Origin of the sequence: Nostoc sp. JL33, assembly GCF_017114985.1 — a bacterium.
GTDB lineage: Bacteria > Cyanobacteriota > Cyanobacteriia > Cyanobacteriales > Nostocaceae > Nostoc.
Genome location: NZ_JABXKP010000101.1, coordinates 1 through 55,930 on the forward strand (window position 1 = coordinate 1; position 55,930 = coordinate 55,930).

Below are 55,930 nucleotides of genomic sequence, written 5' to 3' on the forward strand. Positions count from 1 at the left end.
GAATACTAGTAAGTCTTCCTAATTTACTAGCTACCCCGACTTATTGAGCCGATACTCAATTAATTTATCCTAAGTTTGGCTAATCCAGATGTTTTTTTCTCGCTCGTGAGAAATCCGGGGGTAGTGTTGTGGAGCATCGCCAAATTTGTGAATGAAGAATAAGTGTTCTCTGTTGAAGACTCTTGGTTAATGTTCGTCTCAATAGTTTTCTTACTTATCAAAGGTGCGGATAGCTTTGGAATAGCGGATCAAAATTAGATGCGATCGCAGCTATTTTTGGTACTTTTAAAAAGTATTTAATTCCATCCAAAAGAACCTGATAATTGAAAGTCGAAATAGCGTAGTATCAGAACAAGCTACGCCCGTTGCGGATAAATTAGCACTACCAAGTACTGCGATCGCAGGTGAAAAGCATTCAAGACTTTCCTCAAAAGCCCAACACCTGCTTTGATTTTTCAAGTACTTCTTTGGGGCGAAATGGTTTGGTTAGATATAAATCTGCACCAACCTCAAGTCCTTTTTGTTTATCAAATTCCTGCCCTTTAGCTGTCAAAATAATAATGTAGATATCAGTCATTTGCAGGTCGTGTTTAACAATGTGACAGACTTGCAGACCATTCATTTTAGGCATCATCACATCGAGAAAAACTAGATTTGGTTTTTCAATTTTAATAGTTTCGAGAGCTTCTTCTCCATTTCTAGCAGTTAGAAGTTCAACACCCTCGTCTTCTAATGCTTCTAGGGCTTGTTCCATCAAAATCAAGATATTCGGTTCATCGTCAACAATCAGAATTTTCTGGGTCATACAATTTTAGATTTTTGATTTTAGATTGAAGAAAAGAAAAGAGCAATCAAGTCACTGGCTCTGTCATTTAATTTTAGATTTTGAACTTCAATTCCATTTTCCAAAATTTAAAATCTAAAATTCGGTAAGCAATCCCCAATTGATGCAATTAGCGATCAGACAGGATGATGAAGAATACATTCTCTAAGTCTTTCTCAAAGCGTAGGGCTTTCACCATGTCGGCTTCTTGAGAGAAAATAGAATCGATGATGATCATGTCAGGTTTGGCTGACCGAGCTTTATGGATGCATTCTTGCGGATCGGAGGCTTCAATCACGCTGTATCCCTGAGTTTGTAGTACATCCGATAAGGTTTTTAAGGTTGAGGCATTTTTATCCACAACCAATACCTTTTTACTGGAAGTACCTTGGGAAAGCAATGAGCCAATTTCCTTGAGGAGTTTCTCTGGGTCAATGGGCTTGGTGAGATAGCGATCAATGCCAATGTGGTAGCCCCGTTCCTTGTTTTCAACAATCGACAGAATAATGATCGGAATGTCTGCGGTCTGGGGATCATTTTTGAGAACGGCTGCCACGTCGAAGCCGTTGATTTGGGGCATCATCACGTCCAAGAGAATCAGGTCGGGACGGGCTATTTTAATTTGATGAATCGCATCTACGCCGTCTTTCGCTTCCCGAACATTGTAGCCTTCGGTTTCCAGTTGTTGACGAAGCAATTCCCGAATGTTGACATCATCATCCACTACCAGAATTGTTTTGCTGTTTTGATTCAGCACAGGGTTTGTGATAATAACGTGTTCTTTGAGTTGTTTGACTAGCGCATCCAGATTCAAATTAGCAGTGGTTTTGCGATCGCTGGCGTAGGTGGGAATGATGAAGGAGAATGTGCTACCCTTACCTGGTTCACTCTCAACCCAGATTCTACCGCCGTGATGATCGACGATTTGTTTACAGATGGGTAGCCCTAACCCTGTGCCTTTGGGTTTGTCGGTGAGGGTGTCGCCAACTTGGCGGAATTTCTCAAACACTTTTGGCTGGTCTTCAGGTGTAATGCCAACGCCTGTGTCAATGACGCTGATGCAAACACCGTCGTTTCCTTGTTTGACGCGGCAGACGACAGAACCGGATTCGGTAAACTTAACGGCATTGGAAATCAGGTTGATTAAAACTTGCAGCAGACGATTGCGATCGCCTACTATCTGAGGCAGTCCAGGTTCAATCTCGCTAACCAATTGCAAGCCATTGTTTTCAAACAACCCGGCGGTAGAATTGGTTGCCCAATCGAGTAATTCGCTCGGATCAATCGGCTGCATCTGCCATTCCACCTTACCTGCTTCCATCTTGGCGATATCTAAGACATCGTTAATCAAAGATGTCAGCCGTTCTGCTTCCGACACAATAATGTTGAGATTGTCAGCCACCCGCTTGATTGTTTTCTGAAGTTTACGGTCTTCGCTAGGAAGCATTGGGAACACATCCGTTTGCAGCTTTTCTTGAATGATCGAGGCAAAACCGAGGACAGAAGTTAGTGGTGTCCGCAGTTCATGGGAAACCGTAGAGATGAAATCGGTTTTCATCTGATCGATTTCCTTTTCCGCCGTCACATCTCGAATCAGCAGCGCCGAACCGAAGCAGGCATCGAATTCCTGATCTGCCGTCTTTTTGAAAATGGCGGTCGCCACTGCCTGACCAATGCGTTCCTTCGTCAGTGCAACTTCGGCAGAGAACACTTCTTTGGGATGGGACTGAGTTCGTGCAACCAGGTCTGCTAAACCAGATATCGGCAGTTCTCGGTAGTGACTGTTGAGGGCAATGCCTGTCAATCCATACATGGATAAAAAGGCAGGATTGAAGTGGGTAATTTGTCCGGTGGTATCTGTGACTAACAAACCATCCGCTAAGTTATCTAAAATGGCATTTAACCCCTGCGCTTCTGCTAGGGTATTTTGCAGGGCAGATGTCCGCTCGACAATTCTGGCTTCCAGTTCTTGATTGAGTTGCCGCAGAGCGATTTCTGCTTGTTTGCGGGCAGTGATATCGGTATTGATTTCCAGCATGGCGCAGGGTTGACCGGATAAATTTCGTTGCAAAGTCCAACGGCTTTGAACTGTGATCGATCTGCCCTCGTGCGTGATGTGTTTCAGTTCTCCTTCCCAAGTGCCCTGCCGTAAAAACTCTGGTAGAAGTTCTTCTAAAGGTTTTGGAAAGGTTGATTTCAGAAATGTGTGAATGTATTGGTCTTTCACGAACTCACGCGTCCAACCGTAAAGCCTTTCGGCACCCTGATTCCAGTAAGAGATTTTGTCGCTCATGTCGCGGACAATGATCGCATCGCTGGAATGATTTAACATATCCAATAAATGTTGATTTTCAGCTTCTGCCAGCTTGCGATCGTGAATATCAGTACAGGTGCCAATCCACTCGCGAATACTGTCGTCTTCTTCCAGGACGGGGGCACCACAGACAGAGAAGTACCGGTATGTGCCATCCTTGCCACGCAGCCGATATTCAGTTTGGTAGATACCTCGGTTCGCCACAGCAGCATTCCAAACTTCTGCGGAGCTGGCACGGTCATCGGGGTGAATCGAATCAATCCAGCCCCAACCCTCAATTTCAGCTTCGCTCTGCCCCGTATAGGCTATCCAGGTGAGCATTTCACTGCTTATTCCCAGTCCTTCCGGGGTTGCTCCCCAGACAATCTGTGAAGTAGCAGTTACTAACGAGCCATATCGTTCTTTAAGTCCCTGATTTTTGGCTTCTGCCAGCTTGCGATCGTGAATATCGGTGCAGGTGCCAATCCATTCTCGAACGCTACCGTCTGCTTCAAGTATGGGGGTGCCACAGACAGAAAAGTGGCGGTAGCTGCCATCCTTGCCACGCAGCCGATATTCGGTTTGAAACAGACTCTGATTCGCCACAGCATTACTCCAGGCTTGGGCTGTGTGGGTACGGTCATCGGGGTAAATGGAATCGAGCCAGCCCCAACCCGCGATTTCATCTGCACTCTGACCTGTGTACGCTAACCAGGTAGACATTTCACTGCTCACCGCCAGTCCTCCAGGCGTAGTCACCCAGACAATTTGTGAGCTGGCAGTTACCAGAGAGCGAAACCGTTCTTCGCTTCGTTGCAGAATTTGTTCTCCTAGCTTGCGATCGTGAATGTCGGTGCAGATGCCAATCCACTCGCGAATGCTACCATCTACTTCCAGAATGGGGGCACCACAGACAGAAAAGTGGCGGTAGCTGCCGTCTTTGCCACAAATTCGGTATTCGGTTTGATAGAGGCTGCGGTTGGCCACGGCTGCACCCCACGCAAGGGCTATGCGATCGCGATCGTCGGCATGAACGGCATCAATCCAGCCGCCGTTCTCAGCTTCAGCTAGACTTTGACCTGTATAAGCTATCCAGCTTGCCAGTTCAAAATATATTCCTTGTGGTGTGGATACCCAGACAATTTGTGTGGTAGCTGTCACCAGCGAGCGATACCTTTCTTCGCTATGTTTTAAGATTTTTTTGTATTCATCAAGTTGGCTAGACATAGTTGAAGTTTCTTTAGTGGTCGGTGTGGTTAGGGTTAGGACAACTGAACCAGGACAACAAAGTGGCGTAAAGTTTTAACGAAATTGGGTTACGTTGAAACATCTGATAAATTTGCTCTGGTGATGCAGCGCCCAGGTTTGGACTCTGCTCTGAAAGTCGCTGAATCAGTTGATTATGGCGGATTAGCAAATCCGTCGGTTTAAGCATTGGAGTTGTTGATGAAATGAAGCCGTCGGCATCGGCAGGGGAAGTTGGCAAGGCAGAGGTGCTATTTTGTTCTTGAGCAGCGTCCACCAATACACAATTTACCGGGATCTGAATCCAGAATTCTGTCCCTTCACCCAGGCCAGAGCGACACTTAAGAAATCCCTGGTGTCTGCTGACAATAATTTGGTAACTAATTGCCATACCTAATCCGGTTCCCTTGCCAATCTCTTTTGTGGTGAAGAAGGGATCGTAAATGCGGCGGATGACATCCTCCTTCATGCCTGGCCCGTTATCGGCAATGCGAATCACCACAAACTGGTTGTCAAGGATTTCAGTACGAATGCTGATTTGGGGAGTAGGAGGGGATATTTCTTTATGGTTACTGAGCGTAGCCGTTGGCGCAGCCTCTCGTAGAGAAGTATTCCCCATTCCCTCTTCCAGTGCATCAATGGCATTTGCCAGGACGTTCATAAATACTTGATTCAACTGTCCTGGGTAGCATTCAATCAGTGGAAGTTTGCCATAGTCTTTGACAATTTCAATTTTCGGTCGGCGAACATCTACTTTCAGGCGATGATGAAGAATCATCAGCGTCCCATCGATGCCATCGTGGATGTTGACGGCTTTCATTTCTGCTTCGTCATGGCGGGAGAAGTTTTTCAGAGATTGGACAATTTCCACAATCCGACTTGTGCCCAGTTTCATCGAATCTAGCAGTTTGGGAAGATCCTGCATGATAAATTCCAGGTCTATATTTTCTAACTCTGATTCCAGTTCTGGAGGAGCAACAGGTAGGAATTTCTGATACTTTTCCAACAGGTGCAACAAGTCTTGGGCGTATTCGACAACATATCTTAAATTGCCGTAAATAAAGTTAACCGGGTTGTTGATTTCGTGGGCAACTCCGGCAATGAGTTGCCCTAGACTAGACATTTTTTCGCTTTGGATTAACTGAGTTTGCGCCAATTGCAATTCATTGAGAGCTTGCTGAAGCCTCTGTGTCTGGGCTTTTGCCTGGACGGCTGCTTGAGTGCTTTGCTCGTAAAGCATAGCTTTGTCAATAGCGATCGCTGTTTGAGAGGCAAAAATACTCACAAGCTTCAGGTGTTCAGCCTTGTATGAGTCAGTTTTGGTTCCAATAGCGATCGCTCCCAGCACCCGCTCCTTGGCTCGCAACGGTACACAAATCAGGGCGCTAACGTTTTCTTGCCCCTCTAATCGAGGATCGGCTTGCACATCATTGATGAGTTCTGCCCGGTTGAATTGGACAATGTTGCCAATAATTCCCTTACCTGGTTCCGGCTGAGTGTGGTTAAAAAATACTCCAAATTCGGCAATGATTTCAAATGCAGTTGCATCTGGACTCAGAAGCAAAATCATCCCCGCAGACGATTCAATTAATTGACTCAATTCCTGAAGTACAAGTTGGGCAATCTGTCGCCTATCCAAACTTGTTGTCAGTTTAGTCGAGATATCCTCAAACAAATCAATTTCCTGATATCGCTCTAGCAATTCTATAGCGAGTTCTTTCTTCTCAGTTTCCTGTTTTGCCAGAAACGAGAGCAAAGTCGCAAGTAAAGTTACCTGTTCTCCCCCAACAACCCAACCAATGATTTCTCCTGATACCTCGATTGGATATCGGGTTTTTGCAGTTTGCTCCCCAATGCTAATTAGTTTCGTGCCGTCTAGCAGTTCAACATCAATCGCCATGTTGAGCTGATAGACTAAGTTATCAACCAGAGATGGCAACTCTTTTTTGTTAAAAATCTTTCTGAGGCTAACTGCGGCCATAGAATACCTCATAAGCAGCAAGTTGCAAATTGACCGCATTCAAGCCAACTCGGTTATTACAGCTATTTTCAAGTAAGTAAACTCGCGGGGTAGGGTACAGCAATGCTATGCCCCTACAACATATGTGGTTCAAATAAATGAAAACTGCTGTAATTTTATCTGCCACCTCTACCGCTAAGTCTCCCAAAACAGACATTTTCTCACTTTGTACCAGTTGCGATCGCGCCTGTTGATAAAGCCCGTTCGCGTAGCGTCTCCTTGGCGTAGCCTCTCGTAGAGAAGAGTTGCCTACACTGTATTGCAACCCTCTGCCTCCTGTCTCCTGCCTCCTGCCTTCTTCACCGTAGCTATCTGTACCCCTTCGGATCAGCAAGCTATGCCCAGCATCTTTGGAAAAGAGAGAAATTGTCATAAAAATCTAGTAATATAATAATTTACTAATTAAGACTAGTTTTCCCAAAAAGATTGGCGATATAACAGCGAAGTTGAGCAGTAGCAAATACCTTTAAACTCTCTACCAGAGGCGTGCTTCCGTCTCGTGTAACTCGCTTACTTTTGGATTAGTTCTAGAAACACTATAAAGAAAAGTTTCATAATTCGATAAAGGCATAGATTTAAATCTATGGTCAATTCATGTCTGGAAATTGGCAATCAGCTTTTTTGAGTATATAGGTCAGCGCATTTCTGAGACTGGAATAATCCCCTTTCTGGCAAAACATAAAATAAAGTAAGAAAATCAGCTGCGATACCTTCGGTAAGCTTCGCTAACGCAGCTGATTTTCTTACTTTTAAAAAGTATTTAGTTAAGCGGTAGCTTCAGTTAGATCCGAGAGTAGCGAAAACGAAGTCTGATTAGCCGTAGCCAGCGTAACCAAAATTGTGCAGGTTGTTCAAAGAAAGTGAAAATATCACCGAAACCCAAATTAGTTTTGTGATGATGTAACCAGTGTCTTTCAGGAGTAGTAATAAATAGAATTTGACATAAAATATTTACAGGCTTTGAAGTTTGCCAACCCAATACACTTATGTGTCTCCACCATACATGAAACTGACCCAGCAGTAATCCAGAGATCACGCCAATCGGAGAGAAAGACCACAAGACTACTGCTATGAGTACATAAGGCAAAGCTCCCAAGATACCATCTAAAAGAACCTGGGGATTAAAAGTCAAAATAGCGTAGTGACGGAAATCCTTCTTCCAGGAGTGGTGTGTTTTTAAATGAAGGCTACCAAAAACGTGCTCGGGTACGTGGTAAAAAAATGTAGAGAGAAAATCGCCAAAAAACAGTAATAACCAAGCAACAGCAATAGCCTCAAGCATTTGTATTCCTCAAGTAAGTTAAGAAAACTCCACAGAAAATATCCAAATGTCATGCTTGCGCTTAGACACCTGGTTTTCCGGTATCTAAGCAGCACCTGTGCGTCTCATCGGTCTACGCTCCAGTTAATTTGGCTCAGAGTATATGTAATTGGGTCAGTTGCAGTTTCATGAATCTCCGCTCCTTAATGCAGTCAACAGCAACTCGTAATAACCTCCAATTTGACTTCTAGCTCTGGGTTAATGGTAGGAATACATCTAAAACCCGATGGGAATACAGTATTTTACCATACTTACTACATAATCTTCTTACTAAGGCATACAGAGTAAGCAAAGGTTGAGTTAAAGTTAGTACAAATTTAGGTTAAGGCTTTCTTCAACATTGTGAATTCTAAATTGATTGCAATAAGGTATCTTGACACATGCCAAATTTAGGTTACTTTCCAGTTGGGAAGGAAGGTAAAATCAGAATTTGAAACTATAATTAGACGATTTATCTGTTTGGGCATGAACAAAAAGTAGGCGGTCAAGCGAATCACGATAAACCTGGCATCAAATGAAGCCAAGAACCTGGAAAAGTATTGTAAACAGACAGGCAGTCCAGCAACGGATGTGATTCGAGAACTCATTCGAGCCTTGCCATTAACAAAATAAAAGTAGATTTGCGAACTATTTCACCTTGGTTTATTCTCAAGATATAAGCATGAAAATTTAGTTGAATTGGAGGTATTATTTTTACTACTACCTCTGCAACCGAAAAAGTTACGGATGGCTCTCGCGGTTCACCTTACCAATCTTTTAGCAGCCGAGAAGTTCCGCGTTACCCTGATAGAGAAGAAATGTTCAGAGACTTCATTCAACAACAGTGGATGTGGCGATGCCTGCGGCGGGCTGCGCCAACGCAGATGGGTTCAGCCATATTTTAGTTTATGAAAACTGAACACTATTAATCAAGCTCTGGAGTAGAAAAAGGTGATTGACTTCAATCAGTACAAGGCTTTAACTTTCGATTGTTACGGAACGCTGATTGATTGGGAGAACGGCATCTTAGGGGTGCTAAAGCCACTTCTGCTGGCACATAATACTAATTTGGATGACAATCAAATTCTGGAACTGTTTGCTGAATTTGAAGCAGAACTGGAAAAAGGAGAATATATCAAATATCGGGAAGTTTTGAAGAGAGTAGTCCAGAAATTTGGTGAACGATTTGGCTTTGAGCCAACTGCTGACGAACTAAATTCACTTGCTGATTCGATTCAGGATTGGCTGCCTTTTCCCGATACAATTGAGGCACTTAAAACCCTCACTTCAAAGTTTAAGCTGGTAATTATCTCAAATGTAGATGACGATCTCTTTGCTTTCTCGGCAAAGCACTTGCAGGTGGAATTTGACCAGATAATCACAGCAGAACAGACAAAAAGCTACAAACCCTCTTTAAACAACTTCAGAGTGGCTATTGAGAGAATTGATTTGCCGCTAGAGCAGATATTACACGTTGCTGCTAGTGTATATCACGATATCGTTACAGCCAAATCTCTGGGACTATCAGCAGTCTGGGTAAACCGTCGCCGAGATCAAAAAGGACTTTATACCACAGGTTCAGCAGTAAGTCAACCTGATTTAGAAGTGCCGGATTTAAAGACTCTCGCTGTTTTGAGTTCAAAGTAGTTTGCTGATCTTAATTTAATCACGGGAGGAACAAAAAGTATTCATAACCTCGTGAGAGCGTTGCTTTCCCGCCCTGCAATAAATTGCGGGCTAATAGCTAAAGTGCGTTGAAACGCACTGAAATTAAAGAAATTAAGGATGCCAAAGTGAAAATCTGTTGTTAAAAAACGAAACAGGGATTGCAACATAGATTGATTCTGCTTTACTCTGGAAAAACTACTACGCCAGTTTGAGTTCCTAAAATTTGGGAACCACAACACATAACTGGCTCTTCAGGATCAGCGCTCTGCCGATAAAATTGTTCAATAAAACTACTTTGATAGCCTAAAACGATGAAAGCATCTGCTAATTTCGACTTTGAAGACGAGAAATTTAATGCACCGCCTTCTCAAGTCATCCCCTGGTGTCAGATGATTAATCCTCGGTATGGCACAGATGGCATACAATCTCACGGTTTGGCGATTAAGCTGGATCAAGCCCATGCTGTCGGCTTTGTGCCAGATGAGAATTGGCAGCAAGTGGAGCATGAATTTAGCTCTGGAGTCGAAACGGTCTTTATTACTACTACTCCCAGCTTGGTTATAGTGCGTCGGGGGCCATTGTCTGTCAAAGACCGGGAAAGTGGTTTAAAACTGGGTACGCTCAAAGAAAATTATGATGCTTTTTTAGCAGACAAACTTAAATTTAAAACCTTTACTCGCCATCTCATTTTTCTGGTGGGTGAAAATAAAAAGTTTTTACATGAATCCCCACTACAACTAACTCTTAATGGTGCCGCCGGAGCGAGTTTCAGCAAAACTTATTGCGAATATCAACAAGGCAAAGTAGTAAGTGGATTTGTCGCTGAACTAGAAAAAGCTTATGCTATTTACCGCAAGCAACCTTTGACACCAAAAGGGCCTTTGTTCCACGCTCACGGGATTTTCTGCCCGATAATTGAGTCTGAAGAAAGAGGTATTGAACCAAATACAGTTCTGGTAGCTTCAACTGTAGACTACAAACATCCGACGGTAGGCACTTTAACAGAATATTTAATTGCTTCCGATTCTCTTGAGTCTGCAATGATTTGCAAGACTTTTGAAGAATACAAAGATTTTGGCAAGGAACCGGTAAAAGCAGAAACGCCTAAATTGGCAATGGCAGGAGTTTCCAACTCTTACGTTTATGCTGATGAAGATGATTTTGCTTATCCGCCGTACTAAAGAGAGTTAGGAGTTTGGAGTGATGAGTTTTGAATTAATAACTCCAAACTCCTGTAGAGACGCGATTAATCGCGTCTCTACTCCAACCTCCTGTACAGACGCGATTAATCGCGTCTCTCCAAACTCCTAGCTTTATTCCTTGAGCACCAAATAATAGAGTGAACCATTCCCGCCTGTGATGCCAGCGCGATCGCCTGCTAGTTTACCAGACCCCATGAAATAATCCACCCGGCCTGGGCCTTTGATGGCGCTTCCTGTATCCTGATCAAGCACAAAGCGGCTGACGGTACGCCTTTCTAGTTTGCCATTACTGGCAGGATAGGGAAATGAATTGTAAATCAGCGCTAGCGCTCCGGGAGGCATGAGAGACTTATCTGTAGCAATGGAACGTTCTGCTGTCACTGGCACATGAATACTGCCTGTAGCTGCGGTACCACCAGTTTCTTGGAAGAAAATAAATCGTTCCCAGCGTGGCAGATAATTGTTCAACTCGCGCGGCTGTCGCCGGAAGTAAGCAATCATCCGTGGTAGCGTCAATCCATTCAGTGGAAGTTTGCCATCTTTGGCTAGTTCTTTGCCGATACTAGTCCAGGGGTAATCAGTTCCACCGGCATAGCCAACTGAGGTTGTTTTGCCATTAGTTAATTTAATTTGGGCAGAACCTTGGATATGTACCATGTATGCCTCAAGGCGATCGCGGAACCAAAGCAGTTCTAAACCGCGCAACTTGCTTTTATTTCCTTGTAAACCATCCTTACCTTCCAAATCAATTCGTTTTGGGTGGGGTTTAGGCCATTGGCTAAAATCAGGTGGTAGCCGATAAAGGGGATACTTATATATTGAAGTCCTGACACGGCTAGCAGTATAAACAGGTTCGTAGTAAGCAGTGAACTTAACAGTACCTTTGCCATCGTTGCCCACAGATTGGTAAAAGACAAACTCACGGCGGACATCGGCTTGTAGTTGCGCTGCTGACTTAGAATTGACAACAAGTTGGCGGAAACGTACCAAACTTCGGCGGACGCGATCAAGGGTAATTTCCTTAACTGGATAATTTTGATATGCTGCGATCGCCTCACTCTTTGTTAGGTAAAGCAGACTGTTGTCAATGGAAGCCAACAACGCATTGCGATCACCTCCGGTGGGCGAAGCGCCAACACCTCTTTTACCTATTTGACCCCAAATTTGGTCATCCCAACCCAAGCAACTCGCCCGGAGCGTACAATCGGTTCCGATAGTGATTGGTTTTAGCGGTGGCGTTAACTCAGGAGTGCTTGGTACTGGCAGAGGTGGGAAATTAGGAGTTATGGGTACTGGCAACGGCAGAAAGTTAGGAACCTGAGCAACAGCCGACCAGAGAGGGTTTATAAGCGCAATTCCCAAACTCAAGGAAAGCAAAGCAAGGGTTTTTCTCATCATTTAGTTGAATCTTTCAACACTGGAACTAAAAATTGGTTCTACCCGGATTGCCACGATCCGAGAGGGTCTTATTACCATATACTCCCCTTGAATATTTTTGATCGGGACGCTAATAAAGTCATTAGAAGCAGACTTTGGCACAAGTTCGCCGCTATACCACTTCTGAAACTCTTGAATAGTAGGAAAACGTACTTCTTCCCGGTGGCCGCTTTCCAGTAGGAGGAATACGGCATATTCATTTGCAGTTCTAGTCATCAGGTTGAACCATTAAAAAAACATTCAACCCATTGTTAACCACGTAACCCCGGAATGAAAAGGGTAAGCATACGGGAGGTGGGGAGCAAAGGGGCAAGAGGGAATAAATGACAATGACTAATACCCAATGCCCAATGACTCTAGACGGCTAATTTTTTACCCAGTTCCTTAAAAAGTGTAAGTTTATATTAGCTCTTGCATAACTCTCCAATTAAGCTCTGATAAATCATTGGCATTGTTGAACAACAGTTATTCAGGAGGCGAAAATTATGAAACTTTTCTATCGTGGTCTCAACTACGAATACGACCGAAGCAAGCTTGCCAGCAAAAAAACAGAACAGCCGTTTGAGCCAGTTCCTCAACTTGGGCTAGCTTATAATCTGATATCCCGTGCCGTTAACTATCCTGTTGAACCGAATTCCAAATCGCCGGAAGTTCCTCTACCACCAGTAGCCTATAAATTGAGCTTTAGGGGAATCACCTATTTTCTAAATAAAACTGCACAAGGAGAGTTACCGTAGTCTCTCAACCAGCAAGTACTTCAAAAATTGGGGCACTGCCGATTTCTGAGGAATTATTAAAGCTTTAACAAACAATAATATGGCAGCAAGCCGATCTGGAGTCTAGGGAGTCACAAACTTGTAGTACAATCCTCAAAAAACCTTGAAATTTCAGCACTACCTATCTACTTTCTTTCTCAACAAACCTTGCCAAAGCTGGTAGTTGTGCCAAGATTAATTTGAGGACTTAAGGCTTGTGACATAATGTTAGGACAGTTATTAGACGGACGTTACCAAGTCCTCCAGGTCTTAGGTAAAGGTGGATTCGGTCAAACCTACATAGCCCAAGATACCCATCGCCCAGGTTTCCCGAAATGCGTTGTCAAACACCTTAAGCCCGTCACTCGTAGCCCTGAATTTCTCGAAATTGCTAGACGACTATTTAACAGTGAAGCAGAAACACTAGAACAACTGGGCAACCATGACCAGATTCCTCGGCTTTTAGCCTATTTTGAAAGCAACCAAGAGTTCTTCTTGGTGCAAGAATTCATTGAAGGGCATACTCTGAAAGCGGAACTGTTCCCCAATCAACCTTGGACAGAAGAGAAAGTAATTCAACTGCTCCAACAGGTGTTGGGTATTCTACAATTTATTCACAGCCACAATGTTATCCATCGAGATATCAAGCCGGACAATATAATCAGGCGACAACAAGACGGCAAGTTAGTGCTGATTGACTTTGGCGCAGTTAAACAAGTCCAAACGCAACTGCTTACAGTTGCAGGGCACACGGGGGCTACTATTATCATTGGCACCCCAGGATATATGTCTACAGAACAGGGGCAAGGTAAGCCCCGCCCCAACAGCGATATTTATTCCTTGGGGATTATTGGTATTCAATCGCTGACAGGGTTACATCCTATAAACTTTCAGGAAGACCCAGATACAGGAGAAATTTCTTGGCAGCACCAAGCTAACGTCAGTTCTGGGTTGGCATCTGTGCTATCTAAGATGGTGCTACATCACTTCAAACAGCGCTATCAGTCTGCGACTGAAGTTCTACAGGCGCTTAAGCATCTGGATACTAAACTAGAAGCACAATTAACTCAACCACCATCTTTTATACAACCGCCTCAAGCTTCACTTTCTCAACAAAACTCAATTGGATATCCCTCTGCTTGTATCCTGTCTCCAGAAAATTACAGTCGGCTGGAAACAATTCTCTTAGAATTTGTCGGCCCCGTTGCCTCAAGATTACTACGACAAGTTGCAGCATTAGCGCCCAACCGCGAAGAATTAATTAGCCAACTGGCCGTTCATCTTCGAGGAAATCAACAAATTGATTTTAAGAAGAAAACAATGTTTTTACTAGAGAAATCTACTCTATTCCAGGAAGTTACTGTTAAATCTGAAATTAAGTCAAATAATTTATCAAGCCCAGAACTTCAAGTAATCAACGATAGCTTTGTGCATCACTGCGAGCGGGAATTGGCTGATTTAATTGGGCCAATAGCTAAGTTCTTAGTCCAAAAAGCTGTGAGGTCTTCTGGACAAATTTCTCGTGCAGAATTTGTGAAAGTTTTAGCATCACAAATTCCCGATCTTCAAAAAGCTTTGCAATTTCAGCAGCGCCTACTCTCTTAATTTTTTCACTTATACAAATTTGGCAAAAAATACAACACATGCGTAGGTTGTGTTTAGCTTGACTCTTTCATAATCCAAAATCTAAAATCTAAAATGGTGTTAGTCCTGGCTATTCAGCATCTCCAAAGCTATTTTTAAGCTAGATTTCATCCGATTAAATGCTTCTGCTAACCCGCCAATTTCATCATTAGAGCTTTCTTCAAAATCTGCGCTCATATCACCAACGCTAACTTTTTGGGCGATTTTTTCTATTTTTCTGATGCGCTGAATCACATATTTTTTGATTAAGAAGTTAATTAAGAATACTATGCTCGCAAAGATAGTAACTAAAACTCCCATTATCAATGTCCAAGTCCGTTTGGCATTGGCAAAAATCTCTTGAGAAGGAACAGAGATTATTTGGGCAGAAACAATCTGATTGAGCTGCCAGCCAAAACCATTTTCCGATCCATAAGTTACCAACTGGCTCTTAGGAGCCTGATCTGGTGTAGAATGACATCGCAAGCATTCCGGTTGTGTAATCTTTAGTGGTTGTGCAATATAAAATACTTCGCCTTGTGACAAGTTACGAAACCCTGTAATTTCTAGAGTCTTGGAGTCGTTGCGAAAACGCTCTACAAGTTGAGTTTCAAAATTATCAGCTTTATCAGCTAAATTAGTTGGATTAAGTGTTGCATCCTTATGAAAAAAGTTTTTATATTCAGGCTTTTTCCGAAAATTCTCAAAAACCTCTTTAGAGGAAAAATTTGGTACTACTTCGGGTATGAACGTTGGGTTAGTATCTACTCTAGATTCTAATAGGGGATTTATATGATCTTGTGTATAATCTCTAACTGCGTTCACCATTTGGATAAGAATCTGCGCTTGAGAAGCTACTTCATTTTGCGCTCTCCCCTGAAGTACACTAGATAAGGCAACGCCACTCCCCACAATACTGACGATGAAAACTAATATTAAAAGGAAGTTAAATTTAGCACCTATTTTTAAGTTTTTTAACGTAATGTTGCTTAACATAACCTAACCAACCAAGGTGGTATCTGAGTTTGTCTAATATTTATTTATACCTGTTAGAAAGCATCTCAACAATATTTAAATAAATATTAATGTTTTGCTGCAACATAACCTATTTAGGCAGCAGTCAAACTTATCTAAATTAGCCCTGAAAGCCAAGTTATTTTCTTAACCATAATTAGTAATGTTTTTGCGATTTCCCCGTCGTTTCTTTCTGTTTAATCTGCTAGGTTTGACATTTGCTGCCTGTCAATCACCAAAGGAGTTTGAGGGCACGTTAACTGTTGGCGTTATCAACTATGGTGGAGGCGAAAAGATAATTAACCAATATGCTAAATTTAATAGTTACTTGGGTGAAAGAACAAAGTCATATATTCAGCTAGACCCTGCTTTTAATGAAAATAGAGCGGTTGAGCGCCTTGAGGCTCGTGCTTGGTCATTGGTATTTGCTCCACCGGGTTTAGCAGCGATCGCGATCGCACGCTACCAATATGTTCCTCTGTTTCCTTTAATAGGTATTAGTAATTTGCGTTCAATCTTCGTTGTTCGCAAAGACAATCCGATAACCGACTTGAAACAGCTACAAGGTCAAACAGTGGCTTTAGGCCAGTTAGGTTCAGCAACAGGATATTATTTTCCTCTTTACAATCTTTATGGTACAACACTGGCAAAGATCCTGTTTGCACCCACACCCAAAGCCGCGCTGGAATTGGTCGCACAAGGAAAAGCGATCGCCTGTGCTGTCTCGGAGGCTGAATTGAATCTCTACGGTTCACAGTTTAGCCCAACCGAATTCCGCATACTATTTAAAGACCCTCACTATGTACCATTAGGTGTGGTCTTGATTGGGCCTGATGTAGAACGTAACCGTCAAGAGTTTATCCGTAAAGTGATGGGTGATTCGCCTTCAGGTTTAGCTGAAGAAGTGGGATATATACCCAACGGACAAGTACCAGATTACAAATACATGATTTCTATGGTTGAGCGGGTAAGCTCGATTAGTTCCAAGCTGCAAAATAAACCTGTCCGTTTATTTTGATTAAAGCAATAACAATACTTTCAGCCTTTGTTCTCTCTAAAATGCTCAAATACCCTACTTTCAGCATTTAAGCATAATTAATATGTATTAAATTATACTTACTAATGCGTTCGCAAAAAAAGACCCTTTAAAGGGTCTTGCGGTACTGCTTAAAGAATTAACTTATTTACTCAATAATCCAAGTGCTAACTCTAGATACATTTTTGCTTTATGCAAAGCTAGCAGTTTTTCTTGAGTGTACCTATCTGGGTAATTCATGATTCTCCCTTCCATCGTGATTTTGATGAGTGCAGCTTGCTCATCTGTAGGAGCATTCATCTCATCTATAGCGTTACTCAGTGCTTGCATAAAAGCAAAAGTAGGAGGTTTTAACCCTTTACCTGCCTCAAACTGGGATAACGCCATTTGAGGGAATACCATCAAGGATGTAATCCATGAGGTCTTGTACCCTTTATTCCCAGTTGGTTTGATGCCGTAGCGTAAGCATAGCTCACTGAGTTCTTTGATGGTTTTGATTTCTAACTCGGAACGCGTAAACATAAAATAGAGTTACCTCTTGTAAAAGTGGTATCGGTGAGCTACAAGTTTTCCAGACAATATGCTCACCGATTTAAAACTCTAATCGATTGCTAGCAATCGATTCAATCTATATTTACATCTCTCAACAATGCCTAACCCTAGAGGAACTCCTGAAAATTTAGAACCGGGAAAAAGAAAAGGTGATGAACCATTGACCGAGCAAGTTAATTTGCGTGTCACCAAAACAATGAAAGAAGAATTGTCAACTAAGGATGATCCACCAGAATTTTGTCGCCAAGCTATCCAAGAAAAACTAGATAAGGATAAAAAGAAATAATTTCAAAAAACTCTAAATATAAAAAGCTTCCTACTTATCAGGGAGCTTTTATTTTAAGAAAAATTTGAGCTTCAATTGTTGAAATCTAGTTCAATCATTTATTCGATCCTTTGTCAATTTTTAGTAGAAGTGTACTATAGTGATATTGATTTGTTAATATAATACCATGCCCTCTAAATATATTTACTTAAATACTTATACTTAAAAGTAAAATTTACGTAAAAAAGCTGAGGATTTACTTAGAATAAGTATGCAACAGTAATATTATTCTTTCAACGTCAAAGATAAAAGGAAAGCATGGAGATAACATCAATCATTACTGAAATTTTAAGTGGTGCAGATAAAGCGGCGATAACAATTTTAGTTAAAGCCCTCTTTGAAAAAGAAATAATAACGATAGGCAATTTTACAAAAAAGAAAGGTAATAACTTGATTGATGTAGTAAAAAGGCTTATAAAAAAACCAAATTTAAAAGATATAAAACCTGAAGAATTGATAGAGAAAATAGAAGATATTGAACCGCAAACATTACAACCTATATTAGAAGGTGTACTTGTAGGAGATAAAAATGAAGTAATTAGACAGAAATGGATTAATTTATTGGAATCCGCAATATTGGGACATCAAATTCATCCTAGATACATAGAGGCATTAAGACTTTTAGATGGTAGAGACGCCAATGTTTTGGAATTTATGTATGATTATCGTAAAAGAGGAAATCGATTAACTAACTCTGAAATTATAATAGGCTTACAACAAAGACAAATAGAAAATCCTACAGAAGAAATGGTAAAAGATAGTTTATATAATTTAGTAGAAAGAGGATTGTGTGATGTAAATACCTTACAGGGAAAACCAAGGTATTCAGACATGAATAGCGAAAACATATATATTAGCCATTTCGGGAATAAATTTTTAGATATGGTTAGACAAAAAAGCTCTGAATAGCAAGTATAAAAATAGAGTTTGCAGTTCAGAGCGTCAATGAGCCGACTCTCACGAATGATTTAGGAGTGCTATAGTTCGATATTTGGTAAGTAATATTATCTTGCTCAAAAAAACAATTTGAATCGTGCTAGCTGGTTTTCAATGGTTCCTGTGAGGATTTTATTCAGTTCTGTGGTGTCTTGGAATTGCAAAATTTGCTGTGTCGGTAAGTCGAAGGGAAATTGCCCTTCAAAGTCTGGGCGTTGCATTTGCGCTAATAGAATCTGTTCAGACCGTTTACTTTGGATGGCATAGCCAATCTCAATACAGACATTCGGACTCGGAATTAGTTGAGGGGTTTCTTTATCATCAATAGTAGCAATGGGCGTGGTGTCAGCGATAAATAACAAACTCTTACGGATTTTTCGCATGATCGTGCGGTTAATTCGGACAGCAGCACCACTGGGACGAGAGGATTCTACTAATGTTAGGGGAAGGCGCGATCGCAAGTTTAAACTGTCCAAACTTTTTCGCAGTTCTTCTCTGAGAATATTTGTCGCTGCGGCATACTCAGTTTGATAGGATAAAAAAATCGTTGGTTCTAACTGAGCCAACACCGCCTGCTTGGTGAAATAAATTTCATGACTAATTAAGTCAATATTCGCTACGCAATAGCCACCACTACCTTCAATATAAAATTCAATATTTTCTCCTTCCAGATAGCGCCCAAACCAAGTTGATTTGTTAACTTCGTCACTTTCTTCTAAAAAGTCTGCTCGCAATGCTGATTTCAGCAGGCTTTTTTTGCTTAAGCGAATGTCTGGCGGACGTTTTTCCAGTTCTGGAATCGGCTCGTAATCCTGTAGATACCACGCTCTGAGCGCAATAATTGACATAAGGCGCTATTTAAACTATTTCTCGCTATTCAACTTCGTATAATCTTACACCCAGAGGAGTCCCTATTTCAGCCTTCTCTTTAAACACAACAACACCCATTTTAAAATCATCAAAGCCGGAAACGACCTATTTTGTTAAAAGCATACCATGATTAATTTGTACATTAGCGGGTGAGCCATAATCAACGAAGCCGAAACCCGCGCCGAACTAATCAACCTCGCACTCAAAGCCGCAGGATAGAGCATCAACTAGTTAACTATTTTGGCTGGAGGTTTGGTGGGAATCTCAATCCAAAACTCTGTACCTTTGCCAGGTTCGGAAATGCACTCCATTTTTCCACCATGTTTTTCGACAATAATCTGATAGCTAATTGATAGTCCCAGTCCTGTACCCTTGCCCACAGGTTTAGTAGTGTAAAACGGGTCAAAAATTCGTTTTTTCACCTCTTGAGTCATTCCAGATCCATTGTCACTAATACGAATGAGTAGACGAGAGTTGTCTACTGAGATTCTAGTAGAAATGTGGATAGTGGGCATTAGGCATGGGTTATTCTCATTATCCCCCTTATCCTCCGCCCCCATTCGCAGGGCATCTATGGCATTGCTGAGAATATTCATGAATACCTGATTCATTTGGCCAGCATAGCATTGCACCCCTGGTATGTTGCCATATTCTTTGATTACCTTAATGCCGGGAAATTCAGCATTTGCTTTCAGGTGATGTTGCAAAATTAATAAGGTGCTGTCAATGCCTTCATGTATGTCAACGCGCTTGTTTTCAGCCTCATCTAAGCGAGAAAAATTGCGTAATGACAGCACTATTGAGCGGATGCGATCGGTTCCTACTTGCATTGAGGTGATCATTTTCGGGAGGTCTTCTACCAAAAATTCCAAGTCCATTACTTTGATGGCGGTGCTAATTTCACTATGGGGATGGGGATAGTGTAGCTGGTAGAGACTTAAAATTTCTAGCAGTTGTTCGATGTAGTCACTGGTGTGGCACAGGTTCCCGTAGATAAAGTTAACGGGGTTGTTGATTTCGTGGGCGACACCCGCTACCAACTGTCCTAAGCTGGACATTTTTTCGGTCTGAATCAATTTTGACTGTGTTTCTTGGAGTTCATGTAGGGTATACTCTAACTGGGCAGCTTGATTTCTGGCTTCAGTTTCGGCATTAGAGGTTTGTTCGTAGAGTTGTGCTTGTTGAAGGGCGATCGCTGCCTGATCTGCTAACTGTTCCAATAAATCAATTTCTGCATCCTGCCAATTTCTGGGAGCATCACACTGATGGGCAATTATTAAGCCCCATAGTTCCAGACCGATATTAATCGGAACTATTAAGTTTGCTTGCACTTGTAGACTCTGCAAAAACTCTCGATGACAATCACTTAAAGAAGCGGTTGAAACGTTGTTATTTGCCCGTATCTTGCCCTGAAAGGATAGACGCGTATACTCATCAGGAAAGCATTCTGCTGGTGCATTCAATCCCAAAACGGACTGCCAATTGCCATTAATCTCTTCCACAATCACTGATTTACTCTTCAGTTCAAAAATCAGCACTCGGTCTGAATTTAGCAGAGGACGGACTTCCCGAACGATGGATTGCAGGGTTGTCTGCAAGTCTAATGTGCGGCGAATCTGCTCTGTAACTTGCTTGAGTACTTTGGTAGTCAGTAATGATTTTTCGAGTTCAGCAGTTTGCTCTTGCACCCGCAATTCTAAGTTGGCATTCTGGGATTCTACCAGTTTATACATTTTGTGCTGCTGAATTGCCATTGAGAAATGCTCGGATAAAGCTTGCGCCAATAAGATTTCTTCCGGTTTCCACTCAGCTGATTGCCCCTTTTTTTGCTCTCGCCAAAGCTCAAAGGAAAGTTGGGGTAACAGTTGTCGCTGATTTTCTTCACATCGTCCCGCCCACAAGATTTCTGTTTCAAATTCCGGGCGAAAAATGCTTAATACACCAATAAACTTTTCGCGGTAATGTAGAGGAATCACCATGAGTCCGCGAATTTGAGTAGAACGGAACCCTAAAGCCAAAACTCGCAAACGTGGTTCTTTGTAGAGGTCATCGGTTGCCCAAATATTACCTTGTTTACACTCAGCCATCCAGTTTTGCCATACCAGATGTTGTTCGAGAATACTGTTATCTACCTCATAGGGGAGTTTCGGCTGGTCGCCCCAGGTGTATAGTTCCCGAATTTGTTCAATGTAAAGCCTGCCACCTACTCCACCCAAGGCAGTAATCATTTCTTCTAACGCTTTCTGCAATTGGATTGTCGGTAGTTTATGCAATAGTGTGGTAACTCGGTTAATAGTAGCTTCTCGCTCTTGCTTGGCGATCGCTTGGCTGAGTAGATTACTTTGAGCGATCGCTATTCCTACTTGGTCAGTAACTTCCTGCAATACTTTTAGTTCCCCCTTCAAAATCTCTCGCGGTTGACTGTAGTGAACTACTAACAATCCCCACAATTTAGGCTTTGCCGATTGTTCTTGGAGGTCGGAATGTAAAATTGGCATTACCAACGAAGACTGCACGCCCATTCCCTTTAGATATTGAATATGGCACGGATCTACCTGGCGATAGTGGATATTAGTTTCTAGACGTTTGCCAGTTTCTTCTGAGTGTAGAGGTGATAGCCCGATCTTCTCGTTTGCCACATCCACAATCGAACGTTGCCCCACTAACAAAAACATTTCTTTGGCGGCTTCTGGAATATCATCAACTGGGAAGCGCAGCCCCAATAAGGATGGCAGACGTTGCTCATGAATAGATTCAGCAATGACTTCACCACTATTATCAGCACCAAAGCGATACATTTTCACTCGATCTGCACCCAAAAATAAACGCACTTGGCTAACGGTAGTCGTTAATATTTCTTGGAGGTCGAGTGATCGCCTGATCTGTGTTGTCATCGTGTGCAGTAAACTTTCTTGGTCTAAGCTTTGCTGCAACTCGTTTGGTTTATCAGTAATTGTCATTGTTTATATACAGTATGACTGAAGTATAATTTTATTTGTAATTGTCAATGCCTTGGTTTTCATCCCATTTCCCAAAATTCCTCCTACAAATGCGTTGCTAGGGGGGTACATCTGTTGCAAATATTTTTGGAAATGGATCAGAGGATATTTGATAATTATCAGAGATTTTGCTTGAGCGCCGTAGCTTCAGAAAGTTGATTTAGCAGAATCTAAAACCCTTTGGTAAGTAGATCACCAAATACTTTCCGAAGATCCTCTCAAGTCTAAAATTAATAAAATCTTAATCAGAGACACCCATTCATTTTATATTCTCAATCATCAAACTATTTCAGTGATATCACTCAATTGATGACTTCATGAGTACTTTAAAATAAAAATATGTTTTTATCATTTTTGCCGATTCATTCAATTAATTATAGCCTTTCCTAATAAGAATGAGGTAGAGCCTAACCTCACCCCGATAAAGCTGTGCTTTATCTCCCCTCTCCTTGGTAAAGAGAGGGGTTGGAGTAAGGTTTTGATATGTACTTCATGCACCTGAAAACCGCCATAAGATGGTTTCAAAAAAATAACTAAATTATTGGCAACTTTTTCAAATATTTTTGGCTAAAAAATTTTCCCGCTCTCTGTCTAATTACTGATTTTATGTTGAATGTAACTATTTTGATTAAACTATTCGTAAATTACCGTTAAAGATAGTAAATTACGGATTTCTTCACGTACACTCATGAGAGTTTTACCGAGATGATTTTGACCGGTTTTATTAGCACCACAGCCCCAAAAGCAATCGGTTGGGGAGTTTTCAACCAAAATCTCATTGCCTGTCTTCAAGAGAACTTCTCTAATATCAGCATGAGTGAGAAACTTTTTGAGTACAGCTTCTCGCATAATTTGAGTTTTGACCAAATCCCAGTCTCGACGTAGTTGACGAGTGCCGCATCTTCCCAAAGCGGCAGCTTCTTCTGGGGTGGCGGCGGCATGGATGAGGGGTATAATTGCCGCATCTGTGCTGCCTACAAACTTTTGCGCTTGATAATAATGTTCAACCGTTGGCCAGTAAGTATCCTGGATGTGGATACCGTGGGGAGAAAAGTTAGAAAAACAGCCATAAGGCTGCCAAACCTTATAAAAGTAAATGGTCATTTGAAAATTGCTCTTTTATATATCAACTTCAGGGTACCTGAAAGTTTTAGATTTCAAAATCCTTCATTTGTATGAAGGGTTTATAATATCAGGCAAGGCGAACGACTTATAAAGATTCTTAATAAGAATCAGGTACAACTTAACCTCACCCCGATAAAGCTGTGCTTTATCTCCCCTCTGCGTGAGTTCAAAGAGGGTTGAGAGTGAGGTTTTGATATATGCTTCATGCACCTGGGAACCCCTATAAAGATTCTTAAACTGCTACCGAGCGATCGCTCAATTTTGTAACTTCATCGGTAAGCTGAGGGTGAACCCTGTTGACCAAAAGATGTTGAGTCAAGCGTGAGGTCGCGGTTTCATTGCACCCAATCAGGCAAATGCCGCTAATCCATCTCATCGGAACGCATAGATTTCACAACAGCCCAACAGACCGCAAATATCTGCATCCTTGCATTTCGCCTCGCCCTCAGCCATGATATTCCCAGAGGATTCCTGACTGAAATTACAAAACTGTAATTCAGAAACAAGGCGGGCTGTGATTTTGAGAAGACTTAATTAGAAATATAAACTTTTGGAGATTTAATGATGAATATTCGTCGATTACTAGTCGTGACAGGGATTCCTGTTTTGGTTGGCACATTTGGTTTTATTTCACTCAATCAAGCAAATGCCCCTAATCAATTCCATCAAATTGCACAGGCGCAACTACCACCCAACCAACCACCGGACGGACAGATGCAGATGCGATTTGCAGCAGCTGCGGCGAAGTTAGGAGTTACAGAAGCACAGTTAAAGGCGGCGTTGGGAGTCCCTGCCAATTTTCCAAATCCAGGCGATCGCAATCAGCGCCCACCCCGACCTGATTTTAAAGCAGCAGCGATAAAGTTAGGAGTTACAGAAGCACAGTTAAAGGCGGCGTTGGGAGTCCCTGCCAATTTTCCAAATCCAGGCGATCGCAATCAGCGCCCACCCCGACCTGATTTTAAAGCTGCGGCGACAAAGTTAGGTGTAACAGAAGCACAGTTAAAGAATGCGTTGGGAGTTCCTGCCAATCCTCCCAATCCAGGCGATCGCAATCAGCGCCCACCTCGACCTGATTTTAAAGCTGCGGCGGCAAAGTTAGGAGTTACAGAACAACAGTTAAAAGATGCACTAGGTGTTCCGCCTCATCCTCCTGGCGTTGATCGCCCTAATCCAGCCAAATAGCTGAACATTATCTAGATTAAGGAAAAAATTAAATTATCCATTAATCGTAGTAGTGGTCTGTCAAGTTTAAGTTTTGCGATCGCAGCAGTGACAGCTAGGATGTGTGCTATTACTTAAAATTTTCTCAAGCGGAAATATAGCGATCGCTCTGGATGATCGCTTTTATGCGTAGGTTAGGGTTTTTCATCGTTATTCCATCGGTATTTTTCAATCCACCTGAGGATATCTGAACGATCATATACAGCAATCTCATCTGGCTTCAGATCAGCGAACTTCTTAGAAGCATGGCTATATTTTGAACTCGTGATAGCAATCCCACCTGTTATGTTATGTGCCTTGGCAACCCCATAAATTTCTCTTACAGTCGCTACAGAAAGTGTACGCGGCTGTTTTTGACTGCAATGCTCAGAGTCAGGATGCTTGCACTGAACTGCAAATATTAGTGGATCTATATCATCTGTTCTCAAGGCAAGGAAATCAATACCGTCGTCTTTAGTAGATCGATAAAGATCGACCTCGAAACCACGAGATACAAAAAGTTCAGCGCATAATGCCTCAAAATCCTTTTTTGAAAGATTCGATATTGCTTCAGGATTGCTTCGTATGCCGTCAATCAGACTAGCTGAACAAAATTTTGAGACTGAAATGCGCGAACCATTAACTTCTTGATGTCTTTTAAGATACCTTGCACCAAGACCAACACCAGCTTCAGTTAATTTTTCGAGAGAGTAATCATCTGGAATTCTAGTATTGAAACCAAAATGGAAATGCAAGTCATATAAGACGTTTATCTTTAATCGTGCCCAGCAAAAACGTTTTGAGTATGCATAGTCCTCCTCAGAAAATCCCTTAGGCAAATATAAAATATTTTCCTGAAGGCAATAGCGTAACGGCGATGTCTGAAATTTACGCGTTCCCTCAAGACTAAGTGGATATTGTCCACCTAACTCTAGGAAGCGATGCTCGGATTCACTAAATATGCAGCGGACTGCTCCCATAACTACTTTGTAACTTTAACTAGAAATAATGGTGTCTTGCGCTTTGCAACAACGCACCCTATAGCTCGATGCAATCGTGCTTGTTATGCTGGAGTACAACTATGTAAAAGTTTTATAACTTTTGCGTATTACTTCTTTTGGAAGTCAGGCTCAAATAATCCAGCTTTGATTCTGTTTCGTCCTTCTTCAAATGCAGCATTATCAGTTGTTTCTAATGTTTGAATTAACGAGTTGTATTTATCATGAATGCGCCTAACCTCAGCAACGAACTGCTCATGAGGCAATTCACGCCAATACGCTTCGTGTAATGCACGAGCCTCATGTCGCAATGCTGTTAAAACATTGCCAGCCTGTTTATGTGCCCCTGCTTTTCTATCTACGCCAAAGACAGATGCTAAACCTGTAATTAGTCCAGACACCGCAGCAAACGCACCAATCCAAGATGGGAAACCGATAGCAGTTAGGACACCGCTAACTGCCGCAATACAAGATGGTACAATTAGGAATAAGCGTGCTTGAAATTCCGCTTTGTTTGCCATTTGAAAATGTGCTTGTGATGTATAAAGAGAGTTTTCTTCAATAATCTTGCACTCATTAAGCAAGTGTTGAATCTGGGCTGGTGATGTATTCATTTTCATAAAAAATAAAGTAATTGGAGCGTAAGCGTAATTGACCCTAGAAAATTTGAATCTGAGACGACTGAAATCATTAGCGTAAAACTCCTATTAAGCTTGGAAAACTACTTCCGTATATTTCTATCCATTTTTGGTTTGCTGACCACTCGTAACTTTTAACTTCATTTTGTATAGCTTCTAAGGCAATATTGTAACAACGCAAAGCTTTATATTCAAATATTCCTGTTCTCATAACAAGTTTATTACTCCCTGGAGCATACCAATAACTTCGATTTTCACTTTGATCTTTGAGGTACTTCAAGAAATCTCTGGTCATCCAATCATAGTAAATAAAAGATTTATCTCTATGTTCCCAATCTTTTAAAAAGTTATGCGCCAATGTATCAATCAAAAGCCCTCCCATTGGTACATCCCAGGTATCTTTCCAAGCTCTAGCCATACGACACAAGCGTTTTAAATTATAATGAAATTGTTGATTAGCATTCCTAATTGCTTCAATTTCAGGTTTAGGATTAGTTATTCTCCACTTCCCTCCATCATTTGTATCTGGATATGTAAAGCTCCCATCTTTATTTATAAAACAAGGTACTAATTCAAAACATATCCCATCTGAGAAATTTATTTTTACAACTTGCCCATCACCTTTCATATAAGATGGATAGGTTTCCCCAATAGAGTTTTTTACTATCTGAAGAAGAGATGATTGTCCATTGCCTTTATAATTATCAAATTGTTTATAAACTGTATAAGGAAGTATAAATAGCATATCAATATCGCTTGTATGAATATCTGTATCTCTGCCATAAGAACCTACATACAAACTGTTCTGTGTCTCAGATTCACTATTCCAAAAATCCTTATTTAATTGCTTAGTAATTCTTTTATACCGATATGAGATTTTTGCAACAGAATGTGAGTCAATGAGAATATTAGAGCAAAACCTATTAAATTTATCGAAGGTACTCATTTTTTGTACTGGAGTTTAATCAGAAGACTAAAGGAGCAGATTCAGATATGGCGTAATAGTCTTGTATTATAACGCTACATCTAACATTTGCTGTGATTGTAGCTTTAGTATTAGTAGATATGTACTATCCGCAATGTAGGGATAACCGAACACACTAGAGTTGTCAGGAACGAACGCACTGCCACAGAAGTATTCAAGGCTACATTATAATTCAATTGTGTCTATCTGCTCAAACTCTGCCGTGCAGACATAAAGTGGCTTGTCGTGAGAGATCGCCTGCTGCAATTCTCTAGTTTTATATCACTACATTTATAGATAGCCTGCGTTTGGCCTTAGCATTCCAAAAAAGTAGACAAGCTTTGATAAATTAAGTCGATTTTAATAAGCAAACCCCACTTTGCTTTCTCATTTTGCCTAAATGCTTTCTCATTTCAGTGGATTCAGCAAGCAAACCCCAGTTTACTTACTCATTTCAGTAGATTCAGCAAGCAAACTCCAGTTTGTTTACTCATTTTGTCTAAATGCTTTCTCATTTCAGTAGATTCAGCAAGCAAACCCCAGTTTGCTTTCTCATTTTGTTTAAATGCTTTCTCATTTCAGTAAATCAAGCACTTATGACAACGATCGCTATGTAGCAAAAACCATTGCAAATTTGCCGGAATTCTCTCAGGCTGTTTGATACTGAAGTTATTTAACGTAAAGAATATTAACCGTATTATATTACAAGGTGTAATATTATGGCTCGTAGAAAAAGAAGCTCTCCGGTGTTACAAAAAGCAGTGCTTCGTGCAGCTGGCATCAACTCAATTGCTTCAAATTTAGATGTGGGCAATGGACTTACCCTACCTGCCTTCTCAACTCTCATAGAGACGATGCGAACTAAAGAAAATGCATACAATAGTGCCCTTTCCAACCTGGATAAGTTGTACTGTGAAATGCTCCAAACAGAGAGCGAGTTGGGAGATATGACAGAGCATATGCTGATGGGAGTTGGTACTCGATATGGCAAAAGCAGTGTAGAGTATGGCATGGCGGGAGGAGTTCCTAAGACTCAGCGCCGTAAGGGACTGCGAGGCGATTCGCCAATTCCCAGTTCACAGCAAGCGTCATTCGCTGCTAGTGTGAATGGCAACGGAAATGGAAAGAAATCAGTAGCAACAAGTTAAGGTGTGCGCGATTACTCAACGAAAATCGGCGGGAATCCCATCCCTTTAAAAAGTAGGAGGAATAAGCCACCCGCCGATTTAGTCATTAGTCATTTGTCCTTAGTCATTGGTACTAATGACTAGCACTCTATTGGCCAAGCAAACCATTCACATTCAGTTAAAAATCGAAGGTTGTGCGAATCACACCCACATACTGCGTATCATTTCTGCTGTCGTTTTCCGGGTTGAGAATCACCCAAAAACCAGGAGTCACTGAGATGTTATCATTTAGTCGGTAGCGATAGAATGCTTCGATATGATAAGCGTTGTCTCGGTCTTGACGGACATCACTGTTAGAGACACGCGGGGGTATACCAAAGAGAATTCCCGGCAAGTTACCCCTACCGCCGACATCAGGAAACGACATACCAATCGCCCCAAACCAGACATTGGCATTGTCACCACTGTTCACGAATAGAGAATCTGTTCCACCCCTACCATTGGAAATATTACTCACACCAGAGTTCTTGGCATTTGCCCAAATATATCCACCCCAAGCGTGGATTTGGAAATTCGGGGAGAAGCGATAGAATCCCTGTGCGCCTACAATATCGTTGGAAGTAGCAATGTTGTTGCCAAAGGGAGCGTTTGACAGGGTGCTACCCGTCCCAGCTGCGAGTTCGACTACTCCAGCAGGGCTATAGCCATGAGAGTAGGCAACACCAATAGCTCCTTGCTTACCGTAATAGGCTAAGTGCGCCAGGGCATTGTAGCCGCCATCAAACAAGGCGTTGCTCGCGGATGGCAGATTGGGAGTGTTTGCTAAATAGCCCAAGGTAAGAATCAAGTCTTTAGTAATGTTCCAGTTAGCGGCTGCACCGCCGCCACCTCGGCGGAATAAGGGACTGTATGACCCAAATAGTGAGGGAACCCCATTGCCGTCGTCAGCGATTGTGGGGGGAGTTACGGTGGTTGAAATGTCGGTGTAACCAATGCCTGTGGGCCCAACAACGAAGTTAAGAGAATCACTGACTGGGAAGTAGTAACGGATGTGGGGAACGAAAAGTGTATCATTGGTGTCATAATCGAAATTCAGGCGTGTCATCCCTGTGCCTGTGGCTGCGGCAATTTGGCTTGTACCATTGGAATTCGCAAAGTTGCCAAATTCTAGCCGGACTCGCAACAAATCTTTGCCTGTGAAACTGCTCTCAAAGTTGAGACGACCGCGATTTGCAAAGTAGAGACGGGATTCATCGCGATCGCCACCTACCCGATTACCAAAGCTATCACTAATAGCGGTAATAATTTGAGCATTCAGCCTGGTAGTAGTAGAAAATTGCTGTTCTTCCAGGGTTGCTGTCCGTGCTTCCAGCGTATTCACCCGCCCACGCAGAGTTGTTAATTCTGCCGCAAACTCTGTCTGCAAATTTTGCAGCACTGCCAAATCTTCTTTCTTGACTAAATCGCTAGTACCCGCAGCAATTAATTCATTCACCCGGTCTAAGCAGGCATTTAAACCAGCTGCAAACTCGTAACGACTTAAAGCACGGTTGCCGCGATAGGTTACGTCAGGATAACCTGCAATACAGCCATAGCGTTCGACTAGTGATTGCAGTGCCTGGAATGCCCAATCGCTCGGTTTAATATCAGAAAACTGGGAAACAGAATTGACTTGTCCCTGCAAATTCCTATCTCCATCTGCTGGATTAGAATCATCTTCTGGAGGTGCTGCCCAAACTGCTGGAATTGTCAAAAATAGGAGAAAAAAACTATGAAAAAGAATTTTGAACATTGACTTATTACTCGAAAATCGTTTGATTCTGACTATGTAACTAAAGAGCTTACACTCGAACCAAAGCTTCCAGGTTATGAGTTAATCAGCATTCAAGTTACATATTTTGAGTTGAGGTTTTAGGTCACTTAAATAGGACTTACGCACACTCTACGAATTCTCTCTCGCCGCTCTTCTCTAGCAGACGCTACGCGTTGGCCCAAGCCCAAGGTAGAGAAGGCGGTACGATAATTTAGGACTTACGCATTGACAAGAAATACCAAATATGAATTAAGGTTAAAAACCATATCTTTCGTAAGGGCACAGAAAAAGCTCATTGGTGTCAACTTAAGCCAAAATCCTTTTCAAACCTCGTTTCCAGCCAGAGGCTGGAAATGCTGCTCATTGCAGCTCTGCCGCAAGTCTTGAGGCGGAGCCTCTCGGAATGCATTCCCAGTCTCCGACTGGGAACGAGACAATCAGCATTCAAGTTACATATTTTGAGTTGAGGTTTTAGGTCACTTATATAGGACTTACGCACACTCTATGAATTCTCTCTCAGCGCTCTTCTCTACCAGACACTACGCGTTAGCTCAAGCTCAAGCTAGAGAAGGCGGGTCGATAAATTAAGCTTTTTAGCAATTTTTGTGTAAGTCCTGTTAAAGCGACGCTATGACTTTTGGCTCAAACTGTATTGGGTTATCAGAATTACAAATTACGCCTAGCGGTACTAGTACAGCACGGCGTAAATAAACCACCCATTCCAAATCAATGAAATGCTGACGCTGTATTCATTTTTAATTTTTAATTCCGCCTTGCGGTACTAGATGGATGCCAATTACATATCTTCTAACTCAATTCCTTTGGTTTCTTTAACAAAAAAGAGAATGAAAAATAACGAGGTAGCTGCCGCAATTGTATAAAGTCCATAGGCAGAACCTAGACCAAAATATTGCAGTATGGGAGGAAATGTTGTGGAAATGACGAAATTCGCAACCCATTGCATCGCAGCAGCAACTGAAAGTGCAGCAGTTCTAATTTTGTTATTAAACATTTCTCCCAACAGCACCCAAACCACTGGCCCCCAGGAGAAACCGAAGCAAAACACATAGAGGTTGGCTGCGATGAGAGCCACAGTACCTGCGCTTCCGGTGAGATTGGGATTCCCAGCAGCATCTAGGGGAGCAGTACCAAAAATAGAAGCCATCGTTCCTAAAGTCAAGGTCATGCCAATCGACCCTAGTATGAGCAAGGGCTTACGACCAAATTTATCTACGAAGGCGATCGCAATCAGTGTTGTAATAATATTTACGGCTCCTGTAATCACCGTGATTGTTAGGGAATCTTTTTCGGAAAACCCGACGGCACGCCACAAAACGCTGCTGTAGTAAAAGATTACATTAATACCAACAAATTGCTGTAATACAGATAAGCCTATTCCGATCCAAACAATAGGCAGGAGTCCGCCACTTCTACCCAACAGGTCAGAAAATCTAGGCTGGCGTTCTCGAAGCACTGTCTGCCGAATTTCTTCAATTTTTGGCAGCACGTCACCCCCCAAAATCTTGGTCAGAACGTTAGCAGCTTCTGGCTCTCGTCCTTTGGCAACTAAGTAACGGGGAGATTCAGGAATTGTTAAAGCCATCATCCCGTAGAATACTGCTGGCGGGACTGCTGTCCAAAACATCCAGCGCCAAGCTGCAACTCCAAACAAAAACGGCGAGTCTGCTGAACCTGCTGACACAGCGATAAAGTAGTCGCTCAATAAGGCGATGAAAATTCCCACTACGATCGCTAATTGTTGCAGAGATCCTAATCTTCCCCGCAAATGGGCGGGAGAACATTCCGCAATGTAAGCTGGGGCGATGACGCTAGCAACGCCGATTCCAATCCCACCCAATACTCGCCAAAAGATAAAATCCCAGATAGTGAAGGCCATCCCAGAGCCAATGGCACTGATAGTAAACAACGCCGAAGCGACCACCATTGCGTTGATTCGACCATAACGGTCGGCAATCTGTCCAGCAAAGAAGGCTCCTACCGCAGACCCCAGCAACGCTAGGGAAACTGCCAGCCCTGTTACCCAACTACTGGTGTTAAAAGCTTTTGCTAGAGATAAAACCGCGCCGTTGATTACAGCAGTATCAAAACCGAACAGAAAGCCGCCGAGGGCAGCAGCACCAGCAATCAAAATGACATAAAAGGTGTTGGATTTACGACGAATAGTAGTGGAAGACATAGTTTATATATTGGGGATTGGGGAGTGGGGAGTGGGGAGTGGGGAGTGGGGGGCAGGAGAGTAGAAACCAAAGGTTCATTAATGGAGTTCAAAGGTTCATTAATGGAGTTCAAAGGTTCATTAATGGAGTTCAAAGGCTCATTAATGGAGTTCAAAGACTCATTAATGGAGTTAAAAGACTCATTAATTGAGTTCCAAGACTCATTAACGGAGTTCAAAGGCTCATCCTCTATTCTCAATGCCCAATGCCCAATGCCCAATTCCCAAAGAAATTAATTCTTTACCGTCTGGAACGTCTGCGTAACCGATCAATCGTTACTGCCAAAATAATTACTAGTCCTTTGACGACTAGTTGCCAGAAGTAAGATAGGTTCAACAAGGTTAAACCGTTGTTGAGAATAGCAATAATCAATGCACCTAGAAGGGTGCCGCCAATGGTACCAATACCGCCTGTAAAGCTGGTTCCACCAAGAATAACAGATGCGATCGCATCTAATTCGTAACCTTGACCTAAGATGCCACTAGCACTATAAAGACGGCTGGAACTCATGATTCCTGCTAAACCTGCCAGTAATCCACTAATCCCATAGACGAATAGCAAGACACGGTTAACTTTAATCCCTGTTAATCTGGCTGCCCGCTCGTTACCACCGACAGCATATATCTGCACTCCTAAGACAGTTTGCCGCAACACAAACCAACTAGCGATTATAGCCAGTAGCGCAATTATCACTAGCCACGGCAGGGGGCCTAGATAATTATTACCCACCCAAGCAAAATTGATGTCCGGGTTAATCAGGGTTGTACCCTTGGCAACCAAGAAGGCCACACCCCGCAAGGCAGTCAGTGAACCCAAGGTGACAATAAAAGGTGGCACATCCAAAAAGGTGATCAGAGCGCCGTTGACTAAGCCTAAAAGCAATCCTGCTAGCAATGCAGCAGGCACAGCTGCCCAACTTAAAGCCGGCAGTAGTGATACCAGTAAGGCAACTACGGCAGAAACACCCAATATTGACCCAACTGAAAGGTCAATACCTCCGGTGAGAATCACAAAGGTCATTCCTGTCGCCAGCACAATATTGATTGATGACTGACGCAAGATATTAACGATGTTACCGACTGTGAGGAAGTTGGGAGAAAGGAATGTAAATAAGATGCAAATAATTACTAGTATTGGCAGAATACCCGCAACTTCCAATAGAGTGCTAATTGATTTGCGGTTGCCGGATGCGGGATTGTTGGCTAATTTATTCGCAGGCGGTCTGACTGTTTGACTCATGATTCTAATACCTCCGATGCTCCAGTTGCATAATGCATAATCTTTTCTTGGGTGATTTCTTTACCAACACTGCCATCCAGTTCGCCTACCAACTGGCCTTCTCGCATCACTAAGACGCGATCGCTCATGCCGACAATCTCCGCTAGTTCGCTGGAAACCATTAAAATAGCTACACCTTGCGCTGCCAATTCGCTCATAATTCGGTAAATTTCGCTTTTGGCACCGATATCTACGCCGCGTGTTGGCTCATCTAACATCAGTACTCTCGGTTTAATCGCTAACCAACGCGCTAGCAGTAGCTTCTGCTGATTACCACCAGAAAGATCCACCGCTCTAATTTCCAAATTGGCCAGGCGGATATTAAAGTTTTCCACCGCGTCTGTTGACAGCCGATTAACTGAACCCCAGTTAACAATTCCAACTTTTGCATCCTGCTTGAGTGTGTTGATAGCAATATTCTTGCGGGCGCTCATCTCCAGAAATAAACCTTGATCTTTGCGGTCTTCTGGGACGTAGCCAATTCCCGCCGCGATCGCATCACTGGGTGTATTAATTTCCAGTTTTTTACCATTCAAAAATACTTCACCACTGGCTTTGCGGTCTGCACCAAAAATCAGCCGGGATAGTTCTGTGCGTCCGGCACCAACCAGCCCCGCTAAACCAACAATTTCTCCAGCATGAACTTCAAAACTAGCCGGCTCAATCTTCTTACGCGCATCGCTCATATTTCTGACTTGCAGCACCACTGGGCCCGGATTCGTTTGCCGTTGATGTTCGTAAAAGTCTTGCATGGAGCGACCGACCATCATCTGCACCAATCGCTGTGGAGAAATTTCACTGCGTGTGAGACTGCCAATATATTGACCATCGCGCAACACACTAATCCGGTCAGCTAGGGCATAGATTTCTTCCATCCGATGGCTGATGTAAATAATCGCAATGCCGTCACGCCGCAGTTTGCGAATTACCTCAAACAAATGCTCACTTTCGCGGTCAGATAGTGCTGCTGTTGGCTCATCCATCACCAAAACGCGGCTTTTATCCTTCAACGCCCTGGCAATTTCCACTTGCTGCTGTTCTGCGATCGCTAAAGTACCAACTACAGTCTGCGCTGTAAAATTGGCTCCAAGGCTTTCCAGCACTTCCTCTGCTTCAAGTTGCATACCTTTGCGGTCTAAAAACTGACCTCGCCGCAACTCGCTACCCATAAACATATTTTCGGCAACGGTTAAATTAGGTGCAACATTCAGTTCTTGATAAATGAGATTAATACCCGATTTGCGTGCTGTGGCCGGATCAGTAATTTTCAGGGGTTGACCATTGATCAGAATTTCTCCTTCATCGGCAATGTAAGCCCCTGCCAGGATTTTCATCAATGTGCTTTTACCTGCTCCGTTTTCACCCATGAGGGCGTGAACTTCTCCCGGATAAATCGTCAGATTAACATTTTGGAGCGCAGATACACCATGAAATCGTTTTGTAATCCCTCGCATTTCTAACACCGGAGTGCTGGTTGGTGCATCAGGAAATGAATTTTCAATAGTTGTTGTCATCAGCAGAACCTATAAAAACAATTTAAAAATTGCCAGTGCTAAGTAAGTGGATCAAATTAAATATCAAACCTCACCCTGCCTCCGGCTTCCCTCTCCTTAATAAGGAGAGGGATTGAGGGTGAGGTTTGATCTTATATTTAATTACGCCTACCTACTTAGTTAGAAATTAGTCAACTTAATATCTGATGTGAAATTCAAGTTATCACAAAATCATGTTTTAGAAATTGACCATTATCTTGGGTACTTTTGAACGTCGCCTTTCGAGATTTAGAACTTTCCCAAGATACACATATATACATCATGGGGATCAGCAAAAACTCTGTCAATGCACCAAAAGACTCAACTCAGATTAGACATAATTTTTAATTCCAAATTCACAAATTTTATTATCTACCAGCCTTTTTCTGTGCTGACATTATCTTTTGTGATCAACTTAACTGGAATCAAAATGGTAGGTGACTTAGGTTTTTTCCCATTTAAGATGTCGTTACCAACCTGAACTGCTTTTTGGGCCATCCCTCGCGGATTTTGAGTAGCAGTCGCCGCATATAAACCATCTTTAGCTGCGATCGCAGTGATTGCTTCTGGCGCACCATCAACCCCTATAATAAAGAAATCTTTACGTTGTGCTTGCTTTGCTGCTAGCTCTGCACCAAGTCCACTCGGATCGTTAATCGCAAAAACAGCATCAATCTTCGGAAAGGTTGTGAGCAAATCGCTCATAACTCTGAGTCCTCCATCCCGACTACCATCTGCATTCTGGTTTTTAGAGAGGATTTTGATATTGGGATATTTGGATAATACATTTTCGCAGCCACTAACTCGCTGAATTACTGAGTCCACTGGCGGCCCGTTAACTATTACTACATTGCCTTTACCTTGGAGGCGATCGGCAATATATTTGCAACTAACTTCTCCAGCTTGGACATTATTAGTAGTAATGGTGGCATCTACACCTCCTTCAGCACCTGTATCTACGGCAATGATAATTCTACCTGCTCGTTTCGCGTTTTCAACTATTGGTCTAATTCCCCTTTTATCAGCAGCATTCAAAACAATGATGTCAGCATTTGCACCAGTAAAATTTTCAATTTGATTGGCTTGTTGGTTGAGATCATAGGCACTGGAAGCTACAATAACGGTGACATCTTTTCCGCCAATTCTCTTCGCTTCTGCCTCAACTGCTTGTCCCATAACGACGAAGAAAGGGTTACTTAGATCGCCAACGGTGAAGCCAACCGCTCGTAATTTTTTATTCCCAGTGGCAATTTTAGTTTCTGCACTAGTATTGGTAGCGGTGTTAGTAGTATTAGTAGCAGTGTTGTCATTTTGAGCGCCATTTCTACAACCAAAAACCGCGAAACCTAATATGCCAACTATGAGTGCAATTCTCTTCATATTCATCTATTTCTAACAACTGATTTAAATTTTAAAAAGTAAGTAGAATATAAAATTGCCAAGTTATCACAATATGAGCTAAGTCGGAAAACTTCAGATATCACCTAGCAGTACTGCTGATTTTGGCAATTCCAACTCTTCTCAAAGCTCTTATAATTTGACGTGATTTGAGTTAGCGCTATTAATTGTCCTAAATTAGATGTTTTGTTTTCTCAAGCAATAGTAGGAACACTACACTACGTCAAAAATTCACATTTTTTGGTGATAATACATTTGAAAGTGCGTGGATTAAAACAGCTTTTAACTAAAATTAGTAAAACCTGATATTATCAATGTGAATTTGTATTCTGTTTTACATTAATTTTAGTTTAACCTGCATTATTCCAAATATGATCCCCGTTTATCGAACTTTACAAAGTCAAGCAAACTATCACATCTCAATGTAGTTTAAACTTTTCCTCCTGGAGTCTTTGGTAAAGTTAAGTAGTTTTCAGCTTAGGTAAAGTTTAAAAAACTTAACATATTTCACTCAAGTTTAATTTAGAAAAGTTAATACCGTAGCAGGGAAATGTTTACTTTTATATCATCTTTTAGGGGTAGAAACTTATAGCCCATTACCATATATTAAAATCCTGTTGGCTTATTTTCAGAGTTGACTATAATATGCTTGTCAACTGCGCTTATTTGTGATCATCAGTAAGGCTTTAATTTTTGCGAATCTGGAGGATTAGGGTTCTTTGAATACAAATCGTAGGGATTAAATAACTTCACCGATTTAAACTTGTGGTTGTAACCAATAAGCTAAATTCCCAAAGCCGTTCTAATGTTTTGGACAATTACCTGGGGTGGCTGTGCAACATCCATAGATATGGTATTTAATGGTTCTTCAAGAGTATCAAACTGGCTGTTGAGGAGTTTTTCGCTCATATAATGATTCTGACGCTCTTGCAGCCGCATTTGAATCAACTCATAAGACCCTTTGAGGTAAACTAGCTTGATGCGAACGCTATCCAATACCAGAAATTGCCGATAGCTATCTTTGAGGGCTGAACACGCCAGCACCACATTTTTATTTTCTTGCAGCCAGTGTTTTATGGCTGTTTGCAAATCTTGTAACCAAGGCATCCTGTCAGCTTCACTTAGAGGGATACCGCGCCGCATTTTCTCAACATTTTCTGGCGAGTGGAAAGCATCAGCGTCGCTAAACTCCCAGTCTAACGAGTCTGCTAGCAGTTTTCCGATGGTACTTTTGCCAGAACCCGATACACCCATTACCAGAATAATCATCGACTGCTTAATCATATTTTTCTATTTCACTCAGTAGCGATAGACGATCGCTTAGGTGCTAGATTAACCGTAGAGCATCTAATAAGGCTGGGACAGATCAGTATTGGTTATCTGGGTGTAGGCGATTATCGTTCGAGTGACAACTAATTTTTAAACTAATGTAGAAGAACAATAAAGTTCTACAATACCTATAGCTGATAAGAAGCAGTCAATGCTACCGCCAAAGCATCCGCAGCATCATCCGGCTTGGGAATTTCATCTAAATCCAACTCCCGCGCCACCGCCTCTTGCACTTCTGACTTATCAGCATTGCCATAGCCTGTTAAAGCTTGCTTAATTTGAGCAGGAGTAAACTCTACGTAGGGAAGACGACGCTGGCCCAACACCAAAATGAGTACACCCCGCGCCTGTGCAACCACGATTGTATTTGCCATCCGATAGAAGAATAATTTTTCGATCGCCACCAAATCCGGTTGCAACTCCTCCATCAGGGTGTGTAAATCATCAAACAAGGTACATAGGCGCTGCCCCATTTCTACACCTGCTGATGTTCTGATTACCCCAAAATCCAGCATATTTACTGTCGTCTCTTGTACCTTGTTGGAAATTTGTGTGCAGTTAATTGCCCCAAATCCTAAAATTGCCAGTCCTGGATCTAATCCTAAAATTCGTTTTTCCATTAAATTTACTTTTACCAAGCCAGGGTATTGTTTAACTAGGAATACTGGCAATCTTCACGACTTGCTCTTAGTTGACAAATATAATAGTTCCACGCCTGGTGTTTTAAACCAAGTGGTGTACATTTTCTGTTAATTATTATTTGTAGCACTGCTCCAAATCAGGTATGTCAATTGCTTTTCTCAAACAAGCCCTCAACGCCCTGCAAAAGCAGTCGCGCTCTCGTACTTCCTATCGGGTTAACCAGTGGTTCAAATGGTTATCCCCTGGACTATCGGTAAAACGTTGGTTGTTGATCAGTGTTGGAGGTGTACTGCTGGCGAGTTTGGGATTAGCTATCTGGATTAAGCTGACCCCAATTTTTTGGATGATCGAGTTGGTTAGGGGTTTCTTGGGAGTAATCAGCAACCTGTTACCCAACTATATCAGTGGGCCTTTGGTGCTGCTTGGCGGCTTACTGTTAGTGCTTTGGGGGCAAACTCGCACTGTAGGCTCAATTACTAAGGTACTAAGAGCAGAAGGCGGAGAGGAACTCATTGATGTCTTGCTGGCCCATCGTCGATTGTACCGAGGCCCGAAAATAGTAGTAATTGGTGGTGGTACGGGACTTTCTACGTTGTTGAGGGGACTGAAAACCTACAGCGCTAATATTACTGCGATCGTCACTGTCGCCGATGATGGTGGATCTTCTGGGCGGTTGCGTGAAGAATTTGGAGTGCTACCACCAGGGGATATTCGCAATTGTTTGGCTGCACTAGCTGATGAAGAAAAGCTATTAACAGAATTGTTTCAATACCGTTTTCGGGCTGGAGATGGGTTAACGGGTCACAGTTTTGGCAATTTGTTTTTAACGGCAATGAGTGATATTACTGGAGATTTAGAACAAGCAGTTGCAGCCAGTTCCAAAGTGCTAGCGGTACGCGGACAAGTACTACCAGCAACTCTCAGTGATGTTCGCCTCTGGGCAGAATTAGCTGATGGCCGCCGCATTAATGGGGAGTCTAGCATTCCCAAAGCTGGCGGTAAAATTGTCAAAATTGGCTGTATTCCAGCTAATCCTCCGGCGGTGCCAGCAGCTATTAAGGCACTTAAAGAAGCTGATTACATCATTATTGGCCCAGGTAGCCTTTATACTAGCCTGATTCCTAACTTATTAGTACCAGAAATTGCCGATGCGATCGCTCAAACAGATGCTCCTCGTATTTATATCTGCAATATCATGACTCAACCAGGAGAAACTGAAGACTATACTGTTGCCGACCACATCAGAGCAATTGATGCTGCTTGTGGGGAAAGACGGCTATTTGATGCTGTGCTAATACACAACAAATCCCCCTCGGAGCAATCACTCACGCGCTACGCCCAACAAAACTCCCATCCCGTTTTCCTGGATAGAGAAGCCGTAACTCAGTTAGGGCGAAGGATTGTTCCAGCTAATGTTTTGTATGAAGATGAAACGGGTTTTGTACGTCACAATCCGCAGAAACTAGCACGAGTTTTGTTACGGTGGTACAGTAGAGTTCATCATGGAAAATGAAAATTAGTTATTAGTCCTTTGTTTAGACTAATAACTAATGACTAATGACTAATTATGAAAATTTTTCTTGCAGATACAGAGGCGACGCTACGCTTAGGTATTACTCTTGGTGAATCCCTGACTCCTGGCAGTGTAATTTTACTAGAAGGTGATTTAGGTGCTGGTAAAACTACCTTAGTTCAAGGTATTGGCAAGGGTTTGGGAATCGCTGAATCCATTGTTAGTCCGACTTTCACGCTGATTAATGAGTACACGGAAGCACGCCTCCCCCTTTACCATCTAGATTTATATCGCTTAGAACCACAAGAAGTTGCAGCCCTAAATTTAGAAAGTTACTGGGAAGGTGTTGAAGTAATACCAGGAATTGTGGCAGTTGAATGGGCAGAACGATTGCCCTACAAACCAGATAGTTATCTGAGTGTGAGTTTGACTTATGGGCATGGGGGCACTCGTCAAGTCGAACTCATACCATTCAATTGTGCCATTAGCGAAGTCATTACCGCGATTTAATTTCTTGAACACTATACGAGAAAATTTGTGCAAATAGTCGAGGGAGAACTCCACACTCGTTCTATCTGCCACTACCACGCTCACCACTGTAAATTACTAACATTGTTATATCAACCTAAAATAAACGGAAAAATTTTGTAACAGCAGCTTTGTTGCTGCAATAATCAGTTAAAAAACTGATTTAGATGGTGTATGAATTAAGAAAATCTAAACTGTTGTTGAGTTAAATGAGAATTTTCACAAAACTTAGTCAGCTTGGTTTAACCCGATTGCTTCTCTACTGTCATTAAGAGAACTAATCTGGATTATTTAGCAGCCAAAGCTAGTAGAGGAAACTTAAACAACATCAAGTTCTGTAGAAGCTGTCTAACTTTTCCTTATACTCAATATACTCAAGCTAACGTCATAATGTATACACAGAAAATACTGAATTATCAAATATTTAAAAATTATTAATTTAAGTAATTTTAAATAGCAATAAATTATTTTATTCACATCTGTAATTAACACTGATATTAATAAAGCTTTAAATAAAACATTTCGTATTTCTAGGATAACTATGTAGAAATACGAGATGTTTTATCCTATAGGAATTGGATTTGATTACTGGATTTACTTACGTAGGTAGGGAACTCTTAACCCAATATGGTTCACTTAAGAAAACTGTAGGTTGGGTAGAACGAAGTGAAACCCAACAAAGTCACGGGAGTGTTGGGTTTCGTTCCTCAACCCAACCTACGTAGAAGTTGAGTTTTAGGCTTAACTGAACTGTATTGACTCTTAACCGGGAAGAAGGGAATAGATGTGTACTGAGTTTTTCAACAATCAAATATGAGTCCTATATATTAGTTGACATAAATATGCCTACGTGGATGCACTAGTTATCTCTAACGAAAGAGGCGATCGCCTCTTTGATCGGAGAACCGTAGTCGTCTCTGGTATAGTACGTAAGACCTTTATCAATGAACGCAGAGGTAGTATCTATTAACTGCTGAAGAACCTCCGAACTAGTGTTATCTATTTCTTCACTGACCTTTTCCCCTGTAAATCGGTTTTTTCGATCTTCTGGAGGTAATACAATGCGAGAATCTTTATAAGTCTCTTTTGGCTTGGGTTTAAATGTCTCATTTAAGTCAAACTGAAGACGTAAATAACGTTTAGAATCGTATCCACCCATAATTTGTCGGCAAATTGTACTACCAATCTCAGATGTAGGTTCCATAAAGATATTAGTCAAATTTTTTGCCCAGTCGAAGCCTCTCCATTTGCTTATTTGCTCATATTGATATGGTTCACCAGTTTGACCTGTGCCAATAGAAAGAATAGAAATATCTTCCGATCGCAGATTCTCCACTTTATATTTTTGCTTGATTGTTGGAGAAACTGAAGACTGACTGATCCTCATAACTAGACTCAAAGCTGCGAGAGAGGGGTTATTAGCAGAAACTCCTCCATCAATGTGTGGGAATTCCCAATTACCAAATTTTTCTTTATCTACAGGTTCTAATTTATATGGTGGAAAAAAAGTGGGAGCAGAGGCAGAAGCCGTACATATCTCCCATAAATAACAGTCATCGTACCATCTGTCTCCTAGATCAGGATGACAATTTGTAAAAAAGGTTGTATTCCGATATAGGGTATCGTAAGCAAGAATCAAAATAATCGGTTTTTCAATATCCTTTATTCTTGTAGATTTATACGCATCTTTGAGGACGCTAATAATTCCATCATGAGAATATTTAGGTGGTGAAAGTACATTCAAAATGGATTTTATGATCGGCGGGAAGTTTTTGTAGCGGTCTTTTCTATCCGACGGGAATATATCTTTTCCCCGATCTCTATACAGTTTAATTAGTTCATCACTATCCTTTCCAACAGCAATCCCTCCTGTTAATATTGAACCAGTAGAAGTACCAGCAACCACGTCAAAGTATTCGTGTAAAAAGTTTCCTTTACCCTGATTTCTAATTTCTTGTTCTACTTGTTGAAGTATTCGGGCTGCAATGACTCCACGAATACCGCCACCGTCTAAAGCCAAAATTTTGAAGGACATAGCAATTCTCCTTGATTATTTCTTTTGATGTATAACTATTTGTTTATTACGTAAGGGACTGACAACAAATAAATTACTACTACTTGTGGGGTATTTTTTTATTTGTCAGTCCCTAAGCCTAAATAAATATTTGCTACAAGAAAGTTAAAGCTTGACCCCGCACTTGCGTATTTACCTGGCCTTTGTCATAAACTATCTCACCGCCGACAATGGTGGTTGTAGCCCAGCCGGTGAGGTTCCAGCCTTCAAAGGGACTCCAACGGCATTTGGTTAAAAGTTCCTCGCGCCGGACTGGACGGTATGTGTTTAAATCTACAAGCACTAAATCGGCATCATAACCAGGTGCGATCGCTCCTTTATTGGGAATACCATAAGCTACAGCTACAGCTTTAGACATCCAGTTAACAACTTGAGCAACAGTACACTTTCCCTGCATCGCCGCAGTTAACATCAAAGCTAGGGAAGTTTCCACTCCAGGCATTCCCGAAGGACTATTGGGGTATTCTTGAGCTTTTTCTTCTAAGGTGTGTGGCGCGTGATCTGTCGCGATGAAATCAATCACGCCATCGCGCAAAGCTTGCCAGAGAACTTCGTTATCGTGGGGCGATCGCAAAGGTGGATTCATCTGTGCTAAAGTACCAATCTGCTGATAAGCGCTAGTATTCAACAACAAATGCTGTGGCGTTACCTCTGCTGTCACCCAACTAGGTTTCTCCTGACGCAGCAAATCTGCTTCTTCGGCAGTTGACATGTGCAGAATATGCAGACGACGTTGATATTTTCGAGAAAGTTTTAATGCCAGTTGAGTTGCTGTCAATGCCGCTTGATTATCTTGAATTTGCGAGTGAACGGCTGGATCGTGAATATTGGCAAATTCTTGGCGGCGTTGGTTAATTCTAGCTTGGTCTTCGGCATGAACGGCAATCAAGCGAGCCTGCTTCGCAGGAGCTTCGCTAACGCCTTTGGCAAATATCGCAGAGAGTGCTGTTTCCCCATCAACCAGCAATTGACCATGCATCAACCCCATAAAAATTTTAATTCCCGGTGTTGGCTTTGCCAGAAGCAAATCTGGTAGATTCTCTGCTGTTGCCCCAATAAAAAAGCCATAATTAACCAAGCACTTCTGGGAGGCACGGTCTAACTTGTCGTCTAAAGCCTGCTGTGTCGTTGTTAGGGGGCGCGTATTGGGCATTTCTAAAAAGGAAGTGACTCCGCCTTTAGCACAGGCACAACTGGCGGTGAATAAATCTTCCTTGTGTTCTAGTCCAGGTTCCCGGAAATGCACCTGCGGATCAATAACTCCTGGCAACAAAGTTAACCCTTCTGCGTCAACTTCAGTGGCTAGTGCCGTTTGGGAGATTTCTGGCGCAACTTCGACGATTTGGCGATCGCGCGTCAACACATCCCCAATGATCAGTTCACCATTGGGTAAGATTATCTGAGCGCGGCGAATCAGTAAAATTTTTGGAGATGACATAGCGGTAAAAAATTTAAAATTCAAAATGGGGAAACGCAATCTTGGCAAGCATCCTGGCTATCGGCTCAATCTAAATTCAAACAAGGGGAGCTTATGTGTTACAGAGAACTATGCTTTTAGGTTAAACTGAGTCGCGATCGGAGTAACCAATTTTTGCCGCGACTAAAAAAAAGTTTATTTTTAATTTATGTTGGGGATTTGAGATTGGTTTCGCCCACCAGAGGTGAGCCATGACCCAGAAGAAACACCCCCAATCCAAAATCTTAAATCCACAATCTCAAATTGGTATTCAAGATGCGAACATGACTAGGAAATTAAAGTTTTCCCGTTAAGATTAACAGATAAAGTCTCACTAGGCGAGTTAATTACCTACATCTTTCCTTCAGTTAAGTAATTTCATGCATAATCAAGTGTCTGATAACAATTCTAGTCAACAACCTGATAATTCCTGGATCGCAGAGCTAGGTAGAACGATTGTATTGAGCATTGTTCTAGCTCTGGGAATTCGTACCTTTGTTGCTGAAGCACGCTGGATTCCTTCTGGATCGATGGAACCGACTCTGCATGGTACGCCAAACCAGTGGGAGGCAGACAAAATCATTGTCGATAAATTGAAGTATAAATTTGCTAACCCACAACGGGGAGATATTGTAGTATTTTCACCAACGAAAGAACTACAAAAAGAACAATACCAAGATGCTTTTATCAAACGTGTAATTGGCTTACCTGGTGAAAAAGTACAACTTAAGGATGGCAAAGTCTATATCAACAACAAATCCCTTCCAGAATCTAATTACCTAAGTTCTGGGCAGAGCACAGTCATTGATGTTTGCCAATCAGGGCCACAGCCACCTTTTTTGGCAAAACCCCAGACTATACCAGCCGATTCATATTTAGTACTAGGTGACAATCGTAACAACAGTTATGATGGCCGCTGCTGGGGTCTTGTCCCCCGCCAGAATATTATTGGACGTGCTATAGTTCGCTTCTGGCCTCTAAATCATATTGGCACAATAGATAAATCGCCACTATATCCATAATTAACAATATTGCTCAAATGGATAAGTGACAAAAGAATTTGAGATTTTAGATGGGGACTGCTAAATCACCAATCTTTAATCCAAAATCCCTTCGGGTTCAGCAGTCGCTCATGAGGGAAACCCCCAAGACCGCGCTGCTTCACCGAAATCTAAAATCCAAAATTGCTATGATGCCTTACCTAGCAAAGATTTTACTCTATCCAGTTAAGTCACTCGATGGTGTTGAAGTTGAGAACGCTACAGTTCTTGCCAGTGGCGCACTACAGCATGACCGCGAGTTTGCCATTTTTGACAAACTGAATAAATTTGTCAATGGCAAGCGTCATGCTAAAATCCATTTACTAAGGGCGCAATTTGCACTCTTAAATAGAACTATCTCGTTGCAAATCCCAGGCAGCGACTTACAACAAATTTTTCATCTGGATGAGCAACGGCAAGCATTAGAAGCAGCTTTGAGTAATTTTTTTGAGTTTGCTGTCACATTGGGACAAAACTCTGTGATCGGTTTTCCTGACGATACACACTCACTTGGCCCAACGGTAATTAGTACGGCAACCTTGGCAGAAGTAGCTTCTTGGTTTCCCGGTTTAAGTGTAGATGAAATGCGCCGTCGGATGCGTGCCAACATTGAGATTGATGGTGTACCAGCATTTTGGGAAGATCAGCTATTTAGTGAACAAGGTGATTTTGTTTCCTTTCGAGTCGGAGATGTGGATTTTTTTGGAGTTAATCCATGTCAGCGTTGTATAGTCCCAACACGCGATTCTTACTTAGGGAAAGCTTACCCAAACTTTCAAAAAATCTTTGCAACCCAGCGACAAGCAACTCTGCCAAATTGGGTTGCTTCATCGCCTTTTAATCACTTTTACAGATTGAGTGTCAATACCCAATTACCCCCATCGTCAGCCGGAAAAATTTTACAACTTGGCGATGAGGTTGACATGCTTCCCCAATAAAATTAACATTTCTTTAAAATAAAAAATACTAAGTAAACTTTTTGGAATTTTTTTTATTATTACAGGTTTATGAACGGATTCTGCAACAGCTATCACTTGCTTTTAAACTGTCAAGATATAGCTATGAAATAGTAGTTGGGAAAAATTTAATTGTTGACGCTCGGCTAGATAATCTGCGCGTGCTATCTACTATACTCCGATGAAAAAGAGGAGGAAGGGGGAAAGGGGAAATGCATTTTAATCAAACTAACCATCATAAAAGAAATATTTTGGTGGTTGATGATACCCCAGATAATTTACGGCTTTTATCGGCGATGTTGACTGCACAAGGTTTTGAAGTTCGCAAAGCCTTAAACGGTAAAATGGCACTGACTGCGTGTCAAATGGTTTTGCCAGATGTGATTTTGCTAGATATCAATATGCCAGATATGGATGGCTATCAAGTTTGTCAACAACTGAAAGCTGATGAGAAAACTTCTGAAGTCCCAGTAATTTTTATTAGCGCCCTGGATGATGTTGTAGATAAGGTAAAAGCCTTTGACGTTGGTGGTGTAGATTATATTGCAAAACCTTTTCATGGGGCAGAGGTTGTGTTGCGAATTGAAAATCAGATTAATTTACGTTTGCTCCAAGTTAAACTGCAAGAAAAAAACTTTTTACTCCAACAGGCTCTTGATAATTTGAAAGCCGCCCAAGTTCAACAAATTCAAAACGAAAAGATGGTGGCGCTGGGGCAGTTAGTGGCTGGGCTGGCTCATGAGATTAATAACCCTATCAGTTTTATTTATGGGAATCTCCAATATGCTGGTCAATATGTGCAAGACCTAGTGAATATGATTGAGGTCTATCAGCAGGAATATCCCAAACCCACACCAAAAATTCAGCAAATAGCCAATAATATAGACCTGAATTTTATAGTTAAGGATCTGCAAAACCTGATAGGTGCAATGTATAGAGGTTCTGATCGCATTCGGGAAATTGTACTGGCGCTACAACACTTTTCTCGCCATGATGAAGCAGAAATGAAGTCGGTAAATATCCATGAAGACATCGAAAATACTTTGGTGATGTTACAACATCGACTCAGGGAAGTAGCCGATCGTCCCGCAATTGTTGTAGTGAAAGATTATGGTAACTTGCCCCTAGTAACTTGTTATCCAAGTGAACTAAACCAAGTATTTATGCATCTGTTGAATAATGCTATTGATGCAATAGAAGAGCGAGTGGAGAATCAATCTTCTGCTCCCGACTCCCAACTTCCGACTCCCCAAATTCGGATTCATACAGAGGTGACATTGAATATGGTCAAAATTGCGATCGCTGATAATGGTCTTGGTATAGAAGAGTCGTTGCGATCGCGTTTATTTGACCCATTTTTTACGACAAAACCTGTGGGTAAAGGTAGTGGGCTTGGATTATCCATCAGCCATCAGATTATTGTCCAAAAACACCGAGGAAATATTACCTGTACCTCATCTGTTGGGCAAGGAGCAGAATTTGCGATCGAAATTCCCATAGAGCAACCTGAGCCTTGTGTTAATTATTCTTGAGTTTGAGGTGAAATCTTTTACCAGTATGCTTACCAAAATTGGATATTTTTTTTACTTGGAAGTCCGTTAATCAGGATATCCGGATTTTTTCTTGATTACAGACTACTATTTTTAGTCGCATAAACGCATAATAGAAGAGTGACTGATTTGTTCGCCCCTTTACAATCTCTCAAACAAGGTGACTGGTTCAAGCTGATCTGCGGAGCCAGCTTCCAGCATTTGCCGGCAGTCAGAAGTTTAACGTTAGCCTATACTTTGGCGGGCGCTGACTGCATAGATGTCGCAGCTGATCCAGCAGTGATCGCAGCAGCGCAAGCAGCGCTACTTGTAGCCAGAACTCTTGCTAGGGAAGCCCAAAAACGAGGCTTTGACTACAAAGGCAACTCACCCTTTTTGATGGTCAGCCTGAACGATGGAGAAGACCCCCATTTTCGGAAAGCAGAATTTAATCCTACTGAGTGTCCTACAGAGTGCCCTAGACCCTGTGAACGGATTTGTCCGGCACAAGCAATCGTGTTTAACAGTATAAAAGAAGACTTTTCGGGAGTATTATCACAAAAGTGCTATGGCTGCGGTCGTTGTATACCAGTTTGCCCATATGATATAATTTATACAAGTTCACATATGTCAACGCCGTCAGCGATCGCGCCATTGGTAATGTCAACGGGAGTAGATGCCGTAGAAATCCATACAAAAGTTGGGCGGTTGGCAGAATTTCAGCAATTATGGCAAGCAATTTCACCGTGGGCGGATCAACTAAAGTTACTAGCCATCAGTTGTCCCGATGGCGAGGGGATGATTGACTACCTAAGAGCAGTATATGAACTGATTGCCCCACTCAACAGTGCTTTAATTTGGCAAACCGACGGTCGTCCGATGAGTGGTGATATTGGCGATGGCACCACAATAGCCGCGGTGAAATTAGGGCAAAAAGTTTTGGCAGCTAAGTTACCAGGATATGTGCAGTTAGCAGGCGGCACAAATAGCTATACCGTTGCTAAGTTAAAGGCAATGGGGCTACTCAACGATTTTAGATTGCCGATTTTAGATTTTAGATTAGAATCCGCCAATCCACAATCTAAAATCCGTCTTGAAAAGTTTGTTACGGAGGGAAACCCTGCTGACAACTTTTCGCAAAATTCAAAATCCAAAATTGCTGGGGTCGCCTACGGTAGCTACGCTCGTGTACTGCTGTCACCAATTCTCGAACAGTTAGAGAATAAGGAGGTAAATAACACCAATGTGCAAACGAATCTTCGCCTCGAAGAAAATGACGTATTACTTTGGCAAGCTGTAGAACTTGCCCATTCTCTCGTTTCCCAGATCAAGTCACAGCAGGAGCGTTAATTGCTCGTTTCGGGAAATTACCCAGAGCAGTTTCTCCTGCACGCAAATGTCCTCGCTATCTCTAAAAACGTCACCATAGAAAGCATGACGATTACAGACGATCTCCAAAAATTATTAGACATTTTGCCCCAAGACCTGCAACAAGTACTAGAGAGTCATCCCAAACGAGATAGTTTAGTAGAAGTGGTCTTGGATTTGGGCCGTCGCCCAGAGGCTCGGTTTCCTAATCAAGCTGAGTATCTGAGCGAAGTACCCGTTACTCAAGAACAGATAGATGATTGTATTCAACGAGTTGGAATCTTTGGCGGAGATAATCGAGCAGGAATTGAGCAAACTTTGCATCGGATCAGCGCCATCCGCAACCGCACGGGTAAGATTATTGGCTTGACCTGTCGCGTTGGTCGAGCGGTATTCGGAACCATTGGCATGATCCGCGATTTGGTAGAAACTGGTAAATCGATTCTCATGCTGGGGCGTCCAGGCGTGGGCAAAACTACTGCCTTACGGGAAATTGCCCGTGTTTTAGCGGATGATCTGCATAAGCGAGTAGTAATTATTGACACCTCCAACGAAATCGCTGGGGATGGTGATGTTGCCCACCCCGCCATTGGTCGCGCTCGGCGGATGCAAGTGGCTCATCCAGATCAACAGCATCAGGTGATGATTGAGGCAGTGGAAAACCACATGCCAGAAGTTATTGTCATTGATGAAATTGGCACAGAACTGGAAGCTTTAGCGGCTCGTACCATTGCGGAACGGGGCGTACAGTTGGTAGGTACTGCCCACGGCAATCAGATCGAAAATCTGATTAAAAACCCCACCCTGGCTGATTTAGTTGGGGGTATCCAAGCTGTGACGCTGGGAGACGATGAAGCCAGACGGCGAGGTTCTCAAAAGACTGTTTTGGAGCGTAAAGCCCCTCCTACCTTTGAAATTGCTGTGGAAATGTTGGAACGCCAACGCTGGACAGTACACGAAAGTGTTGCTGACACAGTAGATAATCTGCTGCGCGGGCGTCAGCCTACCCCACAAACGAGAACCGTTGATGACCACGGCAAAGTCGCGGTTACAAGGCAGTTAGCTGTTGTCAACGGTCGCGGTGGACAGCTAGCGACAGTGGAGGAATCTTTCCCACCCCCGCGACAGTCTAATGGCTCTAATGGGTGGCGTTCATCTGGACAAATGGTAGCACTGCCGCAATTGCCTGTAGAGCGGGTGACTGGACGGACTGAGTTTGACCGTTTGCTGGATGAATCCTTCAATTATTCTGAAAGCATTGATTTGGATGCTGCTACAAGAGTGCCAGGGCCGAATGGTGAAGATTTGCCACTGCACGTTTACCCCTATGGCGTTAGTCGCCATCAACTAGAACAGGTAATTAGCGTGCTAACTTTGCCCGTGGTATTGACAAAAGATATAGATAGTGCTGATGCAATTTTAGCACTGCGATCGCACGTCAAAAACCACGCCAAATTACGCCAAATGGCCAAAGCCCGTCATGTACCCATCCACGTAATTAAGTCCAGCACCATTCCCCAAATTACCCGTGGCTTGCGACGCTTACTGAACATTGATGACCCAGAGATGGCCGATGACCTAGAATTGCAACTGTTTTTGCACAATGGTAGCGATGATGAAATGGATGCTCTTGAAGAAGCCAGACTTGCTGTTGAGCAAATTGTGATTCCTAAAGGACAGCCAGTCGAATTATTGCCGCGTTCTTCCCAAGTTCGCAAAATGCAACATGAGTTGGTAGAACATTATCGCCTCAAGTCGCATAGTTTTGGCGAAGAACCAAATCGCCGCTTACGGATTTATCCGGCGTAACCTCACCTTAGCCCCTCTTCGCATTGCGGAGAGGGGATGTCACTAGGAGACACTTGATATCCTATAGAGAGTTTTCTTTAAGAAAAGTAAAGCAAGACTTTAATCTCACCTTAGTAGAAGGTGGGCGATTTTTACCTCCTATAGAACCAATCTCACCTAGTCCTCTGCTGGCTGAATTTTTAGCACAAAGTATCCAGTTAGCAATTGCAATGGGTTCTGAGAAAGCTAGATCAGAATTGATTATCAGCCCAATATTATTTGAAGTCCGAAAAATTCTTAACAGACAAATCAGTTTCTTTTCTGGAGAAGAATTTAATGTTGAGCCAGAAGTGGGACTGGCGGGATTTTGCGACTTTCTGATTAGCATTTCGCCAGAACAGTTATTTATTGAAGCCCCAGCAGTGGTGATTGTGGAAGCCAAAAAGGAAAATCTTAAAGGTGGTTTGGGGCAGTGTATCGCAGAAATGATCGCCGCCCAAAGGTTTAATGCCAAATACGAAAAACCTATTGCTACTATCTACGGTTGTGTTACTAGTGGCAACCTGTGGACGTTCCTAAAATTAGAGGATAGCACTGTTACTATTGATTTAACTGAGAACTTAATTCCTCCCGTAGAACAAATTTTAGGTATTTTGGTGTGGATGATTCAGTCACAATTAACTTAAGTTTAGGTTTCGCTGAGAGCGGCTGTCACAGCTATCCATACCAGACTTGTCCTAACCAGGATGTCCTCTGCTGTAACTACAAATTATCTCATCGGCAATCTACGGGTACGTACAGTAGCATCTTCTATAGTTACAGCACCACCTTCCCTAAGTATTTGTTCTACTTGAGGAATTGTGTTCATGAGCCTTTTAATAATGATGTCTGGGTCAGTTAATGATAATCTCAAGGTGACTAAGCTTGGTTGATTGTAGCCTCCCAAGGCTAGCAGCATAGAAAAGTCTAAATCTTGAGTTACAACAACTCTATTTTCCTGGCGGGCAAATTCTAAGATTTCCAAATCGGATGTAGTTGCAGGCAAAACATCAGAGACTCGAATAATATCCCATCCTTCCCCTTGCAACGCAGCTACAGTCTGAGGTGAAATGTTCATGTCTGCTAGTAGCCTGATATCAGTCACAGGTGTTCCTCAAGCAGTTGGGACTATCTGAATTTGATCGGAAACAACCCAAGCGGCGTATTTGAGTGCCTGTTGAATATCTTCAGCTTCCAGTTCTGGATAGGCTTGTAATACCTCTGCCACAGACTTACTATTCGCTAGCATCTTGAGGATGACACTAACAGTGATTCGCATACCCCGAATTGTTGGTTGCCCCAAGCAAATATTAGGATTTAGGGTGATGCGATCAAGTTTTTCCATGTTTCTCTGCGTGCAGATGCCTTACAGTTCAATTATAGTGCGTACACGCGCTAATTTATCTAGTTTAACCGTTGTAGTCAGCCATCGCCTCGCTTTGACAAAACTAGCAGACCGAGTAGTAGTACTAGAACACGGTCAAATTATCGAGGTAGGCACTCATGACGAACTTATAGCATTAGGCGGACAGTATCATTTAATGTTTACTCGTCAAGGTAGTAGTTACAACTGAGTCGAGAATGGGGAGCGAGCAGAAAATTACAAACAAGCTTTTACTATCTAATATAAAAGTTTGCCCATATCTAAGCAAAGCCTGCTTGCAAAAGCAGGCTTTGCTTAGATATATTTTACACAAACGGTAAACATTATTCTGGTAATTTATATTGCTCAACAATCCGCTTGGCAAACTCTGGAACATGCGCTTCTAACTTCTCTGGATGATTTCGCTTTACATACAAATAATTCCGAGTAAAGTGAGAATCAATGGAAAACCGCGCATATTCTAAACCCTTGGGGCCGATTTTTTCGATCACCACACCCATGAGTTTTGCTGCCCACATCGGGAGGGTAACGCCTTTATCGTAAGCGGGAATACTTTGCTGTACAGCTTCCTTCCGGTTGCCTTTAGACATTACTGGTTGGGTGTCTAACTGGTCTTTCACCAAATCCAGCATTTCCTTGCCTGTGTCATTTCTAACTACAATCCATTGCCAGCCGAAGGGTGCGCCCATGTAGCCAACGACTAAATCGGCTAGGGAGTTGACGTAATCAAAGCAACTCATACAGGATGGGGCAAAGACATCTTTAAGTTGGTTGGTCTTCAAGCCAAAGAAAGGTACTGTTTCAGATGAGCCATCCTCATGTTTGAAGTGAACCCGGAAGTCTTGCATGAATTCGTAATGCACAACTGTATCAGGCGATCGGCTGGTGGTTTCTAAGAATTTTTGCAGTCCGGCGCGGTTAACATTATCTACGCAGGGCGTACCCAAAACATACAGCTTTTCTAAGCCAAGTTGTTTTTCTACGGCTCGTAATGCCTGGATTTGGCAACCAACACCAATTACCAACAGCCGTTTCATCCCCGATTTTTCTATCTGTTCCAACACGGAAAGGTTCGGGGAAAGAGTTGGTTTATTTACCCGCGCTGCTAGTATTTCTTCTGGGGTACGGGCGATGATAGGCATGGGTTGAAAGCGGTCTTCTTTGGTATTTTGCACACAGACGACACCTTCAACTATGCCGCAATTGAGCATTTCAATAGCAATGCTGCTAACAATACCCGTCCATTGTGCGCCTTCGATTGGCTGCTGTTTCCGCGCCGCTATCATGTCTTGGTGAACACCAAAGTAGAGTTCATCGGGGTTGTCAAGATGGCGCGATCGCGCGTGTGTTTCTTCTTCAAGTTCGCCTATCTGCTGATTAATAAAAGCGCAGGCTTCCTTGACATAGTGAATATAGTATGTATCGCATAGTCCGCACTCACTACAGAGTTCTTTCGCAGGGCGGCGGCTGGTAGGTTTGATAGCTCTGGCTTTTTTGTGCTTGCTAGAATCAACTGAGGTCATATAAATTTTTTGTTTTATTTCAGGAATCGCTTTTATTACAATACCTTCACTGGCTATGAACTTCACGATAGAAATTGAACAAGAAGAGGATGGACGCTTTTTAGCTGAAGTGATTGGTTTTTCTGGTGTACTGGCTTATGGACAGACACGAGAAGAAGCAGTTGCTAGAGTTCAAGCATTAGCTCTGCGTGTATTAGCAGATAAGCTCGAACATGGGGAAGTAATGCACACCAGCACCTAGCGCCAGTGCAGCCCAAAAATTTGATTGATGTTTTTAAGCAAATCACCATCTTTTATTTCGAGCAACCTTCATTTGTTCAAGTAGTGTTGATGTACTTAGATATATTTCTGGAAATCGGTCATATTCTCTGAGCCAAGCACTAACTTTTGGATTAATCCAATTGAGAAAACAATAAATATCACTATGTATGTTGTCAAGTTGCAGGTAATTCCAAATTGGTTCATGGTGAAAATTGCGGTTACGTAACAAATGTATATTTTTGATTTTTGGTCGTATTTGTTTAATATTAAGATCAGAGGGATTAGCATATTTAAATAATTGTTTACAAAAAGGACGCCATATCGTAATTTCATAACATTTTTTATCTATTAAGCTTTTCCAAAATCCAAAACTCAGTTCTGGAATTAAGCGATTTAAGTTATGCTTGCATTTTTTAAGAGCAGCGTTAACATTCTCATATTCGTAACTGTCTAATTCAATTTTTCCGTTACATAACCAATCATTACCATGCTCAACTAATAATACATTGTCGATTGTATTGCGTAGAGCAATCTCTAAAGTATGTAAACTTGGATACAGTGCCTCGGAAAGTTGAGTATTGATCTGACATATTCTGATGGCGTCGCCGTGATTACTATTCGCAGCGCTAAGATATGGTTTCATACGTGCGGCTGAAAAATTCATCACAATATCTTTTAGCTCATCATCTGTTAGTTTAGGCTGAGGCATTGACAACTCTTCTAATATTCGCTATATTATATTCTGTAGACACCAGAACGTCCTATGTCTCGTACAACCGAGTTATGATCCTGGTGTAAAGAAATTTAATTTTGATTGCGTTTTTAAAGAAACCCCCTAAACTTTATATGTTTAGGGGGTTTTGTTATATGACAAAATTATTAATGTTTAGTTATTTACTGTAAAATTAGTGTACATAAAGCTTTGAAAATATTCAGTAAAATAACTTAAAAGTTTGCTTTTCCAAGCCTCTGTATCTGTATCTCTAGTTTTAGCTAAAACGCGATCGCTCTTAAATCCATCCAGAACAGAGGTGCTTGAAAGGTAGATTAGAAGCTGATTTCAGCAGATTGTGTTCCCATGACTATGATATAATTGCATGAGAGCAATTGTTCAAAATTTCAGTTAATAGTTTTTTGTAGCGAGTGAACAACGAACATTGCTGTAAAGATTTAAGTCTGTTCTCAAAATGAATTCATACACTGAAACAGAATTCTTTATTGGTGCTATTCCGTACCAAATGTACGTTCAATATTACCGGCCGAGTCAAGACCAAAATTCAGTTCCTATTGTGTTTTTGCATGGCGCCTTTCATACAGGTACTTGCTTTGTCAAAACACCCGATAATCGCCAAGGTTGGGCAGCATATCTGGTAGAAAAAGGCTACCCAACCTATATTGTTGACTGGCCAGGGCATGGTCGGTCGGGCTTTGTTCCAGACTTCCCGGTGATGTCATATCAACGGGTAATCAATGCTACAGTGGCGCTACTCCAACAGATTGGCCCGGCTGTGATTCTTACCCACAGTATGTCTGGTGTCGTTGGTTGGCAGACGGCACAAACTCATCCCAAACTTGTTAAAGCTATTATAGGCATTGCACCAAGTCCACCAGCCAATCTATTACCAATTATCACAAAAAACTCTTCTTTGGCTTTTCCCGAAGATCGTCCACGTATCCAGTCGCGTGAAAATACTAAAAAGTATTTCACCAATTCAGATACTTTTCCGCAACAGGCATTTGAGAATTACTTTTGCAGTTTGGTCGCTGAGAGTGCGCGGATGAGCAACGAATGCAGAAATGTTGAAGGACGAGGGCTTTATATTTGCGACCCTCAGATACTATTTGATATTCCCATATGTGTGATTACGGGCGACCAAGACCCGCGCCATCCTCGTGAGACAGATGCAGAAACTGCAAAATACTTTCGGGGTGATTTTATTTGGCTTCCTGAAGTTGGACTCCCTGGCCACGGTCATCTCCCGGATTTCTCACGAGCGAGAAAAAAACATCTGGATTAGCCAAACTTAGGATAAATTAATTGATACATTGTTAAATTAAGCGTAGATTAAAATAATTCAGCAGTAAAAAC

At 42.1% G+C, this 55,930-nt stretch carries 51 protein-coding genes; 22 read left to right on the forward strand and 29 right to left on the reverse strand.

Annotated elements, in window-relative coordinates:
* Window positions 1-427: 427 nt before the first annotated feature.
* The 5 genes from HWQ23_RS31205 to HWQ23_RS31225 form a co-directional block, all read right to left on the reverse strand.
* A complete protein-coding gene (locus HWQ23_RS31205; RefSeq protein ID WP_292837424.1) occupies window positions 428-805 on the reverse strand; it encodes a response regulator transcription factor in 378 nt (125 codons plus the stop codon).
* Between the two features lie 148 nt (window positions 806-953).
* Window positions 954-4,343 (reverse strand): PAS domain S-box protein, encoded by a 3,390-nt coding sequence (locus HWQ23_RS31210; RefSeq protein WP_292837426.1) that lies wholly within the window; start codon window positions 4,341-4,343, stop codon window positions 954-956.
* Between the two features lie 13 nt (window positions 4,344-4,356).
* Window positions 4,357-6,342: an ATP-binding protein gene (locus HWQ23_RS31215; protein WP_292837505.1), complete on the reverse strand. Its 1,986-nt coding sequence runs from the start codon at window positions 6,340-6,342 to the stop codon at window positions 4,357-4,359.
* Window positions 6,329-6,754, reverse strand: a complete 426-nt coding sequence (locus HWQ23_RS31220) for a hypothetical protein (protein ID WP_292837428.1) — start codon at window positions 6,752-6,754, stop codon at window positions 6,329-6,331. Before HWQ23_RS31220 ends, HWQ23_RS31215 begins: the two co-directional genes overlap by 14 nt.
* A 408-nt stretch (window positions 6,755-7,162) precedes the next feature.
* Window positions 7,163-7,663 carry a fatty acid hydroxylase gene (locus tag HWQ23_RS31225; protein WP_292837430.1) on the reverse strand — a complete coding sequence of 167 codons (501 nt, stop codon included), beginning with the start codon at window positions 7,661-7,663 and terminating at the stop codon, window positions 7,163-7,165.
* A gap of 531 nt (window positions 7,664-8,194) precedes the next feature.
* On the opposite strand from HWQ23_RS31225, the gene HWQ23_RS31230 reads away from it, so the two are divergent.
* The 4 genes from HWQ23_RS31230 to HWQ23_RS31245 all read left to right on the forward strand — a co-directional run bounded on the left by HWQ23_RS31230 (window position 8,195) and on the right by HWQ23_RS31245 (window position 10,530).
* The gene (locus HWQ23_RS31230; RefSeq protein ID WP_292837507.1) at window positions 8,195-8,314 is read left to right on the forward strand and encodes a ribbon-helix-helix domain-containing protein; all 120 of its coding nucleotides are present in this window, start codon (window positions 8,195-8,197) and stop codon (window positions 8,312-8,314) included.
* A 66-nt stretch (window positions 8,315-8,380) separates the two neighbouring features.
* Window positions 8,381-8,593, forward strand: coding sequence for a hypothetical protein (locus HWQ23_RS31235; protein ID WP_292837432.1), 213 nt, complete (start codon window positions 8,381-8,383; stop codon window positions 8,591-8,593).
* A 39-nt stretch (window positions 8,594-8,632) separates the two neighbouring features.
* Entirely contained in the window at window positions 8,633-9,328 is a 696-nt protein-coding gene (locus HWQ23_RS31240; RefSeq protein WP_292837434.1) for a haloacid dehalogenase type II, read from the forward strand.
* 332 nt (window positions 9,329-9,660) lie between these two features.
* The gene (locus HWQ23_RS31245; RefSeq protein ID WP_292837436.1) at window positions 9,661-10,530 is read left to right on the forward strand and encodes a DUF5895 domain-containing protein; all 870 of its coding nucleotides are present in this window, start codon (window positions 9,661-9,663) and stop codon (window positions 10,528-10,530) included.
* 132 nt (window positions 10,531-10,662) lie between these two features.
* Here the strand turns inward: HWQ23_RS31245 and mltA are convergent, their stop codons facing one another.
* Window positions 10,663-11,946, reverse strand: a complete 1,284-nt coding sequence (gene mltA / locus HWQ23_RS31250; RefSeq protein WP_292837509.1) for a murein transglycosylase A — start codon at window positions 11,944-11,946, stop codon at window positions 10,663-10,665.
* A gap of 3 nt (window positions 11,947-11,949) precedes the next feature.
* Window positions 11,950-12,204, reverse strand: a complete 255-nt coding sequence (locus HWQ23_RS31255; RefSeq protein ID WP_292837438.1) for a hypothetical protein — start codon at window positions 12,202-12,204, stop codon at window positions 11,950-11,952.
* Window positions 12,205-12,473: 269 nt separating this feature from the next.
* On the opposite strand from HWQ23_RS31255, the gene HWQ23_RS31260 reads away from it, so the two are divergent.
* The gene (locus tag HWQ23_RS31260; protein ID WP_292837440.1) at window positions 12,474-12,725 is read left to right on the forward strand and encodes a DUF4278 domain-containing protein; all 252 of its coding nucleotides are present in this window, start codon (window positions 12,474-12,476) and stop codon (window positions 12,723-12,725) included.
* A 243-nt stretch (window positions 12,726-12,968) separates the two neighbouring features.
* Window positions 12,969-14,348 carry a serine/threonine-protein kinase gene (locus HWQ23_RS31265; protein ID WP_292837442.1) on the forward strand — a complete coding sequence of 460 codons (1,380 nt, stop codon included), beginning with the start codon at window positions 12,969-12,971 and terminating at the stop codon, window positions 14,346-14,348.
* Between the two features lie 99 nt (window positions 14,349-14,447).
* On the opposite strand, the gene HWQ23_RS31270 is transcribed toward HWQ23_RS31265, so the two are convergent.
* Window positions 14,448-15,362 (reverse strand): Tll0287-like domain-containing protein, encoded by a 915-nt coding sequence (locus HWQ23_RS31270; protein WP_292837444.1) that lies wholly within the window; start codon window positions 15,360-15,362, stop codon window positions 14,448-14,450.
* Between the two features lie 181 nt (window positions 15,363-15,543).
* Between HWQ23_RS31270 and HWQ23_RS31275 the strand changes: the two genes are divergently transcribed.
* Entirely contained in the window at window positions 15,544-16,398 is an 855-nt protein-coding gene (locus HWQ23_RS31275) for a phosphate/phosphite/phosphonate ABC transporter substrate-binding protein (protein WP_292837446.1), read from the forward strand.
* Window positions 16,399-16,560: 162 nt separating this feature from the next.
* Here the strand turns inward: HWQ23_RS31275 and HWQ23_RS31280 are convergent, their stop codons facing one another.
* Window positions 16,561-16,938, reverse strand: a complete 378-nt coding sequence (locus tag HWQ23_RS31280; protein WP_292837448.1) for a hypothetical protein — start codon at window positions 16,936-16,938, stop codon at window positions 16,561-16,563.
* Window positions 16,939-17,065: 127 nt separating this feature from the next.
* On the opposite strand from HWQ23_RS31280, the gene HWQ23_RS31285 reads away from it, so the two are divergent.
* Entirely contained in the window at window positions 17,066-17,254 is a 189-nt protein-coding gene (locus HWQ23_RS31285; protein ID WP_292769464.1) for a hypothetical protein, read from the forward strand.
* 297 nt (window positions 17,255-17,551) lie between these two features.
* On the forward strand, window positions 17,552-18,202 hold the full coding sequence (locus tag HWQ23_RS31290) for an Abi-alpha family protein (protein ID WP_292837450.1): 651 nt from the start codon (window positions 17,552-17,554) through the stop codon (window positions 18,200-18,202).
* A gap of 104 nt (window positions 18,203-18,306) precedes the next feature.
* Here the strand turns inward: HWQ23_RS31290 and HWQ23_RS31295 are convergent, their stop codons facing one another.
* From HWQ23_RS31295 to HWQ23_RS31305, 3 genes are all read right to left on the reverse strand, one after another.
* The gene (locus tag HWQ23_RS31295; RefSeq protein WP_292837452.1) at window positions 18,307-19,077 is read right to left on the reverse strand and encodes a hypothetical protein; all 771 of its coding nucleotides are present in this window, start codon (window positions 19,075-19,077) and stop codon (window positions 18,307-18,309) included.
* A 249-nt stretch (window positions 19,078-19,326) separates the two neighbouring features.
* Window positions 19,327-22,059 (reverse strand): GAF domain-containing sensor histidine kinase, encoded by a 2,733-nt coding sequence (locus HWQ23_RS31300; RefSeq protein WP_292837454.1) that lies wholly within the window; start codon window positions 22,057-22,059, stop codon window positions 19,327-19,329.
* Window positions 22,060-22,731: 672 nt separating this feature from the next.
* Window positions 22,732-23,202 carry an N-glycosidase gene (locus HWQ23_RS31305; protein ID WP_292837456.1) on the reverse strand — a complete coding sequence of 157 codons (471 nt, stop codon included), beginning with the start codon at window positions 23,200-23,202 and terminating at the stop codon, window positions 22,732-22,734.
* Between the two features lie 582 nt (window positions 23,203-23,784).
* On the opposite strand from HWQ23_RS31305, the gene HWQ23_RS31310 reads away from it, so the two are divergent.
* Entirely contained in the window at window positions 23,785-24,408 is a 624-nt protein-coding gene (locus HWQ23_RS31310) for a hypothetical protein (protein ID WP_292837458.1), read from the forward strand.
* A gap of 173 nt (window positions 24,409-24,581) precedes the next feature.
* On the opposite strand, the gene HWQ23_RS31315 is transcribed toward HWQ23_RS31310, so the two are convergent.
* The 3 genes from HWQ23_RS31315 to HWQ23_RS31325 all read right to left on the reverse strand — a co-directional run bounded on the left by HWQ23_RS31315 (window position 24,582) and on the right by HWQ23_RS31325 (window position 27,008).
* Entirely contained in the window at window positions 24,582-25,406 is an 825-nt protein-coding gene (locus HWQ23_RS31315) for a restriction endonuclease (RefSeq protein ID WP_292837460.1), read from the reverse strand.
* Between the two features lie 128 nt (window positions 25,407-25,534).
* Complete coding sequence (locus tag HWQ23_RS31320) at window positions 25,535-26,044, reverse strand: SLATT domain-containing protein (protein WP_292837462.1); 510 nt, start codon at window positions 26,042-26,044, stop codon at window positions 25,535-25,537.
* Window positions 26,045-26,114: 70 nt separating this feature from the next.
* Window positions 26,115-27,008, reverse strand: a complete 894-nt coding sequence (locus tag HWQ23_RS31325) for an SMODS domain-containing nucleotidyltransferase (protein WP_292837464.1) — start codon at window positions 27,006-27,008, stop codon at window positions 26,115-26,117.
* A gap of 737 nt (window positions 27,009-27,745) precedes the next feature.
* Here HWQ23_RS31325 and HWQ23_RS31330 point away from each other — a divergent pair.
* Window positions 27,746-28,174 (forward strand): tudor domain-containing protein, encoded by a 429-nt coding sequence (locus HWQ23_RS31330; protein WP_292837466.1) that lies wholly within the window; start codon window positions 27,746-27,748, stop codon window positions 28,172-28,174.
* Window positions 28,175-28,331: 157 nt separating this feature from the next.
* Here the strand turns inward: HWQ23_RS31330 and HWQ23_RS31335 are convergent, their stop codons facing one another.
* From HWQ23_RS31335 to ruvC, 8 genes are all read right to left on the reverse strand, one after another.
* On the reverse strand, window positions 28,332-29,945 hold the full coding sequence (locus tag HWQ23_RS31335; RefSeq protein ID WP_292837468.1) for an iron uptake porin: 1,614 nt from the start codon (window positions 29,943-29,945) through the stop codon (window positions 28,332-28,334).
* Between the two features lie 817 nt (window positions 29,946-30,762).
* Window positions 30,763-32,163, reverse strand: coding sequence for a sugar porter family MFS transporter (locus tag HWQ23_RS31340; RefSeq protein WP_292837470.1), 1,401 nt, complete (start codon window positions 32,161-32,163; stop codon window positions 30,763-30,765).
* 280 nt (window positions 32,164-32,443) lie between these two features.
* Entirely contained in the window at window positions 32,444-33,442 is a 999-nt protein-coding gene (locus HWQ23_RS31345; protein ID WP_292837472.1) for an ABC transporter permease subunit, read from the reverse strand.
* A complete protein-coding gene (locus tag HWQ23_RS31350; RefSeq protein ID WP_292837474.1) occupies window positions 33,439-34,995 on the reverse strand; it encodes a sugar ABC transporter ATP-binding protein in 1,557 nt (518 codons plus the stop codon). Before HWQ23_RS31350 ends, HWQ23_RS31345 begins: the two co-directional genes overlap by 4 nt.
* 390 nt (window positions 34,996-35,385) lie before the next feature.
* A complete protein-coding gene (locus HWQ23_RS31355; RefSeq protein ID WP_292837476.1) occupies window positions 35,386-36,393 on the reverse strand; it encodes an ABC transporter substrate-binding protein in 1,008 nt (335 codons plus the stop codon).
* A gap of 693 nt (window positions 36,394-37,086) precedes the next feature.
* Window positions 37,087-37,164: an inositol oxygenase family protein gene (locus HWQ23_RS33535; protein WP_365743352.1), complete on the reverse strand. Its 78-nt coding sequence runs from the start codon at window positions 37,162-37,164 to the stop codon at window positions 37,087-37,089.
* A gap of 30 nt (window positions 37,165-37,194) precedes the next feature.
* On the reverse strand, window positions 37,195-37,680 hold the full coding sequence (locus HWQ23_RS31360; protein WP_292837511.1) for a gluconokinase: 486 nt from the start codon (window positions 37,678-37,680) through the stop codon (window positions 37,195-37,197).
* Window positions 37,681-37,868: 188 nt separating this feature from the next.
* A complete protein-coding gene (ruvC, locus tag HWQ23_RS31365; RefSeq protein ID WP_292837478.1) occupies window positions 37,869-38,360 on the reverse strand; it encodes a crossover junction endodeoxyribonuclease RuvC in 492 nt (163 codons plus the stop codon).
* Between the two features lie 164 nt (window positions 38,361-38,524).
* Between ruvC and HWQ23_RS31370 the strand changes: the two genes are divergently transcribed.
* Both HWQ23_RS31370 and tsaE read left to right on the forward strand, forming a co-directional pair.
* Window positions 38,525-39,895 carry a gluconeogenesis factor YvcK family protein gene (locus HWQ23_RS31370; RefSeq protein WP_292837480.1) on the forward strand — a complete coding sequence of 457 codons (1,371 nt, stop codon included), beginning with the start codon at window positions 38,525-38,527 and terminating at the stop codon, window positions 39,893-39,895.
* A gap of 54 nt (window positions 39,896-39,949) precedes the next feature.
* Entirely contained in the window at window positions 39,950-40,405 is a 456-nt protein-coding gene (gene tsaE / locus HWQ23_RS31375) for a tRNA (adenosine(37)-N6)-threonylcarbamoyltransferase complex ATPase subunit type 1 TsaE (protein WP_292837482.1), read from the forward strand.
* A gap of 877 nt (window positions 40,406-41,282) precedes the next feature.
* Here the strand turns inward: tsaE and HWQ23_RS31380 are convergent.
* Both HWQ23_RS31380 and HWQ23_RS31385 read right to left on the reverse strand, forming a co-directional pair.
* Window positions 41,283-42,458, reverse strand: a complete 1,176-nt coding sequence (locus HWQ23_RS31380; RefSeq protein ID WP_292837484.1) for a patatin-like phospholipase family protein — start codon at window positions 42,456-42,458, stop codon at window positions 41,283-41,285.
* 133 nt (window positions 42,459-42,591) lie between these two features.
* Complete coding sequence (locus HWQ23_RS31385; RefSeq protein ID WP_292837486.1) at window positions 42,592-43,935, reverse strand: dihydroorotase; 1,344 nt, start codon at window positions 43,933-43,935, stop codon at window positions 42,592-42,594.
* A 398-nt stretch (window positions 43,936-44,333) separates the two neighbouring features.
* On the opposite strand from HWQ23_RS31385, the gene lepB reads away from it, so the two are divergent.
* From lepB to HWQ23_RS31415, 6 genes are all read left to right on the forward strand, one after another.
* Window positions 44,334-44,975 (forward strand): signal peptidase I, encoded by a 642-nt coding sequence (gene lepB / locus HWQ23_RS31390; protein ID WP_292837488.1) that lies wholly within the window; start codon window positions 44,334-44,336, stop codon window positions 44,973-44,975.
* A 170-nt stretch (window positions 44,976-45,145) separates the two neighbouring features.
* Window positions 45,146-45,931 (forward strand): MOSC domain-containing protein, encoded by a 786-nt coding sequence (locus tag HWQ23_RS31395; RefSeq protein ID WP_292837513.1) that lies wholly within the window; start codon window positions 45,146-45,148, stop codon window positions 45,929-45,931.
* Between the two features lie 230 nt (window positions 45,932-46,161).
* A complete protein-coding gene (locus HWQ23_RS31400; RefSeq protein ID WP_292837490.1) occupies window positions 46,162-47,481 on the forward strand; it encodes a hybrid sensor histidine kinase/response regulator in 1,320 nt (439 codons plus the stop codon).
* Between the two features lie 138 nt (window positions 47,482-47,619).
* Window positions 47,620-48,828: a circadian clock protein LdpA gene (ldpA, locus tag HWQ23_RS31405; RefSeq protein ID WP_292837491.1), complete on the forward strand. Its 1,209-nt coding sequence runs from the start codon at window positions 47,620-47,622 to the stop codon at window positions 48,826-48,828.
* A gap of 84 nt (window positions 48,829-48,912) precedes the next feature.
* Complete coding sequence (locus HWQ23_RS31410) at window positions 48,913-50,655, forward strand: R3H domain-containing nucleic acid-binding protein (protein ID WP_292837515.1); 1,743 nt, start codon at window positions 48,913-48,915, stop codon at window positions 50,653-50,655.
* Between the two features lie 56 nt (window positions 50,656-50,711).
* The gene (locus tag HWQ23_RS31415; RefSeq protein WP_292837516.1) at window positions 50,712-51,320 is read left to right on the forward strand and encodes a hypothetical protein; all 609 of its coding nucleotides are present in this window, start codon (window positions 50,712-50,714) and stop codon (window positions 51,318-51,320) included.
* 83 nt (window positions 51,321-51,403) lie between these two features.
* Here HWQ23_RS31415 and HWQ23_RS31420 read toward each other — a convergent pair whose 3' ends face one another.
* Together HWQ23_RS31420 and HWQ23_RS31425 are read right to left on the reverse strand one after the other, a co-directional pair.
* Complete coding sequence (locus HWQ23_RS31420; protein WP_292837493.1) at window positions 51,404-51,778, reverse strand: DUF5615 family PIN-like protein; 375 nt, start codon at window positions 51,776-51,778, stop codon at window positions 51,404-51,406.
* Window positions 51,779-51,787: 9 nt separating this feature from the next.
* The gene (locus HWQ23_RS31425; RefSeq protein WP_229501250.1) at window positions 51,788-52,018 is read right to left on the reverse strand and encodes a DUF433 domain-containing protein; all 231 of its coding nucleotides are present in this window, start codon (window positions 52,016-52,018) and stop codon (window positions 51,788-51,790) included.
* Window positions 52,019-52,034: 16 nt separating this feature from the next.
* Here HWQ23_RS31425 and HWQ23_RS31430 point away from each other — a divergent pair, with 16 nt between their 5' ends.
* On the forward strand, window positions 52,035-52,247 hold the full coding sequence (locus tag HWQ23_RS31430; RefSeq protein ID WP_292837495.1) for a hypothetical protein: 213 nt from the start codon (window positions 52,035-52,037) through the stop codon (window positions 52,245-52,247).
* A gap of 133 nt (window positions 52,248-52,380) precedes the next feature.
* Here HWQ23_RS31430 and HWQ23_RS31435 read toward each other — a convergent pair whose 3' ends face one another.
* Window positions 52,381-53,580: a Coenzyme F420 hydrogenase/dehydrogenase, beta subunit C-terminal domain gene (locus HWQ23_RS31435; RefSeq protein ID WP_292837497.1), complete on the reverse strand. Its 1,200-nt coding sequence runs from the start codon at window positions 53,578-53,580 to the stop codon at window positions 52,381-52,383.
* Window positions 53,581-53,635: 55 nt separating this feature from the next.
* Between HWQ23_RS31435 and HWQ23_RS31440 the strand changes: the two genes are divergently transcribed.
* Window positions 53,636-53,821, forward strand: a complete 186-nt coding sequence (locus tag HWQ23_RS31440) for a type II toxin-antitoxin system HicB family antitoxin (protein ID WP_292837499.1) — start codon at window positions 53,636-53,638, stop codon at window positions 53,819-53,821.
* 42 nt (window positions 53,822-53,863) lie between these two features.
* Here the strand turns inward: HWQ23_RS31440 and HWQ23_RS31445 are convergent, their stop codons facing one another.
* Window positions 53,864-54,550 carry a hypothetical protein gene (locus HWQ23_RS31445; protein WP_292837501.1) on the reverse strand — a complete coding sequence of 229 codons (687 nt, stop codon included), beginning with the start codon at window positions 54,548-54,550 and terminating at the stop codon, window positions 53,864-53,866.
* Window positions 54,551-55,028: 478 nt separating this feature from the next.
* On the opposite strand from HWQ23_RS31445, the gene HWQ23_RS31450 reads away from it, so the two are divergent.
* Window positions 55,029-55,859 (forward strand): alpha/beta hydrolase, encoded by an 831-nt coding sequence (locus tag HWQ23_RS31450; protein ID WP_292837503.1) that lies wholly within the window; start codon window positions 55,029-55,031, stop codon window positions 55,857-55,859.
* Window positions 55,860-55,930 lie beyond the last annotated feature (71 nt).

What these genes read in the sequence shown, in the direction of transcription:
- HWQ23_RS31205 (WP_292837424.1), bottom strand. Translation starts at nt 805, where the DNA reads ATGACCCAGAAAATTCTGATTGTTGACGATGAACCGAATATCTTGATT.
- HWQ23_RS31210 (WP_292837426.1), bottom strand. Translation starts at nt 4,343, where the DNA reads ATGTCTAGCCAACTTGATGAATACAAAAAAATCTTAAAACATAGCGAA.
- HWQ23_RS31215 (WP_292837505.1), bottom strand. Translation starts at nt 6,342, where the DNA reads ATGGCCGCAGTTAGCCTCAGAAAGATTTTTAACAAAAAAGAGTTGCCA.
- HWQ23_RS31220 (WP_292837428.1), bottom strand. Translation starts at nt 6,754, where the DNA reads ATGACAATTTCTCTCTTTTCCAAAGATGCTGGGCATAGCTTGCTGATC.
- HWQ23_RS31225 (WP_292837430.1), bottom strand. Translation starts at nt 7,663, where the DNA reads ATGCTTGAGGCTATTGCTGTTGCTTGGTTATTACTGTTTTTTGGCGAT.
- HWQ23_RS31245 (WP_292837436.1), top strand. Translation starts at nt 9,661, where the DNA reads ATGAAAGCATCTGCTAATTTCGACTTTGAAGACGAGAAATTTAATGCA.
- mltA (WP_292837509.1), bottom strand. Translation starts at nt 11,946, where the DNA reads ATGAGAAAAACCCTTGCTTTGCTTTCCTTGAGTTTGGGAATTGCGCTT.
- HWQ23_RS31255 (WP_292837438.1), bottom strand. Translation starts at nt 12,204, where the DNA reads ATGACTAGAACTGCAAATGAATATGCCGTATTCCTCCTACTGGAAAGC.
- HWQ23_RS31260 (WP_292837440.1), top strand. Translation starts at nt 12,474, where the DNA reads ATGAAACTTTTCTATCGTGGTCTCAACTACGAATACGACCGAAGCAAG.
- HWQ23_RS31265 (WP_292837442.1), top strand. Translation starts at nt 12,969, where the DNA reads ATGTTAGGACAGTTATTAGACGGACGTTACCAAGTCCTCCAGGTCTTA.
- HWQ23_RS31270 (WP_292837444.1), bottom strand. Translation starts at nt 15,362, where the DNA reads ATGTTAAGCAACATTACGTTAAAAAACTTAAAAATAGGTGCTAAATTT.
- HWQ23_RS31275 (WP_292837446.1), top strand. Translation starts at nt 15,544, where the DNA reads ATGTTTTTGCGATTTCCCCGTCGTTTCTTTCTGTTTAATCTGCTAGGT.
- HWQ23_RS31280 (WP_292837448.1), bottom strand. Translation starts at nt 16,938, where the DNA reads ATGTTTACGCGTTCCGAGTTAGAAATCAAAACCATCAAAGAACTCAGT.
- HWQ23_RS31285 (WP_292769464.1), top strand. Translation starts at nt 17,066, where the DNA reads ATGCCTAACCCTAGAGGAACTCCTGAAAATTTAGAACCGGGAAAAAGA.
- HWQ23_RS31290 (WP_292837450.1), top strand. Translation starts at nt 17,552, where the DNA reads ATGGAGATAACATCAATCATTACTGAAATTTTAAGTGGTGCAGATAAA.
- HWQ23_RS31295 (WP_292837452.1), bottom strand. Translation starts at nt 19,077, where the DNA reads ATGTCAATTATTGCGCTCAGAGCGTGGTATCTACAGGATTACGAGCCG.
- HWQ23_RS31300 (WP_292837454.1), bottom strand. Translation starts at nt 22,059, where the DNA reads ATGACAATTACTGATAAACCAAACGAGTTGCAGCAAAGCTTAGACCAA.
- HWQ23_RS31305 (WP_292837456.1), bottom strand. Translation starts at nt 23,202, where the DNA reads ATGACCATTTACTTTTATAAGGTTTGGCAGCCTTATGGCTGTTTTTCT.
- HWQ23_RS31310 (WP_292837458.1), top strand. Translation starts at nt 23,785, where the DNA reads ATGATGAATATTCGTCGATTACTAGTCGTGACAGGGATTCCTGTTTTG.
- HWQ23_RS31315 (WP_292837460.1), bottom strand. Translation starts at nt 25,406, where the DNA reads ATGGGAGCAGTCCGCTGCATATTTAGTGAATCCGAGCATCGCTTCCTA.
- HWQ23_RS31320 (WP_292837462.1), bottom strand. Translation starts at nt 26,044, where the DNA reads ATGAAAATGAATACATCACCAGCCCAGATTCAACACTTGCTTAATGAG.
- HWQ23_RS31325 (WP_292837464.1), bottom strand. Translation starts at nt 27,008, where the DNA reads ATGAGTACCTTCGATAAATTTAATAGGTTTTGCTCTAATATTCTCATT.
- HWQ23_RS31330 (WP_292837466.1), top strand. Translation starts at nt 27,746, where the DNA reads ATGGCTCGTAGAAAAAGAAGCTCTCCGGTGTTACAAAAAGCAGTGCTT.
- HWQ23_RS31335 (WP_292837468.1), bottom strand. Translation starts at nt 29,945, where the DNA reads ATGTTCAAAATTCTTTTTCATAGTTTTTTTCTCCTATTTTTGACAATT.
- HWQ23_RS31340 (WP_292837470.1), bottom strand. Translation starts at nt 32,163, where the DNA reads ATGTCTTCCACTACTATTCGTCGTAAATCCAACACCTTTTATGTCATT.
- HWQ23_RS31345 (WP_292837472.1), bottom strand. Translation starts at nt 33,442, where the DNA reads ATGAGTCAAACAGTCAGACCGCCTGCGAATAAATTAGCCAACAATCCC.
- HWQ23_RS31350 (WP_292837474.1), bottom strand. Translation starts at nt 34,995, where the DNA reads ATGACAACAACTATTGAAAATTCATTTCCTGATGCACCAACCAGCACT.
- HWQ23_RS31355 (WP_292837476.1), bottom strand. Translation starts at nt 36,393, where the DNA reads ATGAAGAGAATTGCACTCATAGTTGGCATATTAGGTTTCGCGGTTTTT.
- HWQ23_RS31360 (WP_292837511.1), bottom strand. Translation starts at nt 37,680, where the DNA reads ATGATTATTCTGGTAATGGGTGTATCGGGTTCTGGCAAAAGTACCATC.
- ruvC (WP_292837478.1), bottom strand. Translation starts at nt 38,360, where the DNA reads ATGGAAAAACGAATTTTAGGATTAGATCCAGGACTGGCAATTTTAGGA.
- HWQ23_RS31370 (WP_292837480.1), top strand. Translation starts at nt 38,525, where the DNA reads ATGTCAATTGCTTTTCTCAAACAAGCCCTCAACGCCCTGCAAAAGCAG.
- tsaE (WP_292837482.1), top strand. Translation starts at nt 39,950, where the DNA reads ATGAAAATTTTTCTTGCAGATACAGAGGCGACGCTACGCTTAGGTATT.
- HWQ23_RS31380 (WP_292837484.1), bottom strand. Translation starts at nt 42,458, where the DNA reads ATGTCCTTCAAAATTTTGGCTTTAGACGGTGGCGGTATTCGTGGAGTC.
- HWQ23_RS31385 (WP_292837486.1), bottom strand. Translation starts at nt 43,935, where the DNA reads ATGTCATCTCCAAAAATTTTACTGATTCGCCGCGCTCAGATAATCTTA.
- lepB (WP_292837488.1), top strand. Translation starts at nt 44,334, where the DNA reads ATGCATAATCAAGTGTCTGATAACAATTCTAGTCAACAACCTGATAAT.
- HWQ23_RS31395 (WP_292837513.1), top strand. Translation starts at nt 45,146, where the DNA reads ATGCCTTACCTAGCAAAGATTTTACTCTATCCAGTTAAGTCACTCGAT.
- HWQ23_RS31400 (WP_292837490.1), top strand. Translation starts at nt 46,162, where the DNA reads ATGCATTTTAATCAAACTAACCATCATAAAAGAAATATTTTGGTGGTT.
- HWQ23_RS31410 (WP_292837515.1), top strand. Translation starts at nt 48,913, where the DNA reads ATGACGATTACAGACGATCTCCAAAAATTATTAGACATTTTGCCCCAA.
- HWQ23_RS31425 (WP_229501250.1), bottom strand. Translation starts at nt 52,018, where the DNA reads ATGGAAAAACTTGATCGCATCACCCTAAATCCTAATATTTGCTTGGGG.
- HWQ23_RS31430 (WP_292837495.1), top strand. Translation starts at nt 52,035, where the DNA reads ATGCCTTACAGTTCAATTATAGTGCGTACACGCGCTAATTTATCTAGT.
- HWQ23_RS31435 (WP_292837497.1), bottom strand. Translation starts at nt 53,580, where the DNA reads ATGACCTCAGTTGATTCTAGCAAGCACAAAAAAGCCAGAGCTATCAAA.
- HWQ23_RS31440 (WP_292837499.1), top strand. Translation starts at nt 53,636, where the DNA reads ATGAACTTCACGATAGAAATTGAACAAGAAGAGGATGGACGCTTTTTA.
- HWQ23_RS31445 (WP_292837501.1), bottom strand. Translation starts at nt 54,550, where the DNA reads ATGCCTCAGCCTAAACTAACAGATGATGAGCTAAAAGATATTGTGATG.
- HWQ23_RS31450 (WP_292837503.1), top strand. Translation starts at nt 55,029, where the DNA reads ATGAATTCATACACTGAAACAGAATTCTTTATTGGTGCTATTCCGTAC.